Here is a 57671-nt window from a genome sequence, read left to right as displayed (position 1 = left end):
CTGTGTTATATTATGCACAGTAACAAATGCATTTATATAAACGATATTTGGAGGGATTTATCATGACTGTACAAACACAGCTGGACCAATCTTTTTATCAAGTATTAAGCGATCGCCGCTCGGTGCGCCACTATGACAACACAGCAAAAATGACGGAAGCGGAAATTACGGAAATTTTAGAAATTGCCGCAAAAGCGCCGTCATCGTCGAACATGCAGCCTTGGCGTTTTTTAGTTGTAACAGACGAGGCGCTTAAGCAGCAGCTGCTGCCAATCTCGAACAACCAGCAGCAGGTTGTGGACGCAGCAGCTGTTATCGTTGTTTTAGGCGACCTGGAAATGTATAAGAATGCCGAAAAAATTTACGGTTCAATGGCGGAAGCTGGCCTTATGACAAAAGAGATGAGCGAATCGTTCGCTGCCAACTCGCAAAAGCTGTACACATCCATTCCGAAAGAACGTCTGCATGAAGTGACTGTATTTGATGCAGGCCTCGTGTCGATGCAAATTATGCAAGTGGCAAAAGCAAAAGGCTACGACACCGTACCTATGGGCGGCTATGATCGCGATAAAGTAAGAGCGCTGCTGAACATTCCAGAGCGTTATGCTTTGAACATTTTGCTGCCAATCGGCAAAGCTTCCCAAACCGGACATCCGAGCACGCGTCTGCCGATCAACGACATTACATTTTTCAACAAAATGTAATTCAAAATAATAAACGAAGAAGCCTCTGGCATCCACTTCAATTAGTGGGAGCCGGAGGCTTCATTGCTGTACTAAGACGCTCAATGGCGAATCGTCAATTCGTTGTTGTTGTCCGTATCTTTGGTGCTTTGTTTGCTGCGATAAAAATACCAGCATTCATTAAGCAGCTTAATTTGCCTGCGATCTTTCTTATGGAAAGCACGCATCATTTGATTGCACAGCCACTGCGGCATTGCGGATCGCCCTCCTCCCGGTCATCCCTGATGTATTACTACCATATGGGGAAGGGCGAATGTCCGTGCAGGTCCTATTTAGCCGATTTCATCTTCGTACCATTGTTCCAGCTGGGCTTGCAGCGCACGAATTTCCGTGAGCAGCGCAATAAGCGGGTAAGCAGACTCTTTAACGGCGGCAAATTCGCGTTCCAGCTCGTTAATGTAGTCTAAGCCCGAAGCAATGCGAATCGAGCTGTCGTGCAGCTCTACGCTGTCACATTCCGCAATCGCATATGGAAGCGCAGGCACCTGCTCAGCAGTAAGCTTGTCCAGCTCTTTGTGCAGGCGCAGGTTAAGAGCGCTTAATTGATAGGCATGCGTATCAGGCATTTCTACAAAGAAGACCTTATCATTGTTTTTCATTAGTACAAAACGCATCGTTGGCATAAGATGATTGGATTCTCCCCTCAAAACATTCGCTGCATCATGCAGCCGTTTATTGCTGCCATGCCATAAAAGTGCATCACTACTTGACAGTGTAGCGTATGGGCTGCAAAAATGCCAGAAAAACGAGTCGGAATTTGCCATACATTTTTGAGCCTCTTTACGGTTGTTATTTTATTTGGCAAACTATATAAGTTGAATGAAAGAAAGCGATGAGGCAAGGGGGCGGCGGAGAGAAAGGTTGGAACTGGAGAGAGCCACAGCTTTCCGAAGGAAAGCCGCTTCGTAAGCACGGACTATTGTTTTCTTATTTCAACCTCAAAGAGGGATAATGAAAGAAATAAGAAAACAACAGCGGCTGGAAGTCCAACCTTTCTCGCAGTGGCGACCATCGTCCTCATGCTTATCAATCGTTCAACTTATATAGAAAGCAAGAGAACAAATGAACAAGGGAGAATCAGGATTTATGGTGCAGACGATGAAAGACGAGGAGCTCCAGCAATGGGTGGAGCGGGTGTCCTTGGAAAGCTTTGGACGGCCATTCAAGCATCTGGCAACATTTAACGGCCGGTTGAAGGCAACAGGCGGACGATATTTTATGAAGTCGCATAATATTGAAATTAGCCCTTATCAGCTATCGACGTTCGGTGCCGAGGAAACGGAAAAAATAATTAAGCACGAGCTGTGTCATTATCATCTACATATATTGAAAAGAGGCTATCGTCACCGCGATGAGGATTTTAAGCGGCTGCTTGCTCAGGTGGGCGGATCGAGGTACTGCCAATCGCTGCCGGAGCGCCGTGTTGAGCCATTTCGGTACAAGCTGGTATGCAAGGAATGCGGGATGGAATACATGCGAAAAAGGCGGATAAATCCCGCTAAATATGCGTGCGGAAAATGTCGCGGAAAATTATTTTTAAAAACGCTTGACTTAAATTCAGATACATGATAAATTATTACTTGTCGCCGCGGTTCACAGGCAACACTGAGAAAAACAAAATATTCCCTGATAGCTCAGTTGGTAGAGCACTCGACTGTTAATCGAGTTGTCACAGGTTCGAGTCCTGTTCGGGGAGCCACACATGGAGAGGTACCCAAGAGGCCGAAGGGGGCGCTTTGCTAAAGCGTTAGGGTGTAACAGCCGCAAGGGTTCGAATCCCTTTCTCTCCGCCATATTTTTCTCAAAAGTGATTGTAACGGAAGGCCGTTCAACATGCCGGTCTTTTTTTTACGCCTAATATCACAGTGTGCGACATGTAAGGCCCGTTGGTCAAGTGGTTAAGACACCTCCCTTTCACGGAGGTAACAGGGGTTCGAGTCCCCTACGGGTCACCATTTATTTTTTTGTAAATGAGAGTCATTAGCTCAGCTGGTAGAGCACCTGACTTTTAATCAGGGTGTCGTAGGTTCGAATCCTACATGACTCACCATTTTTCTTGTAAGACTTCCCTAAATGTGCGGTAGTGGTGGAACGGCAGACACGCTATCTTGAGGGGGTAGTGTCCAATGGACGTGCAGGTTCAAATCCTGTCTACCGCACCATAACTTAAAACTTCCAGAAGCCTTGATGTTCAAGGCTTCTTTTTATTTTGTGAAAAATATGGATTTTTAAAATTTGCTTGATAAAATGGAATGGCGGGATGAGGGAGGGATTATTTTGAAAAGACGAACTTTTATTAGAATATGCGTTTGGTCTTTGCTCGCTATTGGATATTTTCAATTTTTAATTAAATTTTCAGTGGAAGAGAACCCGTATCCAGTAATGGTTATCTTGATTATCTTTACAGGTTTGACTTTTGAATTATTGATGTGGGGGATGAATCTCAGGAGAATAGAACAGGCAGTGAACAAATGGAGAGAGACCTCCAGGCTTGAGGTTCGTCATGTTTACGGCTTGTCTCTCCCTAAAGATGCGAAGGTTGAGCTAATTTTGTATGACCATCTTATATTTTGGAACCCCTATGGCTTTCAAATGGACATAGACATTAAGCAAATTACTAATGCTTCGGCTATTACGGAACAGGAATTTAAACTGGAGTATAAGGATGCAAGCTCTCTGAAGCATTCGGAAAAAGGATATTTATGTATCAATTACTTGGATGAACAGGGAGATTTCAAGTCGATTATCCTGATTGTCAAGCTCAAGGAGATTGCTGATTTGATTGTATCACGAATCAAGATGCATACGGTTGGCAAGTTGAAAATTGGCAGCGGCTCAAGGGGGGGATAAAGAAGCTAGAAGCTTTTTTCCATAAGGGAAAAAGCTTCTTTTTATTTGATGAATATTTCGAAGTAAAATTTAAAGATGATCTTGATTAAGCTAAATTTGTGCCGTCGGCCTTACGATCATTTCATTCACATCTACATCAGAAGGCTGCTCTATAGCAAACAGGATCGCTTTAGCAATGGAAATGGCGGGTATCGAATTTTTACGGTACTCCTTCATAAGATCCCGTGCTTCGTCATCAGAAATGCTTTCGGCAAGCTCCGACTCGGTAACGCCCGGCGATACGAGCGTGACGCGAATATCGCTTCCTGCCTCTTGACGCAGCCCTTCCGATATGGCGCGGACTGCATATTTTGTAGCACAGTAAACGGCCGCAGTTGGAGAAACGGCATAGGCGCCAATGGAGGAAATATTAACGAATTGGCCAAAACCTTGCCGTTTCATGACAGGCAAACCGGCAGCGATGCCATGGAGAACGCCGCGGATATTTACATCAATCATGCGGTTCCACTCGTCCACCTTCAGCGCTTCTAATGGAGATAAAGGCATGACTCCCGCATTGTTGACGATGACATCAACTCGGCCATATCGCTCAAGCGCGAGCGCTACTATATCCTTCATTTGTTCGAGCTCAACAACATTGAGCTGCTGGTAAATAGCACTTTCGCCTTTGGCAGTCAAGGAGGATGCAAGAGCCTCTAAGCGATCTATACGTCTCGCTCCTAGTACGACATGTGCGCCATGTTTAGCTAATAAACGTGCGGCTGCTTCACCTATTCCGCTGCTTGCTCCTGTAATAATGATCACTTTTCCAGTTACATTGGATGAAATATTCGACATGTTTTTGTTGTCCTCCCTATAGTTAGAAAACCATAATTTATGTTCATTTCTTACGTGAGCTACTGCTCCCGGTGCAAAATCATTCCGCCATGATAAAGGATGTCGTCCCGAAAATCGCCATCAGCCGTGAAACCAGTATCATCTACATATTCGATATGATGATCACCTTCGATGAAATAGCGGCCTTGATAGGCGCTTTTTCGGTCGCCTCGCGCCTCGTCATAACGCCCGTTCGGCAGTAAGTGATGACGGATATATCCGTCCTTTGTCACCCACATTCCTGCATAGGGATGTATAGTCTGATTGTTGGTTTGCTCCATATCCTTGTTTCCTCCTGTTCCTATCTTCAATTGTGCAGCATGCCTCTTAGAAGCTTAAAGAAAAATCACGCTGAGGGATGCTGTCATAACAAGCATCTGGAGCGAAAAATGTGAATTTTTCTCAAAGTTGCAGGTGCTTGTGGGTTTTATTATGATGGATAGAGAAGTTTTTACGGTAGCACGATTGCGGAGAGTTATTGCCTATTTCTCCGAAATTTCTCAGTATTAAATGAAAATAGGCGAGGAGCGACTAAAACGGATGGATACAGAAGCTCAAATAAATAAGCTTCAAATGGAATTAGCTACACGGATTCAAAAGCATGCAGCCCAAGATGGGTCTTTCGCGACAGCCATTCCCCTTCTTCATTTTATCCGGCAATCTGACCCGTCCGAGCTCGTTCATGTCATTCACGAGCCAGCGTTATGTTTCATTGCCCAAGGCACCAAGCTGATTATGCTGGGCGAGGAAAGCTATCTTTACGACCCCAATAGCTATCTTGTCGTCTCCATGCAGCTGCCTATATCCGGCCAGGTATTGCAAGCCTCAGCGGATTGTCCTTACTTGTGCCTCCGTTTGGAGTTGGATAGAAAGCAAATTTTTGATTTGCTCAAGCCGGCAGTTCAGGAGCCAAGCGAGCTTGCAAAATCCCATCAAGCGCTGTTTGTGAGCAATATGAATGAGCTGCTTCTTGATGCATTGGTTAGAATGGTTCGCCTGCTTGATACGCCGGAGCATATTTCGGCGCTTGCTCCTTTGATTACTAAGGAGATCTTTTACCGAATGCTCCAGGATGAGCATGGACAGTCCATCAAACAGTTCGTGGTGAGCGGGAGCCATGCCGAGCGAATTGCCAAGGCTGTGCAATTAATAGAACAGGATTATAATAAGCAGCTGCGAATAGAGGAGCTTGCAGAGGCTGTAAATATGAGCTCTTCTTTGTTCCATCATCATTTTAAGGAAATAACGGCGATGAGCCCGCTGCAATTCCAAAAGCAAATAAGGCTGCAAAAGGCGCGCACTCTTCTGCTTTCGGGAACAGCCGCAGCTGCAGATGCGGGTTTTCAAGTTGGATATGAAAGTCCGAACCAGTTCAACCGGGAGTATACGCGAATGTTCGGAATGCCCCCAATTCGGGATATGAAGCGTCTTCGCGGTGCTCTGATAGATAGCGAAAAGTGGTAGTTTTTCTGAGGCGATTGATAGCTGTGCTGTACAATTAAAATATTTTTCTGGTTGTTATTCTATCGAGATGGTTACCTACATAAGTGAAGGTACAAGACATTTCCATGAGATGTGCCTACCCTTACTTGATGGAGTGATTGAAATGAAAAAAGTATTATACGTACCGTTGGACGACCGTCCAGCGAATCTGGACGATATTATTTTGCAAGGAAAAGCCGCTGGAATTCAAGTGATCGTACCGCCTGCCAGAGACATCAGAAACCGTTTGGATTCGAAAAAAACGACAGACGGAGCGCTGATTACCAGCACTTCTGAGCCGATGTTCGGCAAGCCAGAGCATATTCGCCGCTTTATTTTGCATCATGCTCCAAAGGTGGACGGGTTTATCCTTTCCTTGGATATGCTCGTGTATGGCGGTCTTATTGGTAGCAGGCGCTTGCGCGCTACTGCTGATGGAACTTATCCGGCATATGATGCGCAGACGACTGACCTGCTTGATGTCATTCGCGATGTAAAGCAGGCTTATCCGTATAAGCCGATCTATGTGCTCGACACGATTATGAGGCTAGCATCTACCGTCTTCGTAGAAGGGCTGGCGATGCCGGCATATACCGAGACCCGTTCGCTTATGCAGAAGCCGCGCAAGCCGGAGACCGAGCTACTGGATATTTTGAATGGCTATGATATTCAGCCGGATGGCACAAACTTCCCTGATACCGTCTATGTGGATAAGGAGCAATATTATAATGCGAAACGCCACAAATTGACTACGACGTATTACATGCTGGATCAGCTTGCGCGGCAAGGGTATATCGACTTTCTTGCCATTGGTGTTGACGATGCCTATATTGACGGGATTCAGGCGAATGAGATTGCTTTTGTCGAAAATCGGATTAATGCGTGGCTGGGCGGCACGGATGGACAAAATCCAGAGCGGGCTATTATTTTACCGGATGCTGATGGATTAGGACATTCCTTGCTGGCGCGCATGGCGAAAAAACTATATTGCGTGAACGGCAAGCCGCGCTTTGTGATTCGTTATTTTGGCCCGGATGGCTCGACGATTGTGAATCCATATGAATATATGGATGTTCACCAAAACCTGCTGCGCCATATTGATATCGTTGGCGGAGAGGCGGTGGACGGCGGCGAAGGCGATGTGGAAATTATCGCAATTACGGCGGTTGATCAGGCAGAGAATGCGGTGAGCCGTGTAGCAGAAAATGCGTCGAGTATGCTGCCGACGATTGTGATTGATTTTACAGGCGGCGGCGCGGCAAATGCGACCGTCACAACGGCACTTCTGGGCTGCAAGTACACGGGCAGCCTGCTTGGCTACAGCGGCTGGAATACAGCCGGCAATAAAATCGGCATGGCGCTTGGCATGGCGCTGTCGCGATATGTATGCCTGACGATGGAGACGCGCTCAGCTGCTCTCGACGAGGCAATGAATGCACAGGGCTCGCTGCTGTTCAAACGATTTCTGAAAGACTATTATTACAAGGTCATCACGATTGCCGAGGTGCGGACTGAGTCGCGAGGCCGCTCGTTATATACGAATGTCACGGTTGACCAAAACATGCGGCTATTTAATTCCGCCAGCGATTACGAACTGTTGACCACGCTTTTACGCGACCGGATGCAGACGAATACGGCGACGCTCGCCCAGCAGAAGGCTTTCGGTATTGGCTCAGCAGCCCCGGCCTGCGCCATCCGTCAAATCCGTGATGGAAGATGGTCGCTTGCGCCATACAGCTGTGTTGTTCTGAAGGCGGAAAATCCGGCATTTATTTGGGATCGTGCTTTTGAAATTACGGTGGTGCCAGACGTGTCCTTGCGAAGAGTACACGATTATTGCTAATTCACTTTACCTAGCGAAAAAACGCAAAAGCAGCCCGCTCTCTTCGGAGAGCGGGCTGTTTATTTATGCAAAACGGTTATGAATATTGGTTTGCGCTTATTCAGCAGCGCCCGTTTCCGGCTCTACAGGAGCTGGAGCTTGATGCGCAGCGATATACTCCAGCACATTATAGGTCAAAACCGCAGCATCGGCGCGGGAAATTTCCTCTTTCGGGTTGAGCTTGCCGTCCGCATCGAGATCCGCGATTTTCAGCACAAGCGCCCGTTGAACCGCTCCTTGATACTGTACGTCCAGATCGGCTTCATCGGCGAATTTGAGCGGCTTAATGTTGATGAGCGGCAGGTTGTTCGTAACTTCGGCAGCTTTCATCAAATATTGGATAAATTCCTCTTTGGTCCATTGCTTGGCGGGGTCAAGATCGGCCGGCAGCTCAAGACCATTATTCGCCGCAATGATTAAAGCGTCTGCATACCAGGCGTCATTGCTTGCTTTAGCGAAGTAGTCAGTCGCTAGTGGCGCTTTGAAAAATTTGATGTTATCGATGTTCAAATTTAGTGCATTCACAATCAATTGAATGCCTTGGGCTGCTGTGATGGTAGCATCCGGTTTAAACTCGTCGGTACTCACGCCTTTAACGATGCCCCTTTCCTGTAGTGAAGCGATTTTATCTTTAACAGAAGACAGATTAACATCGTTGAATGGAGTGGAAGCCGCGAAGCTTTGGCCAGCAAAAGACATGGCTAACAGGGCAATAGCGGATAACATCACAAATTTACGTTTGATTTTCATTGTACATCACCTCGATGTGAAATTTTTCTTGCTGCTTACATCGTATCAGACGAGCCAAATAAAAAAAGGTTGCAAAAAAACTTTTTTACAGTTTGAATATATCCCGTTAGTATGTTTGAATGTAAGCAAAGTATGAGGAGGGCTCTGCGCATGTGTGAGCTGACGGAGCTGATTTCAGGGCAGGAGCTTGTTAGCGAGGTGGTTATTAGGCCTTATGACGTTTGGATTTTGCAGGCGTAGCCGATCAGCAGCAGATTTGTTGTTGACAAGACAGGATTATTTGCTATAAGATGGGAAACAATTAATAAGCTTTCAAATGAACAACATATGTTAAGTTTTAAATGTGTATCATTTTAATTAATCGAAGGAAAGGAAGTGCACGGCGCATGTTAACCATTTTATTATTTAACCATGATAACAAGCTTGAACAACCGTGGTGCTCTGAGCAGAGCAGCCATCTTTTTGTGCAGGCCGAAAATGCGTACAGCCCGTGCAGCAGCCTTTCACTTATATGCTATCGACGCCAATCGGAAGGGAAACAGGTATTTGCCTGATGCCTTGAATGGGTTGGCTGTTGATGGGATGATGAAGGACTACTGCCGCTGAGCAGTAGTCCTTTTTTTATTTGATAAAGGAATACTTCAGGTGGAGAAATTCAATGATTAACGAAAAATGATTCTTTTTTCTGTATGATGTTTATGAATATAAGGTAATAAAATCAATAAAATTAACTATTTTCATTTTTTAAAATAAAAAGGGTTGACTTGTTAAAAGTCAATATGCTAGTATGAGAAGCATCAGATCGAACATGAATTAAAGTGTTAAAGCGATAAAGTAAGATGGGGATCGGGAAGCTGAACCAGCATTGAGAACAACTAACGAAGATGAAAGGAAGGTGCAGGAAATGAAAAACGCAGCAGAACAGCGTATGGATTGGCAAGCGGAGCTTGATTTACATCAGTATGAACAAGTGCAGAGCGATATAACTAAGCAGCAGGCGGATGAACATCAGCATCCGGCGTTAGAAGAGATGAATGAAAACTTACATGTTGCCTGCATCGAACCGAATATTCGTCGTTTTTGCGTATCGCAGCCGGACTGCTCCATCCTGAATAAAGGGGGAGAAGCGGCAGCCTGATCTTGAAGCGCGGGGTAGAATACATTCCGATGAGTCATTATCTGTATACGTGAAGACTACTTGCACCCTAGGTGAGTGGTCCGTTTGTGCATTCTCGAAACTTGGCTGAAATCAGCTGAAGACGGAATAGCAAGGCGGAACCAGGAGGGGGAAAGTAGTTTTTTTGTTGTAAAAATTAGAACATACGTTTGTGATTGAGTAGGTTTAAATAGTCTTTTAATTACGGCGCATTCGGCAAGCGGCTAAGCCACACGACTTTCACTCGTGGATACGGCGGGTTCGAATCCCCCATGCGTCACTATGGAGATTATGGTGAAAAGGCAAACACGTCAGGTTGTGGTCCTGATAAGTACCGGTTCGAGTCCGGTTAATCTCCCCAATAATGCCCCTTCGCCTAACGGTAGGGCAACGGTCTTTGACACCGTGCGTCTTGGTTCGATTCCAAGAGGGGCAGCCAACCAAATATAGGGGGACATGTCCAAGGCAGGCGAGTCGGAGTCCAAATCCGAATGAGGCGGGTTCGATTCCCGCGCCCCTTGTTTTAAAGCAGTACTTCAATTAAGGCGCATTCGGCAAGCGGCTAAGCCACACGACTTTCACTCGTGGATACGGCGGGTTCGAATCCCCCATGCGTCACTATAACTTTGTGCTTCTGGCGGAAGTGGCAGACGCGGCGGACTTAAAATCCGCTGTCCTAGGGACAACTAAGGGTTCAAGTCCCTTGAAGCACACTACTCCAACTAAAGAAGGGAAGAAGCCTAATTGCTTTACAGGTGACGATGATGAAAATAAGAAAACATCTTCAATTGATTCATGACATGGAGTTTCACAATGTATCGGAAAGACGCCTCAATCTGGAGCAGGTGCATGACCGCATTGTCCGTTTTATGTCGCTTGATCCACATGCAAATTACAATTTCATGATCGGTACCGACTGCCAGGTGCATGCGGGACATACGACAATGATTACCGGCGTCGTTATCCAGCGTGAGGGCAAAGGGGCATGGGCCTGCTATCGGCAGGTCGTCATACCGCGGGAACTGAAATCCATTAAGGAGAAGCTGTCGCTGGAGACGTCATATAGTGAGGAGGTCGCGCTATTTTTCGGTGGAGAACGCAGGGCGCAAATGGAGGATATCGTGCTTCCTTTTGTATACAAGGGCGCGTCCTTCGAAGCGTATATTGACGTCGATGCCGGAACAGATCCGGCTGTCAGCAAGACGGCAGCCTATGTGGCGGAAATGGTACTGCGTGTGGAGGCTATGGGGATGAAAGCTCGTCTGAAACCGGAAGCAATTGTCGCTTCTTCCTATGCGAATCGACATTCCAAGAAGCCGTACCGTTTCGCGGCAAATGATGTCGTAGAACAATAAATAATAGTTGAACATTTAATGGTGATGAAAAACAAGCAGGCGTATTCGTGCGTCTGCTTTACAATTGCTGTACGTTTGCTATACAGCTGGCGCTGGTGAATCGCTAAAGAGCAGTAGCTTTTCTAACGGTGCCTTGCTGTCTATTACATAAACGAAATAAACATCAAAGCATTGCTCCGATTAAAAAAACGGCAAAAGGGGTAATCTATGGCAAGCGCGATGCCGGAATGCCAAGCAAAAAGATGAACCTTTAAGGAGAGATACTTATGCCGAATACAACAAAACAATTGGAGCAGGAAATTATTGATGTGCTGCAAGCGAACCATGTATGCTCGTTTGCTACCGTAAATGGCGATAAGCCGATGGTGCGTTATATGGCGCTCTTCCATGACGGGCTTAACTTATATTTGGCGACAAATCGCGATACGAGCAAGGTTGATGAGCTGCGGGCTAACCCGAATGTTCATATTCTCGTCGGTTACGATGGCAAGCCCTCTTCCGATATTGTCCAAATTCAGGCACGTGCGGAATTGTGCGCGGACGACAAGCTACGTGAGAAGCTGTGGAATGAAAATTTCAAGCAGTGGTTCGAAGGACCTCATGATCCGGAATACATTATTATAGAAGCGGTACCGGAGTATATTGAATATTCCAGCGACGGTGGCGAGACTAAGGTGTGGCTGCAATAAAATCAATTAACACTAGCAATTAGCTAGAGTTATCCATTAAAAAAATTAAACTAAAAGAGCCCGCTGCTTTCACGTTTATGTGAAGGCGGCAGGCTCTTTTGCTGTAATAGACGACCATAGATGGAAGTAAAAAAGCTCACTGCTTCAGCAAGAATCCCGCCTTGCTTACGCCTTCACAAGCTCCTCTTGCTGGAGCTGCTCCGCATTCACATCGTCGCCAGCGGCTGCAGCCTCAGGCTGCTCCGCTTGAAGCTCTGCATATTGCTCCATGAAGAAGCTGGTCAGCTCGGTACATTTTTTCGATAGAGTAGATACGGATACGCTATACTTCTCGGCAAGCTCGGCTTTCGAGCTTGGAATGCTTTGAATTTCGCAAATCAAATATTCCAAAGCCGCGCAGTAGACGCCGGATTTACGGAAGGAAGGTTTATTCGCATCCGTATATTCCTTCCACATAAACAGGGCAAGGCTAATTTGGGCAGGCGTGTAGCCTTCCTTCATTTGTGCTGCCAGCTCACGGGCAAGCTCGCCATAGGATGGCGCTTCCCACACGAGCTCTTGATCCAGCAGGCGCTCGATATCCGCGTAGGATTGCAGCCCGCCGGAAGCTTGCGCCGCAGCCAAGCGGCGCTCTTCCTCGCGGTCAAGCTCGATACAGCATTTTTTATATTTACGGCCGCTGCCGCAGTGGCATACATCATTTCTTCCTGGCTTTAACATGTTAGTCTCCTTAGGCAAAAAGTTAATCGCACATAAGGAGCCACAAGTGGCTGCTTTCGCTTATGCACCTTTACCATGGTAGCGGTTTTGACGCATTCAGGCAAGGGGCGGCCGTAAATTCCTGACTTTATATCAGTCTAGCGAGCGCCAACATTTGTCCCAGATGGCGTGCCAGAGCCGATTAAATCACTGCCAGTCGCCAGCTTGAGGAAGTTGCCAAGATTCGGCGATCCGTCTGCGTTGCGGGTAATGGAAGGGGTCAAGCTCACGAAGTCAGCTGAGCTTGCAAGCAGACCTTTGCCGTTCACGCTTGCATTGCTTTTCCACCAAACATTGGTATTGGAAACATCGGTGCCGCTTGTTTTGTCACTGGAACCGCCGCTAAAGCTCAGGTTGTTGGTGAACGTGTGTGTACCTAAATCAAAAGCGAAGTTGCTTTGTCCATTGCTCCACGAAGTATTGTTTTTCATGGAAATGGTGCCTGGGTTGCTGTTATAAGTGAAGCCGTGCTTTTTGTTTTGGAACGCGATGCTGTTCTCAACGATGTGATTTACGGCAATTTTTTCACCGCCCAGCTTGAAACCATTGCCATCGCTATCGGTTGTCGAGGTACCGTCGGACGTTTGGCCATTTTGATAGGCGATGCTGTTGCGAATCGTTACAACACCAATTGCTCCAGTATCGGTTTTTGTATAAAGATCCCAGCCGTCATCCACGTTATACGCCGCAATACAGCCGTCGAAAACATTGCCTGGGCCAACAGTCAGCTTCGCGGCAAATCCGTCGGCATCTTCGCCGTTATCCGGATCGTAGTTGTCGTGGGAGTAAGAATTAATAATTTCATTGTAAGCAGGCCATTCGCTGTAGCCGGCAGTGGATACATAACGTCCGAGCTGCAGGCCAGTATCGCGGTTATGATGCGTTTCTACATTTTCGATACGGTTGTAATTGCCGCCGATGTAGATGCCGTTATCTCCAGCACCTTTTACTTCAAGTCCTTTCACAAACCAATAGTGGCCGTTAATTTGCAGGCCGCGGTTCGTAGAGGCAAAAGCTTGTGCGGAGAAATCCAGCACAGGCTTCTCGCTGCCATAAGCGACAAGTCCTTTTCGTGCGCTAACCGAGCTTCCGCTGTTCGTCCGATCAATCGTTACGGTTTCAGAAAAGGCATATGTGCCGCCGCGCATATAGATTGTTTTGCCCGGCTGAATTTGCGTCAGTGCTGCCGCAAGCGTAAGCGGGCTGCTAATGGTACCGCTGTTGCTGGCAGAGCCATTCGCCGCTACGAATAGATCGCCGGTTGCTGGTGTTGGTGTAGCAGATGGTGTTGGCGTAGCTGTAGGAGTAGGAGTAGGAGTAGGAGTAGCTGTCGGTGTTGGAGTAGCTGTTGCCGAAGGCGTTGGCGTTGGTGTTGGAGTCGATGCCGAATCCGACACGATGACATTGTCGTATTTAGCAGCCGTCTTAAAGCTGACGAGACCAACAGAGCCAGAAGTCAGACTGGAGTCAGTTGCCGTCAGCACCTGCGTGCCGTTGAGATGCATAGTGATTGCCGAACCAGACATCGTGAGCTTAACCGTGTACCAAGTACCGGCGGCAACGGGGTAGTCAACGGTTGCAAGAGTAGTTGTGGAACCGCTTACTTTTTTGCGTATTTCAAGCTTGCCGCCGCCGCTGTTATAAAGCGACGCTGCATAAAAATTATTGCCATCCTGATAGCGTCCGGCTACATAAGTACGGTTCGTTCCATTGAAATTATCAATTTTCACCTTGGCTTCAACGCTGTAATCGGTCCATGCCTGATTGCCTGCGGAAGTACGGCCTTCTGAGGAGCTAGTCTGTGCATATACATTTGAGCCGCTATCCTGTACGACTGACCAGGTGCCGCTTGTTGCGGTCCAGCCCGAGGCACCGCCATTTTCAAAATCAGCGCTGTAAAGCGTAGCTGCCTGAACTTTTCCGAGCATGGATGTAAAAGGAAGGGCTAGACAGAAGCAGAGCAGGAAGGCGAGTGGTTTGATCCCCTTTTTCTTAAATAGCATGGTGGACATTACGTTTTTTCCTCCTTTGTAATCGCTTTAATAGTATTTTATTCCATTTTACCTCCTTGGACACATCGTAAGGAATGAAAGCGATTCCAGCAATAATCATTACCTCACATGTTGTTTTATCCGCGAAAAATGGGACTTTTTCGATAGGCCGTTGCCGTCAGGCCATAATGTTTTTTGAAAAGGGTACAGAAATGCTCCAGCGTAGCAAGCCCTGTCTGTTCGGCAATGGCCGCGGTAGGCAGCGTTGTAGATATGGCCTAACGCCAGTCTTATATTTAAATGATTAAAATGCACCGTTGGAAAAAACAACGTTCTCCCTGTAAGGATTTGGTTTCAGGAGCAGGGCAATGGGTAAGCATAGATGATAGGCATAACTAAGCGATAGAGGGGAAGCTTCACTATGCGTCTAACCCGATTGAACCAATTTTTCGTCAGTATCATATTGGTGCTGCTTATTTTGTATTTGTTTGCGCGCAACTCCGCCTTTTTTGACCCGATTATGCTCGCGCTGAAAATCATCTTTGTACCGATTGTGCTGTCGGTATTTTTGTATTATTTGCTCCGCCCATTGGTCGCACGCCTGCATCGCTGGAAGCTGCCGAAGCCGCTATGCATTCTGCTCATTTATATGCTCGCGGCTGCGCTCATTACGCTGCTCGGCATCGTCGTATGGCCGATATTGCAGCGCCAGCTGACGGGTTTGCTGGAGCAGCTGCCGAAGCTTGCGGATGACTTTCGAAGGCAACTGGAGCAGCTTCAGAAAAATCAAATTTTGTTTGGTGTCGATCTGTCGAAATTTGATTTTGCAGGCTTTAATTTAATGGATAAAGCGGAGCCCTATTTGACGTAAAGCATTGCATCGGCAACCGACTATGTGAAAAATGCCTTTTCCGTACTCTCCAATTTTATAATCGTCGTATCTACGGCGCCGCTGCTCCTTTATTACATGCTGATGGATGACCGAGCTGCGGTCCATAAGCTGCTGGAGCGGGTTCCCGGGCGGTACAAGAACGGTTTAAAAGAAACGCTTCAGGAAATGGACAAAGCACTAAGCGGCTTTATTGTCGGCCGGGTAACGCTTTGCTTGCTGCTTGGCGGGATGGTGCTGGCCGGCTTTCTTCTCATCGGCTTGCCGTATCCGCTGGTGCTGGCTCTCGTCATTGCTTTCATGAATATGATCCCGTACATTGGGCAAATTTTGGGGCTCATTCCTTGTGTGATCGTGGCGTTTATCGACGAGCCTTCGTCCGTCATCTGGGTTGTGGTCGTCATTATGCTGGCCCAGCAAATTGAAGGCAACATTTTGTCCCCGTATATTTATGGACGAAAGCTGGACGTTCATCCCATTACAACGCTGCTGCTTATTCTCGTTTCCGGGACGCTTGGCGGCATTATTGGCATCATGGTTGCGATCCCGGTTTATCTGCTTTTGAAGATCATCGTCATACGGATTTATAATCGCTGGGAAAAAACTGTCACCTAATAGGCTCCCTTCACGTATGAACAGATTAGGTTTGTTCTCATTTTGTTCATATAAATAGAAGGGAGAGGTTTAATTGAACACTGAAATAAACAGACCGCAAGGAAGCCAGAAGCCGCTTAATCCAAAAACGGTAAAGAAGGCGATCATCGGAGCTGCCATCGGCGTCGTAGCCGTTACACTCGGATTTTCATCTTTTTATACGGTACAGGAGCAGGAGCGCGCGGCGATTTTGACATTTGGACAATATACGGGGGAAGCGACGGCGGGGCTGCATTTTAAGTTTCCATATCCGATTCAGCAGGTTGTAACGGTGCCGGCTGAGCTGGTGCAGCGCATTCATATCGGGTACCGCCAAAATGGCGATAGCGTGACACCCGTTGATGACGAAGCGCTTATGATTACCGGGGATGAAAACATCGTATCGGCAGACGCCGTCGTCCAGTGGAAAATAAGCAATTTGCATGATTATTTGTACAACATTGATGATCCGGAGCGTTTCCTGCGCAATGCGGCGAGCTCCTCCATCCGTTCGGTTATTGGCTCAGAGAAGCTCGATTATGCGATTACGGATGGGAAAACCGTTATTCAGGATAAGGTGCGGGAGCGGTTGTTAGAGCTGCAAACGAAATACAAAACCGGCATTCAGATTATGGACATTAAGTTCCAGGATATTGAGCCGCCAAGCGGCCAGGTAGAGGAAGCGTTCCGCGAAGTAACGAACGCCCGCGAGGAGAAAAACACCAAGATCAACAACGCGGCAAAATATGAAAATGATCGCATTCCGAAGGCTCGCGGTGAAGCGCAGGCGCTGCTCGAAAATGCCGAGGCAGAGAAAAAGTCGCGGATCTTGAACGCCGAGGGCGACGTAGCGAAGTTCAATGCGATTTTTGCCGAATATAAAAATAATCCAGACGTTACGCAAAGCCGTCTTATCCTTGAGACGCTGGAAAAAATATTGCCGAATGCGCAAATTTTCATTACAAACAGCAATGGAGATACGGTGAACTACTTGCCGCTGAATGAACTGCTGCGCAGCAAAAGCGCTTCGAGCAGCTCAGGCAATTCGCAAACCCCTGCTCCGCAGGCGGAAGGGGGCGTAACACCATGAAGAAAAACCAATTGATTTTGCTAGTCAGTCTTGTGCTCGTCGTCATTCTTGGAGCAGGCTCGATGTACATCGTAAAGGAAGGCGAATACAAGGTTGTGCTGAAGTTTGGTGAAGCGGTACGGGTTGCCGAAACGCCGGGCCTCAAGCTGAAAATTCCATTTATCGAAAATGTATCGCCATTGCCGAAATACCAGATGACGTACGAGAGCAATCCAACGTCGATTTTGACGAAGGATAAGAAGCCGATCATCGTGGACAATTACACGGTGTGGCGCATTACGAATCCGGAGCAATTTTTGAAAACGGCACAGACGGTGAGCGCCGGTGTCCAGCGTATTGATGAAGCGGTATACAATTCGGTGCGCCGCAAGCTGTCTGAGGTCAATTACGATAATATTATTAGCGAGCAGACAGAGCGCGGTAATATAAATGATGAAATTACGCGCGACGTAGCCGAGGCGCTGAAGCGTGACGATTATGGCGTTGAGGTAATCGATGTTCGCATTAAGCGGACGGATTTGCCTGAAGGCAATAAGCAAAGCGTATACAATCGGATGATTTCCGACCGTCAATCCATCGCGGCGCGTTATTTGTCCGAGGGCGATGAGGAGTCGCGCAAAATTACGGCGAAGGCCGACCGTACCGCAAGCGAGCTAATGTCGCAAGCACAGGCTGACGCGAAAAAAATCGTTGCCGAGGGCGAGCAGCAGGCGGCAAAAATCTACAATAAAGCATACGGGCAGGACCCGGCGTTCTATAATTTCTACCGGACGCTGGACAGCTATGTGACGACGCTCAAAAATGAGCCGGTCATTATGCTGCCAATCGACTCGCCTTATGCGAAAATATTGCTTGGCAAATAAAGGGCCAGCTTGAGCTGAATAACGAGGCGGGGAAAAGAGTAGAACAGTTTCCCCGCCTTTTTTTGTCGTCCTCAGGCAGGTGTACAAACCAATTGTACGGCTGCCGCACTTCCTAATAGAAGCGAGCGAATCATGCTCGCGCTGGAAGGGAGGTTGAATGATGGCTGATAGGATACAGGATTTTATTCCGGCAGGCAGGAACAATCGTCCCGGAACCGCCATTCAAGGGCCGAATTATGTGACGGTACATGATACAGCGAACAGCTCGAAGGGGGCCAATGCGCTTTCGCATGCCAAGTATTTAAAAGGAAGTGCCGCCGCAGCACTGCCCGTCTCCTGGCATTTTACCGTGGATGATACGAGGGTGGTGCAGCATTTGCCTGTGAGCGAGCATGGCTGGCATGCAGGCGATGGCAATGGGCCGGGTAACCGGGGCTCAATCGGAATCGAAATTTGTGAAAATGCAGATGGCATCCGCAGCAAGGCGGAGGCGAATGCAGCGGCGCTTATTGCTGGGCTGCTGCGCCAGCTCGGACTGCCGATCACGGCCGTCGTCCAGCATAACCGCTGGAGCGGCAAAAACTGTCCGCATACGTTTCGGAGCCGGCCGGACGGCTGGGAAAGCTTTTTGCAGCAAATCAAAGCGCTGCTCGGTGATCCGGTGGAGCCAGAACCGAAGCCAGAGCCGGAGCCGGAAAAGCCGGAAGAGGAGGGGGAGCCAATGACAGAAGCGGAGCGCCAGCAGTTTGATGCGCTGGTGAAGCGGGTTACGGAGCTAGAAGCAAAGCACAGTATGGCGGTGCCAGCATGGGCCAAAACAGCGGTTGTGGCTGCGGTTGCTGCTGGTGTCATCGACACGCCGGAAGGCGGATCGCTGGACTTTTATCGCTTGCTGACGGTGCTGTATCGCAAAGGGCTGCTGTAGGGGGCAGGTAAAGGCCGAACGCAGGGCGGAGGCGGTTCAAGCGAGCCGTCTTTTCGTCATTTTCGACCCAAACGGCGAATAAACTGTTACAATGGATACTATAGCGGTAAATGGTTAGTCGGCAAAGGAGTGATGTGCAGAATGAAAAAAGGGCGGATTTTAGTCGATTTTCTAAGGCAAAGCTGGCCTTTATATGCAGTTGCCGTTCTGCTGCATGTCGCATCCAGTATCATTCAGGTGTTCTTCCCGCAGGTGCTGGGAAGGTTTACGGATGCGCTGCAAAATAACGGTTTATCGAGCGGGCTTATTCAAGAATACAGCCTGCTGCTGCTCGCCATTGGCGCGAGCTATGTTGTGCTGGCTTGTGTGGCGCAATTTCTCATTATGTACATTGGCAGACGTTTTGAGCGATTGACGCGCAGCAAGCTGTTTATGCATTTTACAGGACTCAGCGAACGTTTTTATTCGAAAAATGGCGTCGGCAAGCTGCTGAGCTATGTCGTCAATGATGTCACCGGAGTGAGAGAGTCGATCTCGATGGGCGTCAATCAGACGGCCAGTGCGGTGACGCTGTTTTTCGCCGTTGTGACGATGATGCTTTATAGCGGCATTCCGCTGTTTTTGCTAGCCTCGTCCATTGTGCCGCTGCTGCTGATTCCGTTCATCGTCACAAGATTCGGACCAGTCATTATGCAGCGCTCCAAAAAAGTGCAGGCCTCGCTCGCCACGATGACCGAGTCAGCGGAAGAGCAGTTCGGGGGCATACGCGTCACCAAGAAGTTTGCTGTTGAATCGGTAATGAATGAGCGGTTTTTCACCACCGTGGAACAAATCAAGGATAACCAGCTTCGTCTGGTACGGGTATCTTCGATTTTTCAGGCGATTATCCCATTTCTCGGCGCTTTGTCTTTAATTATAGCGATTTCGTTAGGCGGCTACTTAACGGTGAACGGCGAGCTGTCGCTGGGGCATTTTGTTGCATTGACGCTTTACATACGGATGCTCATGAACCCGCTTCAGCAAATCGGCACCGTTATTAATACGATGCAGCGCTCGCGTGCTTCGCTGGAGCGGCTGAATGAGCTGCTGTCAGAGACGCCGGACATTCAGGAAAGCAAGGCTGCCGCTTCGCTTGATTTTCAAGGCAAGAGCATTCATATTGCCGGATTGTCTTTTACTTATCCGGGGGCCCGCGGCGCGGCGCTGCGGGATATTCGGCTGGACATTCGTCCGGGTATGACGATTGGCATCGTAGGAGCGACAGGCAGCGGCAAGACGACGCTGATGAAGCTGCTGCTGCGCACATATGAGGCGCCGAAGGGCACCATTCTTTTTGATGAGACGGATATTCGCGACATTACGCTTGAGAGCCTGCGCAGCCAGATTGGCTACGTGCCGCAGGATGGCTTTCTATTCAGCACCTCCATTCGCGATAATATTGCTTTTTCGGATCGGGGGCGTGAATTGAACGCTGTTGAGGAATCGGCAAGGCAGGCGCAAATTTTTGAAAGTATTATGGCATTTCCCGAGCAGTTCGAGACGAAGCTTGGAGAGCGGGGTGTGACGCTGTCCGGCGGCCAGCGCCAGCGAACGAGTCTTGCGAGAGGCTTCATCAAGCAGGCGCCGCTTATGATTTTGGATGACAGTGTCAGCGCAGTCGATGCCGTAACCGAGACGGCCATTATGAATACGGTACGTTCGATGCGCAAAGGGAAAACGACGATTATCGTGGCCCACCGCATTAGCGCGATCAAGCATGCCGATCAAATTATCGTCATGAAGGAGGGGACGATTGCGCAGCAGGGAACCCATGCCGAGCTGTCGGCGAAGCCGGGCTTATACGCATCGCTGTGTGCGATTCAGGAGGAGGGAGAAGCAGATGGCTAATTCCATTCGCAATTGGGAGGCTGACCAGAAGGCTGATCGGCAAACCGGCAAAAACCAGCCGAAGCCGGATATAAAATATGTGTCGGCATTCCGGGCACTATCTGCCTTTGCTAAACCCCATAAATGGAGCTTTATGCTAATCTTTTTCTGTACGCTGCTTGCTATAGCTGCGGAATTGCTCCAGCCCTATCTTGTGAAAGTAATTATTGATGATCATTTGATGGCGGGCAAGGGAGAATATAGCGCCATTATCGGCATAGGAGCCTTGTATCTGGGCTTAGCAGCAATGAGCCTGCTGTTCACCTACCTGCAGAACAATATGCTGCAATACACAGGGCAAAGCATTGTGGCGAAAGTCCGCAAGCAGCTATTCGAGCATATTTCAAAGCTGTCGATGTCTTATTTTGACCGCACCTCAAGCGGCAGCTTGATTACCCACGTTTCCAGCGATACGGAATCGCTGAATCAACTGTTCAGCCAAGTGCTGATGAGCGTGCTGCGCGATGGCATGACGCTGGTGATCATTATATTTTTGATGTTCCAGCTGGACGTACAGCTTGCGCTTTATTGTTTGCTTTTGCTGCCGATTATCGCGGGCATCGCCATCGGCTTCCGTTCTTATATGCGCCGGACCTATCAGCGGGCACGCACGCAGCTCTCACGGCTCATAGCTTTTACTGCTGAAAATTTAGCAGGCATGAATCTGATCCAGGCTTTTCATCAGGAGAAGGAGCAGCAGCGGGAATTTACGGAGCGCAATGAAGGCTATTTCCGGGCTAATATGAAGGAAGTAAAGACGCAGGTATGGTTTCGCTGCTCCTTTGATATATTAAGCAATTTGTCGATTGCTTTCGTTACGTGGCTTGGCGGCATGGCGGTGCTGAACAAGCAAATCGAGTTCGGCGTGCTTTACGCGTTCATTACGTATATCCGCCTGTTTTTCCAGCCGCTTAATACGATTACGCAGCAGTGGAATACGCTGCAATCGGCGACGGTTGCGGTTACCCGCATCTGGGGCATATTTGCGCTTAAGCCGGAGGTGGAGAACAAGGCGAAGCCGCGTGCGCTTGCGAAAGCGCAAGTACGTGGCGATATCGAATTTGACCATGTTGTATTTGGTTATGGCGAACATGCACCGGTCATTCGCGACTTGTCGCTGCGTATCCGGGCAGGAGAGCGAATTGGCATAGTCGGCACGACAGGAGCAGGCAAAAGCTCGCTGATCAGCCTGCTCTGCCGTTTTTACGATGTTCGCTCTGGCGGCGTGCGAATCGACGGCATGGACGTACGCGATATGGAGCAATCGCAGTTGCACCGAATCGTCGGCCTTGTTCAGCAGGAGCCGTATCTTTATTCGGGCAGCGTGCTGGATAATGTGAGGCTGTTCGATACGGACATTGATGAGGATACGGTTATCGAAGCATGCCGCCTGGTTGGAGCGGATGCCATTATCCAGCGCATGAGCGATGGCTATAATACGCGGCTGTCCGAGCGGGGAAGCGGCTTGTCTGCCGGCGAGCGGCAGTTGATTTCTTTTGCCCGAATTATCGTATTTCAGCCCAAAATTCTCATTCTCGACGAAGCGACGGCGAATCTCGATTCCTATAGCGAGCAGCTGCTGGAGCAGGCGCTTGCGATCGTATCGAAAGGACGGACGACGATTATTATCGCCCACCGTCTGTCTACTGTAATGAAGGCCGATCGCATTATTGTAATGCGCAAGGGCGCAATTGCTGAGCAGGGCACGCACTCAGAGCTGGTGAGACGGCATGGCTATTATGAAGAGCTGTATCGCCATTCGCGGGGAAAAGTATTCGCTTGAGCTGATTAAATCGTTCAAAAAATGGGTATTAATAGTAGGTATGTGTTTTGCCCGAAAAAAGTAAAAAACTAGCAATGGACTTTGGGATTTTTGTCATTTTATATTAGATTTGATATAGTTAACAGTATCAAGCTAAGGAGGGATCTCTTTGAGTATTGATCTTCGGAAACAAGCGGAAGACAATCTAATTGATTTGAAGAAGAAAGCAACGATTTCCTTAACCAAACGGGGGCTTAATGGGCAGGTTGCTCGGGTAGCAGCCGTGTTCGATATTTCCGGCTCGATGACGAATTTGTACAGAAGCGGCATTATCCAAAAAACGGCGGAGCGCGCACTTGCGCTTGCGATGAATTTTGATGATAACGGTGCGGCGGATGTATTCGCTTTCGGACTGAGCAACCATGAAATTGGGGAAATATATCAAGCAAACTTTTACCAATTCGTAGAGCGGGAAATTACGAGCAAGCATAAGCTTGAGATGGGCACGCAATATGCGGGCGTTATGAAGCAGATCGCGGACTTTTATTATCCAGGGGCGCTGAAGCTTAGCCGCAAAGGTGGTTTTCTCGGATTGGGCAGCCGAACGGAATATGAAATAGATGCATCCAAGTTTAAAAATGACCCGCCCGTGTATGTCCTATTTTTCACAGATGGGGACAACTCCGACAAAGAGGAGACGCGCGAGCTAATTCGCGGCTTGTCCCGCCTAGGGATCTTCTTCCAGTTTGTCGGCATTGGCAATGAGCGCTTCTATTTCCTGGACGAGCTGGACAATCTGGATGGCCGTTATATCGACAATGCGAATTTTCTCAAGGTGAAAAACCTCGAAAAAATTTCCGATGACGATTTGTACGACAGCCTGCTTATTGAATTCCCGACATGGCTTAAGGAAGCTAAAGCAAAACAATTATTCTAAATAAATGACATGAAAATCCAGCACATTCTTCCCTTTATAAAATCTTTATACGATTCGCCAAAATTCTGTGAAACTTGTTGGGTGTTATATCCGTAGAAAAGGTAGAATGAAAATGAAAACCACGGATGACGAAGCTGCTTCGCCTGATGTGGGAAGGAGGTGACCTCGAACATGAGTATTAATCTGGTTAAGGGACAGAAAATCGATTTGACCAAAGGAACCTCCGGTCTTACCAAGCTGATGGTTGGTCTTGGCTGGGACCCAGCGGTGGAAGAGAAGAAAAGCTTTTTCGGAATGGGACGGAAGCAGGCGGCTAACGTTGACTGTGACGCTTCGGCGCTGATGCTGAATGCAAACGGAAAGCTGGCAAGCCGTGAAAGCCTCATCTGCTTCTATAATAAGCAAAGTGCCTGCAACTCGGTCATTCACTCCGGTGATAATATTACGGGTGAAGGCGATGGCGATGACGAGCAAATTGGCATCGATCTGGCGAAAGTGCCAGCTGATGTGGAGAGAATTCTAGTCGTTGTCAACATTTATGAAGCGGAAGCAAGAAAGCAGGATTTCGGCATGATCCGCTCGGCTTATATCCGGGTCTTAAATGCGAATAATATGCAGGAGCTGGTAAAGTTTAATTTGACGGATAATTACTCCGGCATGACCGCTCTGATTACAGGCGAGCTTTACCGTCACAATGGCGAATGGAAGTTCAACGCCATTGGTGAAGGAGCCCAAGCTCCTCATATTGATATTTTGGCGGCGCGATACAAGTAATACCCCAATCCCATAAAATGAAAAGAGGTCTTTGACAATGGCAATTAACTTATCCAAAGGTCAAAAAGTAGACTTGACGAAAACAAACCCAGGACTTTCCAAAATTTTGGTAGGCTTAGGCTGGGACACTAATAAATATGACGGCGGGGGCCAATTTGACCTCGACGTATCGGTATTTCTCTTGGCAGCTTCGGGTAAAGTAGAAGGCGAGAAAAACTTCGTATTCTACAACAATACATCCAATGAGAACGGTTCCGTCGTACATACAGGCGACAATCGTACCGGCGAAGGCGACGGAGACGATGAGCAAATCAAAGTCGAACTGGCTGCTGTACCAGCAGATGTAGAAAAAATAGCATTCGCTATTACGATCTACGATGCAGAGACGCGCAACCAGAACTTCGGACAAGTTTCCAATGCGTACATCCGCATTCTGAACGAAGCAAGCAGTGAAGAACTGATCAAATTCGATCTGGGCGAAGATTTCTCGATCGAAACCGGCGTTGTTGTCGGCGAATTGTATCGTCACAGCGGCGAATGGAAATTCAGCGCAGTCGGCAGCGGCTATAAAGATGGCCTTGGCGGTCTGGCACGCGACTTTGGCTTGAACTAACATTTAAAAGCATAGAAGCAGGGGCAAGTCCTCTTTTCCCGGTGCGATATGGCGGGAGGGGAGGGCAGGCCCCTTTACAGCTTTTTTCTAACTATTCAACCTCTATCACTTAACTCTTCTAGAAAGCGGGGAAATCATATGTCTATTAACTTGTCTAAAGGCCAACGCATTGATCTCACAAAAACGAATCCGGGTTTGACCAAAGTAGTTGTCGGTCTGGGCTGGGATACGAATAAATATGCAGGCGGCAGCGAATTTGACCTTGACGCTTCAGCATTTTTGCTCCATGCTGATGGAAAGGCTAAGGGAGCCGAAGATTTTATTTTCTACAATAATAGAGAAACATACGGTGGGGCTGTGCTGCATACTGGCGACAACCGTACCGGTGAAGGTGAAGGGGACGATGAACAAGTCGTTATCGACTTCAGCAAAGTTCCAGCACATATCGTGCGTATCGGCATTACGGTTACGATTCATGATGCTCCTGTTCGCCAACAAAACTTCGGTCAAGTGAGCAGCGCTTTCGTAAGAGTAGTCAATGAGGCGAATAACAATGAAGTGCTTCGTTTTGACCTTGGTGAAGAATTTTCGACGGAAACGGCAGTTGTATTCTGCGAATTTTACCGCCATGAGAACGATTGGAAGTTTCAGGCCATTGGAAGTGGCTTCGCTGGCGGTCTAGCCGATCTTTGCCGCAATTACGGCCTAGAGGTATGACGGTAGCGCTCGTAAAGGGGCAGAAAGCTGATGTAACCAAGTCTAATCCGGGTTTGACCCGGATTACGGCAGCTCTGGGATGGTCAGCCCCTTCCTCCTTCGAAATCGATACTTCTGCGTTTTTGCTAGCTGCAAGCGGCAAGGTGCGAAGCGACAATGATTTGCTGTTTTACGGCAATCCATCGAATGCTTTTTTATCTTATGTCGAATCGCCGGGCGGCAATGACCGCAAGCAGTTCAAGATCGATCTTTCCCGTACCGACGCTGCGATAGAGAAAATCGCAATTACGTTGACGATTTACGATGGCGACAAACGGAATCAGCAGTTTAGCGGGGTAGCCGGCCTATACATACGTTTCCTGAATGAAAGTACGGGCCAGGAGCTCATTCGTTATGATCTGCGTGAGCCATTTTCGGTGGAAAATGCAATTGTCATTGGCGAGCTATACAGGTACAATCAGGAGTGGAAATTTAATGCGATTGGAGCCGGATATTCCGGCGGGCTGAAAGACTTATGCGGAAGCTATGGCATTGAGGTAAAGGACGAGCCCAAAGCTCCTGCTGCGCCAACTCCTCCTCCTGCGCCGCCAGTACCACCTGCACCGCAGACGTCTTCTGCACCACGGAATCCGCTTATTCCGCCAGCGCCTCCTAAACCACAGGAGTCGCAAGGCTCGCGCATCGTGATTCCACCAAGGCCTGGCTCTACGCCTGCCCCTGCTCCTGCTGCTTCGCAGCAGCCAACTTCTGAAGCGCCGAAAATCAATTTTTCCAAAATTGAGCTGAAAAAGAAGGGCGACGTCATTAATTTGACGAAGCAAAACGGCGGTTTGGGCGAAATTTTGATTAACCTCAATTGGAACCAGAAAGCCGGCGGCGGATTGTTCAAACGTACGGGCATTGATCTTGACCTCGCTTGCATGTATGAGCTGAAAGATGGCAGCAAAGGCGTTATTCAGGCGCTTGGCAACAGCTTCGGTTCCTTGAACAGAGCGCCATACGTGATGCTTGACGGCGATGATCGGACAGGCTCAGTGACGACGGGTGAGAATATCCGGATTAACGGAGAGAAAATTAAGGAAATTAAGCGACTGCTCATTTTCACCTTTATTTACAAAGGGGTGACGCGCTGGTCTGAGGCTGATGGAGTCGTCACTCTTAGCCAACAAGGCGGCCCGGACATTATCGTTAAGCTGGATGAATACGACAATGGACAGGCGATGTGTGCAATTGCGATGATTACGAATGTGAACAATGAAACGTTCAGTATTGAGCGGATTGTTCGGTATTTTGAAGGGCATCGGAAGCTTGATAGTGCTTTCGATTGGGGTCTCAGCTGGGTTGCAGGCAGCAAATAAAATGGAGGTTAGAATGAAGTGGACTGGCTAACGAATTTTTTCACAAGCATTGTGGAGAACTACGGACATTTCTTTGATTGGAATGCAGTAGTAACTACCCTCTCCGACCCTGTCAGCTGGGGAATTATTGGAACACTGATTATATTGGAAGGACTTTTGTCCGCCGATAATGCGCTCGTGCTCGCTGTTATGGTTAAGCATTTGCCGAAGGAACAGCAGAAAAGAGCGTTGTTTTACGGTATTTTGGGCGCTTATATTTTCAGGTTTCTGGCGATTGGCTTTGGTACGTATTTGGTTACGTTCACAGCCGTCAAATTCCTAGGTGCGGCTTATCTCTTGTACATCGCTTATAAAGGATTGTTTAAGGGCGGCGGCGAAGATAGTGTTGAAAACAAAGGGCAATCGTTCTGGAGAACGGTTATCGCTGTAGAATTAATGGATATTGCATTCAGTATCGATAGCGTTATCGCGGCATTTGGCGTCAGCAAGGAAGTATGGGTATTGTTCCTTGGCGGTATTCTCGGCGTTCTGATGATGCGCGGCGTGGCCCAAGTATTCCTCAAGCTGATTGAGAAAATTCCTGAGCTGGAAAAAACGGCATTTTTCCTCATTGCGTTAATCGCAGTTAAAATGGTTTTGGGGGCCTTCCATATCGAAATCCCTCACCTCTACTTTTTTGCCCTAATTGGTCTTCTGTTTGGCGGTACGATCGTACTAAGCCTGATGAGACAAAAGAAGGGTACTTCAAACAGCAACTAAAGCTTGTTTAAATAGCGGTTTATGCGGGTAATGATCCCTTAATCCCTCCTGGTTAAAGGGGGGATTATTTTTTTTATGAATAGATCGCGTATTTGGCGATCGGGGCCGAGTAATTGGAACAGTGTCGATTACTGGAATGAATCAGGAGGAAACCGGAATGCGATACTTTGATTATTTTACCTGGGAGGAAGAAGAAGCGGTTTTCTTCTCGGCACCTACCCCATTCGATCATACGACGGAGCGGGAGCTTCTCGCTTATGCCGTCGGAGCTGCTTTGTATTGTCCGGCTACCCGCCAAACGATTTCCGAAGATATTTTGAACCGCAAGCATGAAGGTTTGACGACGATGGTCATTGACCTGGAGGATGCGGTTGGCGACCATTTAGTGGAAATGGCAGAGGACTCCCTGCTGCAGCAAATTTTTCGTTTATCCTCTTTTTTGAAAATTGGCTCGTTATCGCGCGATCATCTTCCTCTACTATTCATTCGCATTCGCAGCGCGCAGCAGCTTGCCCGTATTATAGAGCGGCTGGAAGAAAAGATCAGCCTGATTACCGGCTTTATTTTTCCTAAATTTACAGCAGCAAACGGTGAAGCCTATTTTAGTCAAATTGCTGCATTTAACCGTCAGCAGAGCGAGGGTTCACCAGTGCTTTACGGGCTTCCTATACTGGAGACGCCTGCTATTATTTATCGCGAGTCCCGCATGGAGGAATTGCTGGCGATTAAGCAGCTGCTGGATCGTTATCAACGTTATGTGCTTAATGTCCGTATTGGAGCGACAGACTTCTCCAGCTTGTTTGGCCTGCGCCGCAGCAAAACGATGACGATATACGATATTTTGCCTGTTCGCGATTGTATGGCGGATATTATGAATATATTTGGACGAATGGACGCCTCGTATGTCATCTCAGGACCAGTATGGGAATATTTTTCGGGCAGCAAGCAGGCCCCTGTCTCTTCGTTGTTTCCTTTGCAGCCGGAGCAGCTGTCTGGAAGAGGCGAGCGCTGGCCATTGCGGCATTCAGCTGCACCGGAAACGGATGGTTTGCTGCGTGAAGTCATTATGGACAAGGAAAACGGCATTATTGGCAAAACGATTATCCACCCGTCGCATATTCGGCCGGTGCAATCGCTTTATGCGGTTACGTATGAGGAATATATCGATGCACAAAGCATTATTGCTAGCCAGGGCGGCTATGTCGGCGTGCTCAAGAGCGATTATGCCAATAAAATGAATGAAGTAAAACCCCATATGAATTGGGCTAATCGAGTCATTGCAAGATCAAAAATATACGGGGTGCTGCATGAAGAACAACATTTTATCGCCTTACTCGCAAGCCAGGAGCAAGCATACGTATAACATTGTAGATGATCTTAAAGTAACGGTAACGGTTACAGCAAATCCATTCGGATTATCCCCGGATACGCTGTTTGCTATGGCAGCGCGGATGAACAAGAAGCGGGCCTTTCTGTTTGTTAGCAAAGTGCTGGGCAAGCATTTGCCTGTTAATCCTTACACTTCACTGCTTAGCGGAGCGGCTTTGTCGCTGTTGCTATATAAAAGGTACGCAGCGGATGAGCAGCAGCATTTTTTGGCTAATGAACTGCTTGATGCTGCCATCGAAGGTTTGACTAGACCAAAGCGGTCTGAACAGGTTTATCATCAAGTGATTGATGCTAAGCTTAAGCTGCCTGAGCAAGCGCTGTTCATCGGTTTTGCAGAAACAGCAACTGCGCTCGGACACAGCATGTTTCGCGTGTTCGGTGCGGACTGTACTTACCTTCATACGACCAGGGAGCAGATTCCAGCGATGGAATCGCTCATTAGCTTTGAAGAGGAGCATTCCCACGCGGTTGCACATCGTTGCTACGCCTTGGATGCTGCCTTTTTTAACGGTAACGAGCCGATCGTTCTCGTCGATGATGAGCTCACGACTGGTAAAACAGCCTTGAATATAATACGGGATATCCAAAGGCAATTTCCCCGTCAACAATATATAGTAGCATCGCTGCTCGATTGGAGAACTGAAGCGGACGAGCAGCGTTTTGCGGAAGCTGCACAGGAGCTTGGCGTATCGATTGAAGTATTGTCGCTGATGAAAGGCGCAATCGAGACGGAAGGCAGCTCGCCGGAGCAGGTGGCAGCAGGTGCTCAGACTCAGGCTGAAACGACAGCAAGCAGTCGCTTGAATAAAGTATATTTGGACGAGCTGTTCGAGCTAGCGTCCTATAGCTCGGTTGATTCTGCGGGAGCAGTGAATGCTTCGCCTTATGTGGCAGGAACGGGACGCTTCGGCGTTCACTCCAGCGATAATGGGACGCTTGATGCAAGTGTGGCAGAGGCTGGGGCTAAGCTGCGAAGCTTTAGAGCGGGCGAGCGTACGTTATGTCTTGGCACAGGCGAGTTTATGTATATACCGATGCGAATAGCGGCGGAGCTGGGGCAAGGTGTATTTTACCATTCAACGACGAGAAGCCCAGTTCATCCGATTGACAAGCCGGACTATGCAATTAAGTCGGGACAAGCGTTTCCGTCACCGGAAGATGAGCAGGTGAGGAACTTTTTTTATAATGTCGGTGCCTTGCAATACGACGATTGCTTTATTTTTACAGAGCGCGACTGGCCGGAGGATCGTCTTGCGCCCTTGCTGTCGGCGCTGCAAGCGTGCGGATTTGGGCAAATCAATGTCATTATCTGCGGTCCACAAACGGACGGTCAGAAGGAGGAGAAAGCATGAGCAGAAGCTTGCTTGAACAACGGTTGCAGAAGCCAATCGGCGCTCCAAAGCCACTAGGTAGTTATAGGCCGTCCGACGTCGTATTTCTGTTGAAGGATTTGAGCGATGTGCAGCTGGAGCGCGGGACGGAGGATCGTGAGGAAGCGATTCAATCCGGCGTTCATTATTCGGAAATGCTGCCTGTGGAATACCAGCCGACGCCGGAATACATTCGGTTGTTCCACCAGACATTGACGGAATCGGCGCAGCGGGTAGCATTGGGTGCAGGCATCGTAGCCGAACAGGTAGTGGCGCGCAGCGGCAAGCACACGGTACTTGTTTCTTTAGCGAGAGCGGGCACGCCAATTGGCATTCTGATGAAGCGTTACATAGCGGAGCGGTGCGGGCTCGATGTACCGCATTACAGCATCTCGATCATTCGCGGCAAGGGCATTGATGAAAATGCGCTGCTCTACATTTTGCAGCAGCATGGGCCCGAAGCGAAGCTTCAATTCGTCGACGGCTGGACGGGCAAAGGTGCGATTACAAAGGTGCTCATTGAAGCATGCCAAACCTTCAAGCAGAAGTATGGCATCGAGCTGAATGCGGAGCTAGCGGTACTGGCTGATCCCGCCTGCAGCTCAAGTATTTTCGGCACACGCGAGGATTTCCTCATTCCCAGTGCTTGCCTTAACTCTACCGTGTCTGGGCTGATGAGCCGCACGGTACTGCGCGACGATATCATTGGACCGGATGATTTTCACGGAGCGAAGTTTTATAAGGAATGGATGAAGGATGATCTGTCGAATCATTTTATCGATACGGTATCTGCGTATTTCAGCCAAATATCCCAGCAGGCAAAGCAGGAAGCTGTGAAGCTGATGGACAAGAAGGCTGCGGTAACTTGGCAGGGACTGAAAGATATTAAAGCCATTCAAAAGCTCTACGGCATCGAGGATATTAATTTGGTGAAGCCGGGCGTAGGGGAGACGACACGGGTGCTGCTGCGACGCGTGCCTTGGAAAATTCTTGTTGACCGCCTGGACAACCCGGGGCTCCAGCATATTTTGCTGCTGGCGAAGGATCGCGGCGTTCCGGTGGAAGTGTTTCCCGAACTGACTTATTCCTGCTGTGGCATTATTAAACCAAAAAATAAGAAGGCGGATATTGCTGCTTCCGCTGAGGAGGAAGCTGTATGATTTTCGCCAGTGATCTTGATCAGACGCTCATTTATTCCACGAGATCGATGGGGCTGGATGGTGCGGAGGGCTTGGGGCTTGTGATGCCCGCAGAAACGAAAGATGGTCAAGTGCTGTCGTATTTTTTGACGGAAATGCTGCCGCTGCTGCAAGCCATTGCGCAGGAGGTTCATTTTATTCCCGTGACGACCCGGACGATGGAGCAGTACAACCGAATTGAGCTGTTCCGCGACCATATAGCGCCAACCTATGCGGTTACGAGCAATGGCGGCAATATTTTGGTGAATGGCGTAAGGGATGAAGCATGGAGCACGCATATCCAGAAGCTTATCGCGGCTAGTGCGGCTCCCGCGGCGGAAATTAAAGCGATTTTTGATGAGGTGGCGAGTACGGACTGGATTCATGGCGAGCGTTATTGCGATGAGCTTTTTTTCGCCTACGTCATTGACCGCGAGCGGATGCCGGCAGAGCAGGTAAACCGTGCGATTGAGCGAATTACGGCGCTGGGCTGGAAAGTATCAATTCAAGGGCGCAAAATTTATCTCGTGCCGAATGAGGTGAGCAAAAGCGCGGCTCTTCTGCATTTGAAGCAGCAGCTTGGGGCTTCAGTCGTCGCGGCATCGGGCGATTCCTTGCTTGACCAGTGTTTGCTGGATGCAGCGAGTCATGCGATTGCGCCAAGACATGGCGAGCTGTATCGCCAGGAGCAGCGCCAGCCGAGTAATTTGGCCTATACGTTCACGACGAATTCGGGCATTATGGCTTCACAGCAAATTTTGGATTTTGTATCCACCGTCATGGCTGAATTTAAGACAGCAGCGGCAGTCGAAAGGAAGGCAAACGTATGAGCAACGTAACAAAAGTATGGTTTAACCGCTGGTTTTCAGTCGCTTATCATTATATGAATGCGATTCGTAATAATAGCGACGGTGCAGCCTTTGAGCTGTACGGCACGCATTCCGATCCGAAGCATATGTCGCTGCAAGCTTGCGATGTGGCGGAGGTTGAGCCGTCTGTCAAAGGCGAGGCTTACGTTGATTTTTGCATTGATTTCTGTTTAAGGCATAAAATAGATGTGTTCGTCCCAAGGCTGAATATGCTTGATATTGTGAAGAGCATAAAGCGTTTTGACGAGATTGGCGTTAAGGTTGTCGCCATCCAGGATGAGGAGCTGCTTGGCAAGCTGATGGTCAAGGATCAGTTTTATGAATCCGTAAGCGAAAGCGGCATTATGGTCATTCCGGATTATCATGTCGTCACAACGGCAGAGCAATTTAAGGCTGCATACAATGATTTGGCTGCAAAAGGGCATCGCGTTTGCTTTAAGCCAACGGATGGCGAAGGCGGACAAGGCTTCCGCGTCATTGACAATAAGCGCGACAAGCTGGCGGATTTGTTCGGCGCAGTTTCACGTGCGCTGCCGTTTGAAGAGGTATACCGCACCTTATCGACTGTCCCGCAGTTTGGCGATTTAATGGTGATGGAACTGCTTGACGGGTTTGAATACAGTATTGATTGTCTAGCCGCGCCAAATGGGGAGCTGCTTGCCGCAGTCCCGCGCCGTAAAGCCGGCGGCCGTCTGCGTCTGCTGGACGATGTGCCGGAATTATTGGAAATTGCCCAGAGGGTTTCAGAAACGTACAAAATCCCTTACAATTATAATATACAAATGAAATACAAAAATGGAGTGCCCAAGCTTCTGGAGATTAATCCGCGGATGTCTGGCGGTCTCCATGTTTCCTGTCTGAGCGGCATCAACTTTCCTTATCTGGCGATCAAGCTGGCGCTGGGAGGAACGGTCCACAAGCTGACGCCTGAGTTTGGCGTACTTGCCAGCCACGTGGAGCAGCCGATGCGAATGACAGTATTCGAATAGAAGCGAGTGGCACAGCAGGTTGGAGGGTGAGAGAGTGATTCAAAAACGCTCGATTATCGGAGCGGCAATCGGACTTGTCATTGCCGCTGCAACAAGCTGGCTGCTGCCAGAATTTATAACCGTGCTTATTCCTGTCGCAGCTACGCTCATGGGTGTGGTGCTCGATGAGAAGCGGCTGCTGCGCAAAACCAATATTATCGATGCGATTCCGTCTCCGTCCCGTGCTCCTTCTGGGCCGGAGCAGCTGCCAGAAGCAGTGCAGCCCTCTTCCTCTAGCGGAGGCGGGGCATCTGCACCAGCGATTAGTCCCATATTTGAGCCCGTGCTGGAGTATTTGGAAGTGCTGGAGGATATGGTTATCTCCGAAGGGCAGAAAAATACGTTGGACAATGAAATTGTGGAGAAATCCTGCTCGCTTTTTCTCCGTCTGCACCGGGTAATGCCGCTCCTGACTGAACTGAATAATGATGAAATTAATCATACGGTTAGACGGCTTGTGCTCAAGGAGCTGAACAGTGTCATTAATCCTTTCTTAAGGCTTAGCGGCGACGCCAAAACGAAAAACCGCAGAATTTTGCTAAATGGATTGCGGGATATTAATACAAAAATTTCGGAAATTGTTGCAACGATTGAACATAAGGATTTGATGGAGCTGCAAACCAAGGCGGAGGTTATTCACAAACGCTATAACTACTCGGAGTTTTAATCGCATGTCAGGTTGAAAATCCGTGGGGAGGGAACAGAATGTCCATACAAACGATTCAATTGAAAAAAGAAGACGAGCAGAAGGCCGTCCAGGAAGCGGCCGTCATTATTCAGAAGGTAGCACAGGCCGATACGCTTTCGCTCGATGGCTTGATGGACGAGATGGGCAAGCTGGGCGCCAAGACGCAGGAGCGGGCAGGCGCGACGCTAAAGCAGCTGGAACGTCCAGTTGCCAGTCTAATGTCCGGCGGGTCCAGCCAAGTATCGAACTTGATTTTGTCGCTGCGTAATGAATGCGAATCTTTGCAGCAAAGTAAAAATGTCGGCTTCATTGGCAAGCTGATCCGCAAGTCGCCTGTGAAAAATTACGTTTATAAATATCAGTCCGTGCGGACGAATATTGATGCCATTGTGCAAGGGCTTCGTGACGGCAAGGATGGCCTTGAAGAGAGCATCGTCAATATGCGTACACTCAAGCGCAGCTCGCTTGAGGAGATTTATTCGCTGCAAGAGAAGATTGCCATGGGCAACAAGCTCAAGGAGCTGTTCGAAACGGAAATTGCCAAGCCGGAAAATGAGCAGCGCAAAACGTATCTGGAGCGTGGATTGCGTAAAGTCGTCACCCGCATTCAGTCGATGACCGAGGATATATTGCTGTTTAATCAGGCGGTTGCCGCGACGGACATTGTCAATGACAACAGTGACAAGCTCATAGATGCGGTCAACAACAGCATTTATAAAGCGTCTAATCTGATTACGGTGTCGGCGATGATTACGCTCGCTATCGAAGATCAGTTGAAAATCGCGAATGCAGTTGAGAGTGTAAACAGCACGATTGAAGACCAGTTCAAGCGCAATGCAGAGCTGCTCAAAACGTCAACGGAAAAGTCGGCGGAGCTGCTCAAAAAGCCAGCGATGTCGCTGGAGGCTGTCAATACGGCGATTGCCGATTTGATTACAGCGCTCGATACATCCGAGAAATCCAACCGTGATATTATTACGACCTGCAAAACGCATACAGAGAAGCTGGCGCAAATTAACCAGAACATGTCGAAGCGTCTAGGTCTGGAATCAGGCGGACAATCGCAATCGGCCATTAGCAGTGGAGCTGCTGGCGGAAACGATATAGACAGGCTGCTCAGCTAAAAAAAGCAGGAGGCTCGTTCTATTTTAAAATATAGGAAAGCATATGATTTTTCATCCTTTCTCTATATTTCTCGGAATGAAACGCGCCGCACCGTCAGAGGACGGCGACAGCCGTTTCACCTTGGCAATAATACACATAGATGGCGCCACTCATTCATAGGCTTAACAAAAGCGATGAAATGAGAGGATGGTTGTCTTTGATTGCAGTAGGCACGCTCGGCTTATTGATTGTAACGTTGATTATCGTTGCCAGCAGCGAACGGGTGGAGGCTATTTTAGAGCAGCATAACCAATTATAATCGTGGGCAGGGCCGTATTTTCTGTAATTCAGGAAGATGCGGCCATTGTTATATTTTTCGAAATATAAGAAAGTATTTGTTTTGACGTACTGTTTTTCTATTTCTCGGACTGAAACGCTCCGCACCGTCAAAGGACGGCGACAGCCGTTTCACCTTGCAATACGAGAATAGAGTCGAATTTTATATAATATTAGCGTAATGGCGGATCATTTGGTAAAATTGACTTATCGGAAGATTTCGGGCCTGCTGCTCGTATGGAGGGAACGATAATGTTGGATTTTTCATTTGAGATGCTGGATGAACATACAATAAACGTAGAATACGTTTTTGGCAGCGAGAAATTTATTTTTAATTTATTTTATTCGAATGATAATTGGACCATTCATCCCTTCGATGGCATTTTACTAAAAAATCGCGATTTATGTCGCAGCGTCATGAGTGATTTGTTTCAAAACAAGTCGTTCCAAATTATGCTGGCGAAAGAAAATATTATTTTATCATCGATTCGTTCGTCGGTTAATCTTAATCCTTACGAGGAAGAGGAACCAATGCCGGAGCCGGAGAGGCTGCGGGGTGAACGTTATGGTGGTGATGGGGGCGGCGGTCGCGCCGAGCGGAGCGAGCTGGATGATTTCATCAACAGCCATACACTCGGCGAGATTTTGGAGCTGGAGCGCAGCTTCATTGAGGAGCGGACAACCCTTTTCAAGTCGGTGCTGCAGAAAATGTTTATGGATGGCCTTGGGCCAGGCGACAGTGAATTTAATCAAATTCAGGAGCTTGTGAAGGCGTATAAGAGGGCGGACGAGGACATCGCCAAAATTCGGTAATGCCAATATTAAAATCTATTATCCTATTTAAGTTTGGAGAGAAACTATGGATGCTTCCCAGTTAGCGGTTCGGATCAAAGAGAAGGACCCGTTGGTTTTCGCGGAAATTACAAAGGTCTATTATGATAGGCTGTTTTCAACTGCTTATAGGATGCTTGGCAGCCGTCAGGAAAGCGAAGATGTCCTGCAAGAGACGTTTATTCGCCTGTTGACGAATATCGATAAGTTCGATCCTTCGAAAAACTTCACGACCTGGATTTTTCAAATTACGATTAACTTATGTATTGATACGCTTAGAAAACGCAAGACGCGCCGAAGCGTCTCTCTGGATGCAGAGCCGGATTATTTTATGTCGCAATGGCCGCTCAAGGAAACGCTGCCGAGTCCGGATAAAGGGCCGGAGCATGTGTATTTGGAGCAGGAGCTATCCGAGGAGCTATCCGAAGTGATGAAGGGATTGTCCGATAAGGATCGCGAGCTTGTCGTGAAGCGATATTTCTACGATATGTCACTGGATGAAATTAGCCAGGAAACACAGGTTCCTGTCGGCACCATTAAATCACGTTTATTTCGTGTGCGTCAGCTATTGAAGAAAAAATGGAGCATACTAAATTTACGCGGTGCTTCCTGGAATTTTCTTAGCAGCATGATGATGGGTGGGCCGCTTTTCTAAAAGCGTGATGAAAACGGCGAAGCTTTCCATTTCCATGCAGCAAAGCCTCTTTTTCACTGCGACACGAACAAGGCCTTCAAAGGAGGGCAATACGTGTACGCTTGAGGCAGTAAGAATGATCGGAGGAATAAATCGAGATGAGACATGAAATTTTATATCGCGGCGCTTTTCCATTATTGAAGGTGCAGCTGGAGCGCGGCGAGACGATTAAAGCGGAGTCGGGAGCAATGGTATCGATGTCGCCAACCCTTGAGCTGAAAGGTACGCTGGATGGCGGCATTATGCGTGGTCTTGGACGGATGCTGAGCGGCGAGAAATTTTTCTTCCAAGAGCTGTCTGCAACACGTGGCCCTGGCGAAGCGCTGCTTGCTTCCGCAGCGATTGGCGATATTGAATCCATTGAGCTTGATGGATCGTACAAGCTGTTTGTGCAGAAGGATGGTTTCTTAGCTGGAACGCCGGGTATTGAGGTTAACACGAAGATGCAAAACCTGGCGAAAGGCTTTTTGTCGGGCGAAGGCTTCTTTATTGTCGAAATTAGCGGCAAAGGAACCGTATTTCTTTCCTCCTACGGAACGATTCATGCGGTGCAGCTGGCCGCTGGCGAGGAAGTTATCATCGATAACGGTCATCTTGTAGCATGGCCAGATTATATGGATTACCACATCGAAAAGGCATCAAGCGGCTGGTTGTCCAGCATTACGAGCGGAGAAGGCGTTGTGTGCCGATTCCGTGGCGAAGGCGTCGTCTTGATTCAAACGAGAAATCCGAAAAGCTTCGGCGGCTGGATTAATCAGTTTATTCCAAAGGGATAAAACGAGGGTACATAGACGGATAGACCTGAAAGGGTTGATGAAAAGCAAGGCATTTAGCTCGGAGGGACGGGCTAGGCGCCTTGCTTTTTATATTTTTAAAGCAGTGCTCGTATAGCTGCTTCAAGCTCCAGCGGTTGCACAGTCGGCTCAAAACGGTCAACCACTTGACCGCTGCGATCAATGAGAAACTTAGAAAAATTCCACTTGATTCCATCACCAGCGTGGAGATCGGGGTATTTTTCACGTAAAAACTGATCCAGCCACTTGCCGTTCGGGGTTAGCATATCGAAACCGTGAAACGGAGCTTCGCTCACTAAATAGTGAAACAAAGGATGAGCTGTTTCACCTCGAACGTCCACCTTGCCGAGCAGAGGGAAAGTAACGCCAAAGTTTTGTTCGCAATATGCTTTTACTTCAGCGTCGCTGCCTGGTTCTTTGTCGTTAAATTGATTGCAGGGAAAGGCCAATATCTCAAATCCCTGTTGGTGATGATTTTCGTAAAGCTGCTGAAGCGCAGCAAATTGGCTGGAATAACCGCATTTACTCGCAGTATTAACAATCAGGACAACCTTCCCGTGATAGGCTGACCAATCCAGCCATTCGCCGGTTATCGTTTTAACTTTAAAGTCATAGATGGACAAGTTGATCGCTCCCTTTGGCGTTATACAACCCATCATAGGACAAATTCGTTTATTGGTCTAATATATAATGAAGATAAAGGTTATAGTTAACAACTATATCGCTCAGCCATGCTGGGCGAGTCTGGATTTGCGATAGTCGGCGGGAGTGACGCCAAAGCTCTTCTTGAACATGCGATGGAAATAGGAGCTGCTCGTATAGCCGCTTTTGTCTGCGATATCGACGACGGACCAATCCGTATTTTCCAAATAATCTTTGGCATGCTCCAGCCGCACCTGATTAATGACGTCGACGACAGCGGTCAGCGTCTGCTGCTTGTAAACCCGGCTAATGTAGATGGAGGACATATCCAGCTCCTCGGCAATCCAATTCAAGCATAGATTGGAGCTCGCGAAGTCGCGCTCGATCAGCTCATTGATTTTACGAATGAGATCGCTCTGCTTGACGGTACGCTTCTCCATCAGTCTAGCTTGAATATCGTCAAATAAAGTGAAAAATAAGGCGTTCATTTCCTCTACCGTCTCGAATTTATCGAGTGAAGGAATATTCGTATTCAGCCCGGTTTCAACTTCGAGGCTGTTATTTTTATGAATGGTGTACAAAATCGTATTGACCGTCATCGTTAAATGCGAGATGGCGAGCTGCACGACGTGAATCGGATATTCAGCCGTTTCCTCAACAATAGAGGCAAAAATCTGCTTCGCATCGACGTTTTTGGAAGCCATCAGCGCATCGGTCAGCTTTTTCTCCTTATCGACGGGGAATTTATATTCCTTTGCTTTCAGCTCCATAATATTTTGCGAATAGATCAAGCAGCCCTGCCCATAAAATAAACGGTGAAGCGAAGCCTCCTTCACTTGTTTATAGAGCGAAGCAAGCTGCTGAGGCTGGTTCGCCTCCGGGCTGTACGTCATAGAAATGCCAATCCGCAAATATTCCAGGCTGGATTGCTGAATTTGCAGCAGCATCGTCCGCAGCAGCTCATCATCCGGCTGTTCAGTCGATTCGAGGCGCCCAAGCATCAGCACAACGCTGTCTTCATTCATATCAACCGTTTCGACGCGGTAATGCTTCAGCCCAATTTCCCAGCTAATGTTCATAATCGCGAATTTATAAGCGAGCAGATCATTGCCCCGCGTTTCCCTGAGCGATTCCAAATCATCAATTTTAATTAAAACAACTCGGTAATGGTTCGTGAAATCAAACGTAATGCCGCTTTGCTCAAGCTTGTCGAGTTGGGTCTTCGTATGCAATTGCTGCGCGCCTTCCAGCAAGTTGCGTAAAATATTTTGTCTAACCGTATAGGAGCTGTTGCGCCGTTCGGTTTCGAGCATATGCATTTTATCCATAATATGATGAATCGGGCGGTAGAGCATACGTGACAGCAGCCAGGAAATAAGCAGGCCGATCACCAGAATGGCAGCGGCAATGGCAAGCGTCGTATTGCGAATGGCGCTTACTTTTCCTGTAATTTCGCCATAAGGCGTGACACGAACATATTGCCATTCGAGCGCATCCGAGGACGTATAGGAAATGAGCGATTTTTGGCCGTCAAATCGTGCCACAATATAGCCCGGCTGCTGCTGACCGTAAATTTGCGATATAAGCATGTCATTATCCTGCTTGTTCAGCGATTTGGGGGCAAGCGTATCGCGCGAAAGCATGCGCTGGCGATCATCAATAATAAAGGATTTACCGAGTGACTCGCTTGCAACGGTTCCAATATCTTTATTAATCCACGACGATGAAATATTGACGATGACCGCCGAGTTTATCGTTTGGCTTTTTCCAATCGCATCATAGCCTAAATAAGTATATACATGATGCACGGGAGAAGGCTGGCCAGGCAATAAAGGGCTGTCCGTCTCCTCCGGAACATAGGAACGTGGAATTGGAGTAAACGGCTTATACGTCTGGTAATCGTCCAGCGTTTGCAAAATGCCTTTATCGGAAATTTCCTCCTTGGTAAAAATCCCGCTTTGCCCAGAACGATTGGCAATGTAAAATTGATTGTTGGCTGAATTGTATACATAAATTGACTCAATAAACGGCATGGAGCTCAAATAGTTGGTCAAGTCATTCATGGCCGCCGTCACATCATAAATATTAGGCTTCGTATAAAAAAGCAGCTTGGAAATCGTAAACGTCCGATACAGTTGGAAGGTGAGCGACTGTGCGCTCTCCGTCATGCTGTTCACTTCCTGGCTAGTCCGGGTCAAGCTGCTGACATCAGATAAATAGGCTTGCTTCAGATCCAGCCGTGTATAAGCAAGATAATAGAAGAAGGACGAAATGAGCAGCGTCAATACGATACATAATGTAATGCTGAGCAGAAACCTGCTGTAGAGCTTCCCGTTATTTTTCCATGCGGTGGCTTTCATAGCTGTCCCCCCTCTTTTAGTAAGCGCTTACTTTTTTTAAGCTTCCAAGTGATTTGGATATCGTTTGCCTGAATATGCGTATATGTCAGTTTGTTCACCTGATCTCTGGCGCATCTCTGTACATATTATAAACTTCACTCCGCCAACCGTACAATGTATTCTATGCATAAAATTGAACGCTCTTGCTTTGAACGCTGTGAACAAACCGAACCGGAGTGAACTTTTTGGCAAAACCAATACGTTCAGATGACAAAGCTATTGCTTTCCTTTAGACTTTTCCTCGAATTCGCAGTGCAATATGGATAAGTCGAAGGGAAAGTGACAAAATGATTCATTCCAAGCTTCCAAAAATATGGTATGGCGGTGACTATAATCCTGATCAATGGCCAGAGGCAATCTGGCAGGAGGATATGCGTTTGTTTAAGGAGGCGGGCATCAATGTCGTAACGCTTCCGGTATTTAGCTGGGCGAAGCTGCAGCCTTCCGAGGACGTTTATAACTTTGAATGGCTGGATAAGCTGCTGGATCTGATTGCTGAAAATGGGATTTACGCCTGCCTTGCCACCTCGACGGCTGCACAGCCCGCATGGATGTCGCGCAAGTATGACGATATTTTGCCGGTTGATGTGGATGGACGGAAGCGGACGCATGGCTCCCGTACTAATTTTTGCCCGAATAGCAAGACGTACCGCCGTTTCTCCCGTGCTCTTGCGGCAAAGCTAGCCGAGCGCTATAAAGATCATCCCGCGCTGCTCATTTGGCATATAAACAATGAGTATGGCACACATTGCTATTGCAATCATTGTGCGGAAGCTTTCCGCGTCTGGCTGCAGGCGAAGTTCGGCACAATTGAGCGCTTGAATGCGGAGTGGAACATGAGCTTCTGGGGTCATACGGTGTATGACTGGGAAGATATTGTGCCGCCAACCAATCTGAACGGCGACAACCGCAATTTTCAGCCGATGGCGCTGGATTATAAACGTTTTATGTCCGATTCCATTCTTGACTGCTATAAAGGGGAGTACGAGGAGCTGAAACGTATTACCCCGGCTCTGCCGATAACGACGAATATTTGGGGGCTGTTCAACGGCCTTGATTTGCAAAAATGGGGCGATGCGATGGATGTCGTGTCTTGGGACAGCTACCCGCAAATGAGTGAGCCGATGGGCAATGTGGCGATGCGACATGATTATATGCGGGGCCTGAAGCAGGGCAAGCCGTTCATGCTGATGGAGCAGACGCCAAGCCAGCAAAACTGGCAGCCCTACAACAGCCTCAAGCGTCCGGGCGTCATGCGGCTGTGGAGCTATCAGGCGGTCGCGCATGGCGCTGACACGGTGATGTTCTTCCAGCTGCGCCGCTCGATCGGCGCTTGCGAGAAATATCATGGCGCGCTAATCGAGCATGTCGGGCATGAGCATACGCGCGTATTCCGCGAATGCGCACAGCTTGGGCACGAGCTGGAGGAGCTGGGCGACAAGCTGCTGGATGCCACGGTACATGTGGAAGCTGCGCTGCTGTTTGATATCGACAACTGGAATGCCGTTGAGATTACGAGCGGGCCAAGCGTGGATTTGAACTACTTGGATCAGGCGCAGCGTTATTATAAAGCTTTTTATGATCAAAACATTCAAATGGACGTCATCAGCCCGCTCAGCGAGTTCTCCAAGTACAAAATCGTCGTCGCTCCTGTGCTGTATATGCTGAAGCCAGGCGTAGCCGAGCGCATCGAAGCGTTCGTGCAGGCTGGCGGCACGTTTATAACGACCTTTTTCAGCGGTATCGTCAATGAAAATGATTTGGTCACGCTGGGCGGTTATCCGGGCGCATTAAGGAAGCTGCTTGGCGTATGGGTCGAGGAAATCGACAGCTTGACGCCGGATATGCGCAACACAATCGAAGTGGGCGAGCAATTTGGGCATATAGCCGGGGGCTCCTATGCGTGTGAGCTGCTATGCGATTTGCTTCATTTAGAAGGTGCCGAGGCCATTGGCAGCTATGGGTCTGATTTTTATGCGGGGATGCCAGCGTTAACCGTCAATCGCTACGGAGAAGGTGAAGCCTACTATGTGGCGACGGTTCCAGAGCAGAAGCTGCTCAGCGGGCTGGTACAGACGATTTGCGAGAAGCATGGCATCGGGGCGCCGCTCCTCGCAGATGCCGGAGTCGAGCTGGCGCAGCGTCATAAAGGGGAGGAAGCCTACACCTTCGTGCTGAATCATAATCCTTTTGAATCCAAGCTTGAGCTGGGAGAAGTGAAATACACCGATTTGCTGACCAGTGAACGCTTATCCGGAGCAGTGACGATCGAACCATATGGCGTCATGATTCTGCAGATCTCGACATAGGCGAGGCTGCTATAGAAGAGCCGTTTTTCCTGTTCACACTGGGAAAAACGGCTTTTTCTCTATGTTTTTTTCACTTTGTAGCGTTAGTGGACAGCCTGTGAAAAGCTAAAAAATGCATAGAGGTGCAATTCGTTCACCTCCGTTTTCACAGCATTTTTCACTAATTGCCTGATGTTGCTCTAGCTGACCGTTCCGAGCCTGCTATACACTGAGGGCACAACGAACGACGCAACATCAGCAATTGCATAGGAGTGAGCAAGTGAGCATGAGGGCAATTGCAGCTAGCATCGTACAAATGAAAAAAAGAAAAAGCAAAGCTGAAAGGGGAGACATAGCCTGCATGAATACCAGAAGAGGTCTTTTTCACGAGCTGATCACCAACCGTATTTTATTTCTCATGCTGCTGCCGACGATTTTATTTTTCATCATCAATTCTTATTTACCGATGGTCGGCATCTATTACGCTTTCACGAGGTTCGATTATAATACGAGCTTATTCAATAGTGAATTCGTTGGGCTGGAGAACTTCAAGTTTTTATGGCAATCCGGCATTTTGACTAAACTGACCTTAAATACGATTGGCTATAATGTAGCCTTCATTGGTCTTGGCAATGTGCTCGCCATCGCGCTAGCTATTCTGCTGAGCGAGCTTAAATCAAAGTGGTTCAAAAAGCTGACGCAGTCGATTATGTTTTTGCCTTATTTCGTATCGTTCGTTATTTTGAGCGTTATCGTGTACAATCTGTTCAACTATGAAAGCGGATTCTTGAACACGCTGCTCAAGCAGCTCAGCATCGAGCCGGTTGATGTGTACAATACACCTTGGGTGTGGGTACCGCTAATTATTTTGTTCTATCTATGGAAAAACCTCGGTTACAGCATGGTTATCTATCTAGCCGCTATTACAGGCATCAGCGATGAATATTATGAAGCAGCCAAAATTGACGGCGCCAACATTTTTCAACGGATCTGGTACATTACGGTTCCAATGCTAAAAACGACATTCGTCGTACTGCTGCTGTTCGCTCTTGGCAGCATTATGAAAGGACAGTTTGACTTGTTCTATCAATTAATCGGCAACAACGGGGTGCTGTATGATACGACGGACATTCTGGATACGTATGTGTACCGCTCGCTGAAAGTAACGTTTGATATTGGGATGTCGACTGCCGCGGGTCTTTACCAATCGTTGTTCGGCTTCATCCTGATTATGACGGTCAACTATATTATTCGCAAAATCAACGACGAATACGCACTGTTCTAGGAGTGCGATGAAAAAGAGTCTGCGTTGCATGAAAAGCTTGGTTTCCGATCGCCATTACCCTTGAATTTCTTCGAATAACCCCCATAAGGGGGAAATTCAAGGGTAAAAGCGAACGCTTACGCTTCTCCAACTCAACCTTTTCATTCCACTTCGCCTTTTTCATCTCCCTCCTAGGGGGAGGAAAAAGCAGCTTAGCCGCTTTTGCGCTTGCGCTCTACCTTTTAGTTCAAAAGACAAGAACAAGAACAAGAACAAGAACCAACACCAAGAGCAAAAACAAATCCCTAGCCGCATTCGGCTTGCGTTACACCTTCTAGAGCAAGTGCCAGTGCCTTAGAGCTCAAGCAAGTGCTTAAGCTTACGAGCGTAGAGATTTGAAGTACAAAGATGTAGACATTAATAAGCATCATAATATTCCCTTATTGCTATTGAATTCGATCTTTGTGGTTCGTGTTTTAGAAGAAGGGTGTTGGTGAGAGGAGGACGAGCGGAGTAAAAGGTTTGAGCTGGAGAAGCGTTAGCTAAAGCTTTCCGCAGGAAAGCAGCTTCGTAAGCATATGCTTTCGCCACTGGAAATTTACCGCTGGCGGTATAGTTAAAAATTTCCACGGGCAATGGCGATCGGAAGCCAAACCTTTTACGCAGCGCCGATTCTACCCTCACCAAGTGCACTTATTCTAATCACCGACACAAAGAGAACATGGAGGTTACTTTATGAAAATCAAAGACGACAGCTATATGCTGCTGTTTCGCATTATTGCTTTCGTAGTTATTTTGCTCACGTCAGTCGCTTGCCTGTTTCCGTTTCTGCTCATTGTCTCAGCTTCGTTCACCCAGAACGAATCGATTCTCCGCGATGGGTATCATTTGATCCCGCAGGTGTTTTCTCTCGAAGGCTACAAGACGGTGCTGCGATTCCCGCAGCAGGTCATCAATGCCTACACCGTAACGATAGTGACGACAGTCGTCGGCACATTTCTGGGCCTGTTCTTCATTACGATGGCGGGTTACGTCCTGCAGCGCAGAGATTTTAAATACCGGAATTTTTTCTCCTTCTTTATTTATTTCACGACGCTGTTCGGAGGCGGCCTTGTGCCGTGGTACATTATGCTGACGAAATATTTGCAGCTCACCGATACGTATGCGGTGCTCATTCTCCCAGGACTTATGACGCCGTTCCTCATTATATTGATGAAAAACTTCATCCGCTCCGCCGTGCCTGACGAAGTAACGGAATCGGCTAAAATCGATGGCGCGAATGACTTTACGATCTACGCTCGCATCGTGCTGCAATTGTCGATGCCGGGCATCGCAACCGTCGGCCTGTTCCTGGCGCTGGCTTACTGGAATGACTGGTTTACATCCTCGCTGTTTATCAATGACACGACGATGTACCAGCTTCAATATTATTTGTACAACATCATCAATGCGATGAGCTTCCTGTCTCAAATGGGAGCAGGCACAGGCGTTTCGCTTGGTGGCGACATGCCGATGGAATCAACCAAGATGGCAATGGCGATTATTGTAACTGGCCCGATTTTGTTCCTCTACCCTTTCGTTCAGCGTTATTTTGTAAAAGGCTTGACGATTGGGGCTGTCAAAGGTTAGAACTGTACCAGAGTGCATAGCGGCAAGCTTGCTACTAGGGTCCAGCTAACATATATAGGTTCAACTTATAAAAGGGAGGATTCACATGATGAAGAAAAAGAGCAAAGGTTTAGTCATGCTTCTCACCGTAATGCTGCTTATGAGCATGATCGCAGCTTGCAGCGGCAATGGTGGCGGAAATACGGCAGCATCCAGCAGTCCAGCAGATAGCGCAGCGGCTACCGCATCGCCGGACAATGCGCAAGCAGGCGAGAAAACGGGTATCGATACTTCCAAAAAAGTAGAATTGCAATTTTATATGCTAGGCGATGCGCCGAAGGATCTCGCTACCATTCAAGACAAAATCAACGAAATGGCACTTCAGGATTTGAATGCAACAGTCAAATTCAACTACACGTCATGGACGGATTGGGAGCAAAAATATAAATTGCTGCTTGGCTCCGGCCAACAGGTCGACCTGATCTTTACAGCGGAATGGACGCAATACCAGTCCTACGCGAAAAAAGGCGCATTCCAGCCGCTCGACAAGCTGCTTCCTGTAGCTGCTCCGAAGCTGAATGAGTTCGTGCCGCAAGATATGTGGGAAGCGGTTAAAATCGACAACCAAATCTTTACCGTTCCTGCAACGTACAAAGAGTATGTAACAAACGGCTTCGTATGGCGCGAAGACCTTCGTAAAAAATACAACCTTCCCGAGCCAAAAGACTTGAAAACGTATGAAGAGTATTTGGCTGGCATTAAAGCCAATGAGCCGAGCATGCGTCCAATCGCACTTGGTGCAGACGTTCGCGGCAGCCTCGTGAACCAAATTCGCGATATCGAGCACAAAGCAATCGGCGCGCTGCCTTACGGTCTTGGCGTGAACTACTTCGAGCCAGGCAACATTTACACATACTGGGGCTCGGATGAGCAAAAAGCGGATTTGGAGCTGATTAAGCGCTGGCAGCAAAACGGCTACATCCCGAAAAACGTGCTTAACATCAACGACGTTATTCAGGAGCAGCTGACAAGCGGCAAAGCAGCAACGATTTTCGGCGACAACCCAACTCGTTTCAATGATTCGGTTATTAAAGTGCAAGCCGCTCACCCGGATTGGGAGCTGAAATACTACCCATTCCCGCTTACAACAGGTATTGCAACACCAGTACATGCGATTCACAATGGCTTTGCGATTCCAACAAGCAGCAAAAACGCAGAGCGCGCACTGGCATTCTATGAAAAAATGGTAACGGACCAACGCTACAACCTGTTGACTCAATACGGTGTTGAAGGCAAAAACTATGAAGTGAAAGATGGCTACTACCAAATGATCGGCGATGCAAGCTCCAACGGCTTTGCTCGTGAAGGAATGAACGGCTGGGCATGGAGAAATCCAGAGTTCATGCTGTTTGACAAAAACTATGACGGCGTAAAAACGATCTTCGACGAGTTGGACAAAATCCAAGTTCCAGACAAATTTAACGGCTTTGCCGAAGATTACAGCACGTACCAAGCCGAGAGAGCAGCACTTGAGCAAGTGGAGAAGCAATACCTGTTCCCGCTGCAAGCTGGTCTCGTGGACAATATCGAGGAAGGCTTGAAAACGTTCATGGACAAAGCGAAGCAAGCTGGACTTGAGAAAATTCAAGCCGAGTACATGAAACAATGGCAAGCTTATGTAACAGAGAAAAATATTAAATAAGCGACAAAGCCGTACCAGAGGCAGCTCTCGGTATGGATGGCAAAGCGGCGGTGCGTTCCTTAGGGACGAATCCGCCGCTTTTTTTTATGCAATAATAGAGGGCAACGAGGGGCTAGCGATTGTCCATGCCGCGAGGCATACCGATCAAGCTGTACAATCACAGTTAAATGATGAGTGGATATTCGGCTTTTTGAATCAAACGCTTACATAACGATCTATGCTACAATATATTTATAGTAATCCTTCTTATAACAGGTTTAGAGAGGATGTTAATCATTGGATAAAGTCAGAATAGGCATATTGGGCCTTGGGAATATGGGAACGGGACATGCCCGTTATTTGATTGAAGGAAGAGTAGAGGGCGCTGTGCTTGCTGCGGTGTCGGATGTGCGTTCCGAACGTTTGGAGCTGGCAGCGCAGGAGTGGGGGACAGAACTAAAGCTGTATTCGACGGCTGAGGAACTATTCTACTCAGGCGAGGTGGACGGCGTGCTTATCTGCACACCGCATTATGATCATCCGCAGCAGGCAGCGGCAGCGCTGAAGGCTGGGCTGCATGTATTGATTGAGAAGCCAGCTGGCGTCTATACGAAGCAGGTACGCGAGATGAATGAAGCGGCAGCGCGCAGCAATAAAGTATTCGGCATTATGTACAATCAACGCACGAATCCGCTGTATGCGAAGCTTCGCGATTTGATTACATCCGGGGAGCTTGGGGAAGTTCGCCGCACGAACTGGATTATTACGAACTGGTACCGTTCGCAGAGCTATTACGATTCCGGCGGCTGGCGTGCAACATGGGCTGGCGAAGGCGGCGGCGTACTGCTGAACCAGGACCCGCATCAGCTTGATCTGTGGCAGTGGACGACAGGAATGATGCCAAAGCGCGTACGTGCTTTTTGCTCCTTTGGAAAACATCGGAACATTGAAGTGGAAAACGATGTGACGGCTTACGTGGAATATGAAAATGGAGCAACGGGTGTGTTTGTCACCTCGACCTTTGAGTCGCCGGGAACGAACCGTTTTGAAATTTCCGGTGAACGCGGCAAAATCGTCATTGAAAATGACAAAATGACGTTCTGGCGTCTTCGCGTGTCTGAAACTGAATTTAATGCCACCTTTAAAGGCGGCTTCGGCCAGCCGGAATGCTGGAAATTCGAAATTCCGGTCAGCGATGGCGGCAATCATATGGGCATTACTCAGGATTGGGTAAATGCGATCCTGCATGGCACGCCACTGCTCGCTCCAGGCGAAGAAGGCATTAGGGGACTGGAGCTGTCCAATGCGATGCTGCTCTCCACTTGGACGGATGGATGGGTCGATCTTCCGATTAACGAGGATTTATTTTATGAGAAGCTGCAGGAGAAAATACTGAGCTCGGATAAGCATAAAGATGCGAACAGTTATGAGACGCTGGATGTTAAAGGTACCCACTAACCACTAACGAGCAAGCGAGAGGGAGGCAACATTTATGTCAACAGCAAATGGAATGAATTATGCCCCGAAAGGCAAGCCGAAGCCGGTAGTTAAAGAGGGAGAATTTGTATTCGCGGCTTTGTCGCTTGATCATGGACATATTTATGGCATGTGCAATGGTCTTCGGGAAGCGGGCGGCACGCTCAAGTGGGTGTATGATCCAGATCCGAAAAAGGTGGAAGCATTTGTACGCACCTATCCTGAAGTTCGCCCGGCGGAATCGAAGCAGCAAATTTTGCAGGATGCGGAAGTGGTACTGGTTGCAGCAGCGGCGATTACAAATTTGCGCGGCCCGCTGGGCGTCGAGGTTATGAAGCATGGCAAGCATTATTTTACTGACAAAGCGCCGTTTACGACGCTGGAGCAGCTGGCTGAGGCGCGTAAAGTAACGGCTGCTACGGGCAAGATTTATGCGGTTTATTACAGCGAGCGCCTTCATGTGGAATGCGCGGAATACGCTGGGCAGCTCGTAAAGGACGGGGCTATCGGCCGCGTGCTAAATGTAATGGGATTGGGGCCGCATCGCTTGAACGCAGCTGCTAGGCCAGACTGGTTTTTTAATAAGGAGCAGTACGGCGGCATTATTTGCGATATTGGTAGCCATCAAATTGAACAGTTTCTGTATTTCGCCGGCTGTAAGGATGCGACGGTGCAATCCAGCAAAATAGCGAATTACAATAACAAGCAATACCCAGAGCTTGAGGACTTTGGCGACGCTACGCTTATCGGCGACAACGGGGCTACGCATTATTTTCGCGTGGACTGGTTTACACCGGATGGCTTGTCTACTTGGGGCGATGGCCGGACGATTATTCTCGGGACAAAAGGCTATATCGAGCTGCGCAAATATGTCGATTTGACGAGAGGCGGCAGCGACCATCTGTTCCTCGTGAATGGAGACGGCGAGCAAAAAATAGATGTGAAAGACAAGGTTGGTTTCCCTTATTTTGGAGCACTCATTCTTGATTGCTTGAATGGCACGGAGCTTGCGATGCCGCAGGCGCATACGTTTAAAGCGGCAGAGCTGTGCTTGCAGGCGCAATTGCAGGCTGTCCGGGTCGAGTAGGGAAAGAGCAGAGGAAGCGAAACATACAATACGGTTCGAGGAAGGGAGCGCGTGAATCGATGATGAAGTTGTCTGTATTTACGGTAGCAACACCGGAGCTGGGGCCTGAGGAGCTGGCAGCGGCGGCGCAAGAGGCAGGAATTCATGCTGTAGAATGGCGTTACAAGGAAGCACCGGATGCGGCTGTTGCGAGCCAGGAGCCTTCTTTCTGGGGCAACAATCGCTGTACGATTTTTCCCTCAGGCGGCGAGGCGATGCTGGATCGCTTCGGAAAGGCTGCGGCTGATCATGGACTGACGACACTTAGCCTGACGCCATATCTGACCGCTGGCGATTTGGAGGCGACCGAACAGGTGCTGAAAGCGGCGAAGCGGGTAGGGGCTTCCTTTATCCGGGTTGGTGTTCCGATTTATGACCGCAGCCGGCCGTTCGGCGAGCTGTTCACGCTGGCACGGACGTATTTGCAGCAAGTGCAGGAGCTGTGCCGGACGTATGGCGTTAAAGGCTTAATCGAGACCCATCATCAGACGATTGCGGCAAGCGCTTCCGCAGCTTATCGGCTCTGCGAAGGGCTGGACCCGGATTGTATTGGCGTGTTGTACGATCCCGGCAATATGGTTTACGAAGGCTTCGAAAACTACCGGATGGGACTTGAGCTGCTAGGGCCTTATTTGGCACATGTCCATGTGAAAAATGCAGGCTGGCAAGCTGGCCCAGAAGAAGCAGATGGCAGCATAAGCTGGAAGGCGGACTGGGCGGGACTAGCTAAAGGGGTAGTGCCGTGGAAGCAAATCATCGAGGATTTGCAAGCTGTCGGCTACGACGGCTATCTCGGCATTGAGGATTTCAGCAAGGAATTTGCAGATTCTCCGGCTATGCTGCAACATTTTGTCCACTATATTAATGGATTGCAGTCGCAAGGTTAAAATGCTCGATTTCGGCTATCGAATTCAAACGCCGCTTGAAGCGATTTTTCATTCACATACGAATTACGAGGTTTATTATTTTCATGAAGGAAAATGTAACTATTTGATTGGCGATCAAATTTATCATATGCAGTCGGGTGATATGATGATTTTGTTCGGCATGACGCTGCATTGTGCCAAGATCGATCCTTCGGTCCCTTATGTCCGGACGATTGTCCATTTTGAGCCTTCGCTGCTGCGTCCACTGCTGGAGCTGCCGCAGGCGCTCAATGTTATGGAACCGTTTGAGGAGCTGCGCAATCACCGCCTGCGGCTCAGAGGCGAGCATAAGGAAGAGGCGGAGCAGCTGCTGGCTCAAATGCATGTGCATCAGCAGCGGGGCGATGCCATAGGCAGCAATCGTCTGCTGCTTGCCTTTGTTGATTTATTGTATTTTATTTTTGGCTTGTGCGAGCAGCCGCTAAGGGACCGGCAAGAATTTTCCTCCGATAAGGAGCAGACGGTGCAGCGCATCATTTCCTTGCTGGAGCACAGCTATACGGATGATTTGCATATGGAGCAGTTGGAAGAACGGCTGCATTTAAGCAAGTCGTACATTGCCAGACTGTTTAAGGATGTGACGGGTGTAACGGTGTTTCACTATGTGTATCGAAGGCGGATTAATGAGGCGAAAATTATGTTTTTGATGGAGCCGTCCGTTACGGTTACAGAGGCTTGCTATCGCCTGGGCTTCAAGCATTTGGCCCATTTCAGCAGAATGTTCAAGCAGTTCGTCGGTGTATCGCCAGAGCAGTTCAAGCGGCGCGAGACGCAAGGCTAATCGTGTAAATAAGGGGAATGATTAGGGTGAAGCTGGAACGTGGGCAGAAGCTGTTGTTCATTGGGGACTCGATTACGGATTGCGATCGGAACAAGCAGGATGGCGAGGGGCTGTTCGGCGCGCTTGGCAGAGGTTACGTAGCGCAGGTGGATGCGCTGCTGCAAGCGGTCTATCCGGAGCTCGGCATTCGCGTAGTAAACATGGGAACGAGCGGGAATACGGTCCGTGATTTAAAGGCGAGATGGCAGGAGGATGTGACGGATAAGAAACCGGACGTTCTTTCGATCATGATCGGCACAAATGACGTATGGCGCCAATATGATACGCCGTTCATTACAGATTGGCATGTATATATCGAGGAGTACGAGCAAACGCTGCGCGAGCTGGTCGCACAGGCGAAGCCGGTCGCCAGAAGCGGTATCGTGCTGATGACGCCTTTCTTTCTGGAAAGCAATGAGCAGGACGCGATGCGCCGCACGATGGACGAATATGGAGCTGTTGTACGCCGGATTGCAGATGAGACGGGCTGTCTGTTCGTGGATACACAGGCGGCATTTAATAAAGTGCTGGCACATCTGTATTCCGCTACCTTGGCGTGGGACCGCGTCCACCCGACGGCAGCAGGCCATATGGTGCTGGCGAGAGCTTTTTTGCAGGCGATGGATTTCGATTGGACGAAGTAAGAGTGGTTGATAAGCTTATCCTTAGAGGATAGGCTTTTTTTGATTTTAATGCCGCATAAGCCGTCCGTAGGGGTGCTAAATGAAAGTAGACGAATAAACGTATTGCCAAAACTAATATCATTAGTTATTATAAAACTAATGATATTAGTTTTTGCGCAGCCAGCGCAAAATACCGAGGAGTGATGCGTTGTGAGAATGACTGGACATCAGCATATTTATCAGTTGACCTACTTGCCCCGTGTGTTTCCTGTTAATTGCTATTTGATCGAAGAAGAGGACGGCTTGACGCTGATTGATGCAGCGCTGCCGAATAATGCTGAAGCGATTATGCGGGCAGCAAGCAAGCTCGGCAAGCCGATTGTGCGAATCGTGCTGACGCATGCACATGATGATCATATCGGAGCGTTGGATGCGCTCAAAGCACAGCTTCCGGAGGCCGTCGTAGCGATATCCGCGAGGGATGCACGACTGCTGCGTGGAGATCGGTCTTTGGAGCCGGGAGAGCCGACGACTCCAATCAAAGGCAGTGTACCAAAAAAAGTAGCAACGCAGCCGGATCTGCTGCTTCAGGATGGCGACCGGATCGGCTCGCTGCTCGCGGTTGCAGCACCAGGACATACGCCCGGCTCCATGGCATTTCTCGATACGAGAGGCGGCGGGCTGATTGCCGGTGATGCTTTTCAACTGCGTGGTGGCCTTGCCGTAAGCGGACAAGTTCGGCCGTTGTTTCCATTTCCGGCGTGGGCAACCTGGAATAAGCAGCAGTCGCTGCTTAGCGCCAAGCGCTTGCTTGCGCTGAAACCGTCCTTGCTGGCAGTTGGACATGGCAACCTGCTTGTTGATCCAGTATCGGCAATGGAGCAGGCCGTCATGGTGGCTGAACGCAAACTAGCTGCTGCTGCGGTACATTAAAGGAAAAAGCACGCTGATATAATCTACACTAATTTCATAACAGTAAGGAGAAAAACGCATGTCGCCAAGAATAGGCTTGGATGTACCAACGATTGTTCGAACAGCCGCAGATATTGCCAATACACAAGGGCTAGAAGCAGTGACGATGGCAACGCTTTCGCAGAAGCTGGGCATTCGCTCCCCTTCCTTATACAACCATATAGACGGTTTAAGTGGAGTGAAGCTGGCGCTCGCGATTTATGGCTTGCGCGAAATGAACGAGCAGATGAGTTACGCGGTAGAAGGGCTGACAGGGGAAGACGCCGTTTATGCGGCGGGCAAAGCCTATATTGCTTTTGCCCGCTCGAATCCGGGTGTTTACGAGGCGACAATTCCGTCTCAATCACAGGATAATGATGAATTTAAAGCGGTTAGCGAGCAACTGCTCGGGCTCATTATTAATTTGCTGGATAGTTACAAATTAAAGCATGAGATGGCGATTCATATCGTCCGCGGCTTACGCAGCCTGCTGCATGGATTTAGCTCAATCGAGCAGAAAGGCGGCTTCGGCTTGCCCTATCAGTTGGATGAATCGCTGCAGCTTGTGCTGCAAACGTATTTGTCGGGTATTCGACAAATGTGTATAGAAAAGTAACATCTTTATTCTAATCGCAGCATGTCTATTTAATCTCGCTTCCGAATAAATATTTTCCTCCTTATACAATATAAGGATAAGCATGCGAAAAATACAGTCAAGTGTACATGCCATTTTGAAGCAGGGACATTGTCCATAACTATTTTTAAGGGAATAGAAAGGATGAAAAATTGAAAGTAATAAAATAATTTATTTATGTTAGATAATTTTTTTTGCGGGATGGATATACTTCTGCTGATAAAGTAAAAACTGAAAAAAGATAAGAAAATAACACCTGTCATTTGAATGGCATTATTTCCTGTAGCAAATTCGATAAGCATTAAAAATATTAAAAATAAAACTAAAATATAAGCATCGATTAAATCAATAATAAGATTTATTTTCCTGGTTGTGATGGGGAACTCATCTAAATAAGAATTTTTAAATATAGGATATTCTAATTGTAGGGTTAGAAAAGTAACAAGGCATATCATGTAAGGAATATCTACAAATGCAGCCTTGGGCATATTAAAAAAAGGAGCTAGAACTACATCATTAAAGCATGATAAAAGAGTTACAACAGTAAAAATACGAATAATTCTACCCATATAGTCAGAATTTCTAAGCAAGCGGGTTATGTGAGTAGTTAACATTGCTTTTGTATGTTTATTTAAATAGAGAATACGGGTAGAGAGTTTCATAAGTTTACTGGTGAAATAGAAATAAAGCATTGCATTTCTGCTGAATTGATTCATTTGTTGAGCAGCGAGTAGCGGACCTGTGAGTAAGCCTAAAATGGTTAAAATTATAATAATATAAGCAGCAACTGAAGGTGAATATTGAAAAATAGATAGACTAAGCATTTGCTTTTTGTTTAGTACATACAGTAGTGCTGAACATGAAAAAAACAATATTGAAAACCAAATGCTCAAACCAGGTAAACTTTTTAAAAATCCAAATAAAAACTCGAAATAAAGTCGTAAAAATCGTATTGCTTCCAACAATATTACGAATATAATTACAGTTTTTAAACTGGTATCATTCCAAAGTAAAATTAAAGCTGCAATAAGATATTCTAATAGAATAAAAAACTTTAAGGAACTAACTAAATAAACCTTATAAAAATAAGCAGCAGGCTTGATTGGCATAGAACCAACAAATTTGCTTAGCGTTGGGATACTTTTTAAAACAGCAGCAGTGAAAAATAAAAGAATTAAATTTAGAGCCAAATGGATACCGATGTAATATTCCATAGTTGTTGCTATGCCAAAATTTTTGATGCCTAAAAGGATAAGACTCATTAAAAAGCCGAGGCTGCAAAAATCAATGATGGCTTGTTTAGTCACATTTGAACTACGGTCGTCATAAGCAATCGACAAAAGTTTTCTGAAAGCAGACAGATTCATGTAATATTCTCTTTCACAACATGAATACCATTATTGAAAAGTTCGAAAATAAGATCGGCAACCTCTTCACCATAATCACGAATATGTGTAGTGAGAAGTGTTCCCATACCTTGTAATTTTCTATGCTGATAAGCTTGTTGAATAAAAAGCACTGCATCAGTATCTAAGCCCTCATAAATCTCATCACAGATGAGAAGCTTTGGACAAATAAGCATTGCTGCTATGAACTGGATTTTCTTTTTAGTTCCAAAGGAAAGCTTTGAGAAAAGGGTATTCAGTTCGGTTAAGACATTTAAATCTTCTGCAAGATGGCTCACTTGTTCTATTCGTTCAAAAGGGATCATATAAATTTCCTTAAGAAACTGAAAAAATTCGTTTGGAGTCAACAGCTCGATAAATTGCTGATGGTCTGAAGAGATGAAAAAAGTATTTGATCTTAGACTTATACGGTCAGATAAAGGATTGCCGGCAATTTCTATAATTCCAGCGTCAATTCGCTCATATTGAAGCAAGCATTTTAGGAACACACTTTTTCCAACACCATTTGCTCCTTTTAGTACATAAATGGAGGGTGCTGGCATAGCAAAATTGATTTTGTTTAATACAAGTTTTTTCCCAAAGCTTTTAGATACATTTCTTACATCAATAAGAGGAGGAGGGGATGTTGTATTCATTGACATATTTTATACCAATCCTTATAATAATTTATTAAAGGTAAGCCAGAGGGAGTTTTCTGGGTCTTATCTCATCACTTTTTTGCTCAGCGTTCGTGGCGCTGGGCTTTTTTAGTTATCTCCGAAAACAGCTTTTAATGCTTCATATATGATTTCAACGTATACAGATCTTTCCACCAGCCATTGGGTGGCTTTCCACACGCCAGCATCCCATGCTGCTTTAAAGCTGCTCCATGCTGACCCAATAGCCACTTTGATTATATCCCAAGCTTTTGAACCATATTTAATAATATAAGCAATAATCTTTGCGATCAATTAAATCATCTCCTCTAATTTTCCCCTCTGACTTCACCTGGATACAATATTATACTTATTTTACAATTTAGTAAATTTCGCATATGCGCAATTATTTGGTTAAAAATTTAAAAAATATACATTTATTAGACTGTAATTTCCATTTTAGATATGGGTAATATAGTAAGTTTTTGACTTGTAGGATTTATCGCCAGACCCAAAAAAGTTAAGTTGCCGTAGAAATTAACGCCGGATTTTTTATAGAAAGTGAAAGTTTTGTGAAATGTAATAAATACTCAAAGATTGAAATTGAAATAAAAATATGGTATTAATTAGTTATGTATTGATTGTCTAAATTATGAAAGGAGTGGAAAAATGAGAAGAATTTTTGAAGTGCTAAGTTTTGTTGGGATACTAGGCTATCTTTTATGCCGAATCTTTTTTTATGAAGAGACGGAGACGATGAGATACCTATTTGGAGGCGCGGCATTATTAGGTTTCATAGGCAGAGTATTTTTGAGAGAAAGGAAAACTAGCTAAACATGGAATTGAACGCAACGGAAAAGAAGATATTGTTGCTCATTTGCAAGGAAAAGCCTAATAAAGAGATCGCCTCAATTTTGTATATCTCAAAGCGAATGGTCGATTATCATGTTACGTCCATACTTGGAAAGTTTAACGTAGCAACACGGGTAGGAGCTGCTGTATTTGCTTTGCAAAATCAAATTATCACTTCCGAGGAAATGAATGAAAACGTTTAAAATAGATTTGATCACTAGCGTTGCATAAACTATGACATTGATTTTGTCTGAAGATTAAGAAAACGATAGTTGGTCGT

General features: G+C 47.6%; 54 protein-coding genes, 11 tRNA genes and 2 pseudogenes. 53 read left to right on the top strand and 14 right to left on the bottom strand.

Annotated features, from left to right (window positions below):
• Positions 1-62: 62 nt before the first annotated feature.
• Positions 63-704 carry a nitroreductase family protein gene (locus WH37_RS01750; RefSeq protein ID WP_046228846.1) on the top strand — a complete coding sequence of 214 codons (642 nt, stop codon included), beginning with the start codon at positions 63-65 and terminating at the stop codon, positions 702-704.
• Between the two features lie 80 nt (positions 705-784).
• Here WH37_RS01750 and cmpA read toward each other — a convergent pair whose 3' ends face one another.
• Together cmpA and WH37_RS01745 are read right to left on the bottom strand one after the other, a co-directional pair.
• A complete protein-coding gene (gene cmpA, locus WH37_RS35255; protein WP_099516750.1) occupies positions 785-937 on the bottom strand; it encodes a cortex morphogenetic protein CmpA in 153 nt (50 codons plus the stop codon).
• Positions 938-1015: 78 nt separating this feature from the next.
• Positions 1016-1366 (bottom strand): hypothetical protein, encoded by a 351-nt coding sequence (locus WH37_RS01745; protein ID WP_046228987.1) that lies wholly within the window; start codon positions 1364-1366, stop codon positions 1016-1018.
• Between the two features lie 475 nt (positions 1367-1841).
• Here WH37_RS01745 and WH37_RS01740 point away from each other — a divergent pair, with 475 nt between their 5' ends.
• From WH37_RS01740 to WH37_RS01710, 7 genes are all read left to right on the top strand, one after another.
• On the top strand, positions 1842-2312 hold the full coding sequence (locus WH37_RS01740; protein WP_046228986.1) for a SprT family protein: 471 nt from the start codon (positions 1842-1844) through the stop codon (positions 2310-2312).
• A gap of 54 nt (positions 2313-2366) precedes the next feature.
• Positions 2367-2442 (top strand) — tRNA-Asn (locus WH37_RS01735).
• Between the two features lie 5 nt (positions 2443-2447).
• A tRNA-Ser gene (locus WH37_RS01730) sits at positions 2448-2536 on the top strand.
• A gap of 87 nt (positions 2537-2623) precedes the next feature.
• Positions 2624-2698 (top strand) — tRNA-Glu (locus WH37_RS01725).
• 19 nt (positions 2699-2717) lie between these two features.
• A tRNA-Lys gene (locus tag WH37_RS01720) sits at positions 2718-2793 on the top strand.
• A 27-nt stretch (positions 2794-2820) separates the two neighbouring features.
• Positions 2821-2905: transfer RNA gene (locus WH37_RS01715), tRNA-Leu, on the top strand.
• A gap of 115 nt (positions 2906-3020) precedes the next feature.
• Entirely contained in the window at positions 3021-3593 is a 573-nt protein-coding gene (locus WH37_RS01710) for a hypothetical protein (RefSeq protein WP_046228845.1), read from the top strand.
• A gap of 90 nt (positions 3594-3683) precedes the next feature.
• On the opposite strand, the gene WH37_RS01705 is transcribed toward WH37_RS01710, so the two are convergent.
• Together WH37_RS01705 and WH37_RS01700 are read right to left on the bottom strand one after the other, a co-directional pair.
• Positions 3684-4430 (bottom strand): SDR family oxidoreductase, encoded by a 747-nt coding sequence (locus tag WH37_RS01705; RefSeq protein ID WP_046228844.1) that lies wholly within the window; start codon positions 4428-4430, stop codon positions 3684-3686.
• Positions 4431-4489: 59 nt separating this feature from the next.
• Positions 4490-4750 carry an Atu4866 domain-containing protein gene (locus WH37_RS01700; protein ID WP_046228843.1) on the bottom strand — a complete coding sequence of 87 codons (261 nt, stop codon included), beginning with the start codon at positions 4748-4750 and terminating at the stop codon, positions 4490-4492.
• Between the two features lie 259 nt (positions 4751-5009).
• Between WH37_RS01700 and WH37_RS01695 the strand changes: the two genes are divergently transcribed.
• Both WH37_RS01695 and WH37_RS01690 read left to right on the top strand, forming a co-directional pair.
• The gene (locus tag WH37_RS01695) at positions 5010-5933 is read left to right on the top strand and encodes an AraC family transcriptional regulator (RefSeq protein WP_046228842.1); all 924 of its coding nucleotides are present in this window, start codon (positions 5010-5012) and stop codon (positions 5931-5933) included.
• A gap of 142 nt (positions 5934-6075) precedes the next feature.
• The gene (locus WH37_RS01690) at positions 6076-7794 is read left to right on the top strand and encodes a DUF4127 family protein (RefSeq protein ID WP_046228841.1); all 1719 of its coding nucleotides are present in this window, start codon (positions 6076-6078) and stop codon (positions 7792-7794) included.
• A 96-nt stretch (positions 7795-7890) separates the two neighbouring features.
• On the opposite strand, the gene WH37_RS01685 is transcribed toward WH37_RS01690, so the two are convergent.
• A complete protein-coding gene (locus tag WH37_RS01685) occupies positions 7891-8583 on the bottom strand; it encodes an S-layer homology domain-containing protein (protein ID WP_046228840.1) in 693 nt (230 codons plus the stop codon).
• 904 nt (positions 8584-9487) lie between these two features.
• Between WH37_RS01685 and WH37_RS01680 the strand changes: the two genes are divergently transcribed.
• From WH37_RS01680 to WH37_RS01645, 9 genes are all read left to right on the top strand, one after another.
• The gene (locus WH37_RS01680) at positions 9488-9721 is read left to right on the top strand and encodes a hypothetical protein (RefSeq protein ID WP_046228839.1); all 234 of its coding nucleotides are present in this window, start codon (positions 9488-9490) and stop codon (positions 9719-9721) included.
• A gap of 224 nt (positions 9722-9945) precedes the next feature.
• Positions 9946-10019, top strand: a tRNA-Glu gene (locus WH37_RS01675).
• Between the two features lie 5 nt (positions 10020-10024).
• Positions 10025-10100 (top strand) — tRNA-His (locus WH37_RS01670).
• Positions 10101-10104: 4 nt separating this feature from the next.
• Positions 10105-10178, top strand: a tRNA-Gln gene (locus WH37_RS01665).
• A gap of 9 nt (positions 10179-10187) precedes the next feature.
• A tRNA-Trp gene (locus tag WH37_RS35250) sits at positions 10188-10260 on the top strand.
• Positions 10261-10283: 23 nt separating this feature from the next.
• A tRNA-Glu gene (locus WH37_RS01660) sits at positions 10284-10357 on the top strand.
• A 10-nt stretch (positions 10358-10367) separates the two neighbouring features.
• Positions 10368-10452 (top strand) — tRNA-Leu (locus tag WH37_RS01655).
• Between the two features lie 48 nt (positions 10453-10500).
• Positions 10501-11094 carry a ribonuclease H-like YkuK family protein gene (locus WH37_RS01650; protein WP_143088527.1) on the top strand — a complete coding sequence of 198 codons (594 nt, stop codon included), beginning with the start codon at positions 10501-10503 and terminating at the stop codon, positions 11092-11094.
• A gap of 266 nt (positions 11095-11360) precedes the next feature.
• Positions 11361-11783: a pyridoxamine 5'-phosphate oxidase family protein gene (locus WH37_RS01645; protein WP_046228838.1), complete on the top strand. Its 423-nt coding sequence runs from the start codon at positions 11361-11363 to the stop codon at positions 11781-11783.
• A gap of 165 nt (positions 11784-11948) precedes the next feature.
• Here the strand turns inward: WH37_RS01645 and WH37_RS01640 are convergent, their stop codons facing one another.
• The 4 genes and pseudogenes from WH37_RS01640 to WH37_RS37300 form a co-directional block, all read right to left on the bottom strand.
• Positions 11949-12503 (bottom strand): SEC-C metal-binding domain-containing protein, encoded by a 555-nt coding sequence (locus WH37_RS01640; RefSeq protein ID WP_046228837.1) that lies wholly within the window; start codon positions 12501-12503, stop codon positions 11949-11951.
• 137 nt (positions 12504-12640) lie between these two features.
• Positions 12641-13942, bottom strand: a complete 1302-nt coding sequence (locus WH37_RS36205; RefSeq protein WP_414811801.1) for a right-handed parallel beta-helix repeat-containing protein — start codon at positions 13940-13942, stop codon at positions 12641-12643.
• A 3-nt stretch (positions 13943-13945) separates the two neighbouring features.
• A pseudogene (locus tag WH37_RS36200) lies at positions 13946-14470 on the bottom strand (LamG-like jellyroll fold domain-containing protein); the annotation flags it as partial.
• 200 nt (positions 14471-14670) lie between these two features.
• Positions 14671-14781, bottom strand: a complete 111-nt coding sequence (locus WH37_RS37300; RefSeq protein WP_414811800.1) for a hypothetical protein — start codon at positions 14779-14781, stop codon at positions 14671-14673.
• Positions 14782-14954: 173 nt separating this feature from the next.
• Here WH37_RS37300 and WH37_RS36195 point away from each other — a divergent pair.
• From WH37_RS36195 to WH37_RS01525, 22 genes and pseudogenes are all read left to right on the top strand, one after another.
• Positions 14955-16037 (top strand): annotated as a pseudogene (locus WH37_RS36195) (AI-2E family transporter).
• 73 nt (positions 16038-16110) lie between these two features.
• Positions 16111-17145 (top strand): FtsH protease activity modulator HflK, encoded by a 1035-nt coding sequence (hflK, locus tag WH37_RS01625; protein ID WP_063837992.1) that lies wholly within the window; start codon positions 16111-16113, stop codon positions 17143-17145.
• Positions 17142-18008 carry a protease modulator HflC gene (gene hflC / locus WH37_RS01620; RefSeq protein ID WP_046228836.1) on the top strand — a complete coding sequence of 289 codons (867 nt, stop codon included), beginning with the start codon at positions 17142-17144 and terminating at the stop codon, positions 18006-18008. Before hflK ends, hflC begins: the two co-directional genes overlap by 4 nt.
• A gap of 160 nt (positions 18009-18168) precedes the next feature.
• Positions 18169-18933 (top strand): peptidoglycan recognition protein family protein, encoded by a 765-nt coding sequence (locus WH37_RS34130; protein WP_063837991.1) that lies wholly within the window; start codon positions 18169-18171, stop codon positions 18931-18933.
• A gap of 141 nt (positions 18934-19074) precedes the next feature.
• Positions 19075-20820: an ABC transporter ATP-binding protein gene (locus WH37_RS01610; RefSeq protein WP_046228835.1), complete on the top strand. Its 1746-nt coding sequence runs from the start codon at positions 19075-19077 to the stop codon at positions 20818-20820.
• Positions 20813-22642, top strand: coding sequence for an ABC transporter ATP-binding protein (locus WH37_RS01605; RefSeq protein WP_046228834.1), 1830 nt, complete (start codon positions 20813-20815; stop codon positions 22640-22642). Before WH37_RS01610 ends, WH37_RS01605 begins: the two co-directional genes overlap by 8 nt.
• Positions 22643-22790: 148 nt before the next feature.
• Positions 22791-23558 (top strand): VWA domain-containing protein, encoded by a 768-nt coding sequence (locus WH37_RS01600; protein ID WP_046228833.1) that lies wholly within the window; start codon positions 22791-22793, stop codon positions 23556-23558.
• Positions 23559-23729: 171 nt separating this feature from the next.
• On the top strand, positions 23730-24332 hold the full coding sequence (locus WH37_RS01595; RefSeq protein ID WP_046228832.1) for a TerD family protein: 603 nt from the start codon (positions 23730-23732) through the stop codon (positions 24330-24332).
• A 37-nt stretch (positions 24333-24369) separates the two neighbouring features.
• Positions 24370-24945: a TerD family protein gene (locus WH37_RS01590; protein ID WP_046228831.1), complete on the top strand. Its 576-nt coding sequence runs from the start codon at positions 24370-24372 to the stop codon at positions 24943-24945.
• Between the two features lie 138 nt (positions 24946-25083).
• Positions 25084-25662: a TerD family protein gene (locus tag WH37_RS01585; RefSeq protein WP_046228830.1), complete on the top strand. Its 579-nt coding sequence runs from the start codon at positions 25084-25086 to the stop codon at positions 25660-25662.
• Positions 25659-27020, top strand: a complete 1362-nt coding sequence (locus WH37_RS01580) for a TerD family protein (RefSeq protein ID WP_046228829.1) — start codon at positions 25659-25661, stop codon at positions 27018-27020. Before WH37_RS01585 ends, WH37_RS01580 begins: the two co-directional genes overlap by 4 nt.
• 18 nt (positions 27021-27038) lie before the next feature.
• Positions 27039-27779 carry a TerC family protein gene (locus WH37_RS01575; RefSeq protein WP_046228828.1) on the top strand — a complete coding sequence of 247 codons (741 nt, stop codon included), beginning with the start codon at positions 27039-27041 and terminating at the stop codon, positions 27777-27779.
• A 157-nt stretch (positions 27780-27936) separates the two neighbouring features.
• Positions 27937-29142, top strand: a complete 1206-nt coding sequence (locus WH37_RS01570; RefSeq protein ID WP_074904822.1) for an HpcH/HpaI aldolase/citrate lyase family protein — start codon at positions 27937-27939, stop codon at positions 29140-29142.
• Positions 29087-30520: a phosphoribosyltransferase family protein gene (locus tag WH37_RS01565; RefSeq protein ID WP_082110614.1), complete on the top strand. Its 1434-nt coding sequence runs from the start codon at positions 29087-29089 to the stop codon at positions 30518-30520. Before WH37_RS01570 ends, WH37_RS01565 begins: the two co-directional genes overlap by 56 nt.
• Positions 30517-31698 carry a cysteine protease StiP family protein gene (locus tag WH37_RS01560; RefSeq protein WP_046228827.1) on the top strand — a complete coding sequence of 394 codons (1182 nt, stop codon included), beginning with the start codon at positions 30517-30519 and terminating at the stop codon, positions 31696-31698. Before WH37_RS01565 ends, WH37_RS01560 begins: the two co-directional genes overlap by 4 nt.
• Positions 31695-32546: an HAD family hydrolase gene (locus tag WH37_RS01555; protein WP_046228826.1), complete on the top strand. Its 852-nt coding sequence runs from the start codon at positions 31695-31697 to the stop codon at positions 32544-32546. Before WH37_RS01560 ends, WH37_RS01555 begins: the two co-directional genes overlap by 4 nt.
• Positions 32543-33574 (top strand): ATP-grasp domain-containing protein, encoded by a 1032-nt coding sequence (locus tag WH37_RS01550; RefSeq protein ID WP_046228825.1) that lies wholly within the window; start codon positions 32543-32545, stop codon positions 33572-33574. Before WH37_RS01555 ends, WH37_RS01550 begins: the two co-directional genes overlap by 4 nt.
• A gap of 37 nt (positions 33575-33611) precedes the next feature.
• Positions 33612-34280 (top strand): hypothetical protein, encoded by a 669-nt coding sequence (locus WH37_RS01545; protein WP_063837995.1) that lies wholly within the window; start codon positions 33612-33614, stop codon positions 34278-34280.
• A gap of 38 nt (positions 34281-34318) precedes the next feature.
• Entirely contained in the window at positions 34319-35425 is a 1107-nt protein-coding gene (locus WH37_RS01540; RefSeq protein WP_046228823.1) for a toxic anion resistance protein, read from the top strand.
• Positions 35426-35993: 568 nt separating this feature from the next.
• Positions 35994-36554: a hypothetical protein gene (locus tag WH37_RS01535; protein WP_046228822.1), complete on the top strand. Its 561-nt coding sequence runs from the start codon at positions 35994-35996 to the stop codon at positions 36552-36554.
• A 46-nt stretch (positions 36555-36600) separates the two neighbouring features.
• Positions 36601-37227, top strand: coding sequence for an RNA polymerase sigma factor (locus WH37_RS01530; protein ID WP_052736741.1), 627 nt, complete (start codon positions 36601-36603; stop codon positions 37225-37227).
• A 137-nt stretch (positions 37228-37364) separates the two neighbouring features.
• Positions 37365-38042, top strand: a complete 678-nt coding sequence (locus WH37_RS01525) for a TIGR00266 family protein (protein WP_046228821.1) — start codon at positions 37365-37367, stop codon at positions 38040-38042.
• A 95-nt stretch (positions 38043-38137) separates the two neighbouring features.
• Here the strand turns inward: WH37_RS01525 and WH37_RS01520 are convergent, their stop codons facing one another.
• Complete coding sequence (locus WH37_RS01520) at positions 38138-38683, bottom strand: glutathione peroxidase (RefSeq protein ID WP_046228820.1); 546 nt, start codon at positions 38681-38683, stop codon at positions 38138-38140.
• 102 nt (positions 38684-38785) lie between these two features.
• Entirely contained in the window at positions 38786-41062 is a 2277-nt protein-coding gene (locus WH37_RS01515; RefSeq protein ID WP_046228819.1) for a helix-turn-helix domain-containing protein, read from the bottom strand.
• Between the two features lie 326 nt (positions 41063-41388).
• Here WH37_RS01515 and WH37_RS01510 point away from each other — a divergent pair, with 326 nt between their 5' ends.
• The 11 genes from WH37_RS01510 (at position 41389) to WH37_RS01460 (ending at position 54480) form a co-directional block, all read left to right on the top strand.
• Positions 41389-43410, top strand: a complete 2022-nt coding sequence (locus WH37_RS01510) for a beta-galactosidase (protein ID WP_046228818.1) — start codon at positions 41389-41391, stop codon at positions 43408-43410.
• Positions 43411-43750: 340 nt separating this feature from the next.
• A complete protein-coding gene (locus WH37_RS01505) occupies positions 43751-44674 on the top strand; it encodes an ABC transporter permease (RefSeq protein WP_177217989.1) in 924 nt (307 codons plus the stop codon).
• Positions 44675-45388: 714 nt separating this feature from the next.
• On the top strand, positions 45389-46282 hold the full coding sequence (locus WH37_RS01500; protein ID WP_046228817.1) for a carbohydrate ABC transporter permease: 894 nt from the start codon (positions 45389-45391) through the stop codon (positions 46280-46282).
• A gap of 85 nt (positions 46283-46367) precedes the next feature.
• Positions 46368-47963 (top strand): extracellular solute-binding protein, encoded by a 1596-nt coding sequence (locus WH37_RS01495; RefSeq protein WP_046228816.1) that lies wholly within the window; start codon positions 46368-46370, stop codon positions 47961-47963.
• Positions 47964-48239: 276 nt separating this feature from the next.
• Positions 48240-49400: a Gfo/Idh/MocA family protein gene (locus WH37_RS01490; protein ID WP_046228815.1), complete on the top strand. Its 1161-nt coding sequence runs from the start codon at positions 48240-48242 to the stop codon at positions 49398-49400.
• A 34-nt stretch (positions 49401-49434) separates the two neighbouring features.
• Positions 49435-50505 (top strand): Gfo/Idh/MocA family protein, encoded by a 1071-nt coding sequence (locus tag WH37_RS01485; protein WP_046228814.1) that lies wholly within the window; start codon positions 49435-49437, stop codon positions 50503-50505.
• Positions 50506-50567: 62 nt separating this feature from the next.
• Complete coding sequence (locus WH37_RS01480) at positions 50568-51431, top strand: sugar phosphate isomerase/epimerase family protein (protein WP_046228977.1); 864 nt, start codon at positions 50568-50570, stop codon at positions 51429-51431.
• Entirely contained in the window at positions 51394-52251 is an 858-nt protein-coding gene (locus WH37_RS01475; RefSeq protein WP_231594081.1) for an AraC family transcriptional regulator, read from the top strand. The genes WH37_RS01480 and WH37_RS01475 overlap by 38 nt, the downstream gene beginning before the upstream one ends.
• 26 nt (positions 52252-52277) lie before the next feature.
• Positions 52278-52934, top strand: coding sequence for an SGNH/GDSL hydrolase family protein (locus WH37_RS01470; RefSeq protein WP_046228813.1), 657 nt, complete (start codon positions 52278-52280; stop codon positions 52932-52934).
• A 189-nt stretch (positions 52935-53123) separates the two neighbouring features.
• Positions 53124-53846 (top strand): MBL fold metallo-hydrolase, encoded by a 723-nt coding sequence (locus WH37_RS01465; RefSeq protein ID WP_046228812.1) that lies wholly within the window; start codon positions 53124-53126, stop codon positions 53844-53846.
• 58 nt (positions 53847-53904) lie between these two features.
• Positions 53905-54480 carry a TetR/AcrR family transcriptional regulator gene (locus WH37_RS01460; RefSeq protein WP_046228811.1) on the top strand — a complete coding sequence of 192 codons (576 nt, stop codon included), beginning with the start codon at positions 53905-53907 and terminating at the stop codon, positions 54478-54480.
• A gap of 29 nt (positions 54481-54509) precedes the next feature.
• On the opposite strand, the gene WH37_RS01455 is transcribed toward WH37_RS01460, so the two are convergent.
• From WH37_RS01455 to WH37_RS01445, 3 genes are all read right to left on the bottom strand, one after another.
• Positions 54510-55865: a hypothetical protein gene (locus WH37_RS01455; RefSeq protein ID WP_046228810.1), complete on the bottom strand. Its 1356-nt coding sequence runs from the start codon at positions 55863-55865 to the stop codon at positions 54510-54512.
• A complete protein-coding gene (locus tag WH37_RS01450; RefSeq protein ID WP_046228809.1) occupies positions 55862-56545 on the bottom strand; it encodes an ATP-binding cassette domain-containing protein in 684 nt (227 codons plus the stop codon). The genes WH37_RS01455 and WH37_RS01450 overlap by 4 nt, the downstream gene beginning before the upstream one ends.
• A gap of 105 nt (positions 56546-56650) precedes the next feature.
• Entirely contained in the window at positions 56651-56854 is a 204-nt protein-coding gene (locus tag WH37_RS01445; RefSeq protein WP_046228808.1) for a hypothetical protein, read from the bottom strand.
• A 521-nt stretch (positions 56855-57375) separates the two neighbouring features.
• Between WH37_RS01445 and WH37_RS01440 the strand changes: the two genes are divergently transcribed.
• Positions 57376-57594 carry a response regulator transcription factor gene (locus WH37_RS01440; RefSeq protein ID WP_046228807.1) on the top strand — a complete coding sequence of 73 codons (219 nt, stop codon included), beginning with the start codon at positions 57376-57378 and terminating at the stop codon, positions 57592-57594.
• The last annotated feature ends 77 nt before the right edge of the window (positions 57595-57671 follow it).

Source organism: Paenibacillus algorifonticola, from assembly GCF_000971975.1.
In the GTDB taxonomy this organism is placed as follows: Bacteria; Bacillota; Bacilli; order Paenibacillales; family Paenibacillaceae; genus Pristimantibacillus; species Pristimantibacillus algorifonticola.
This window is presented reverse-complemented; position numbering and strand designations above follow the sequence as displayed.

Coding starts and splice junctions, on each gene's coding strand:
- WH37_RS01750 (WP_046228846.1), top strand. CDS start 63: ATGACTGTACAAACACAGCTGGACCAATCTTTTTATCAAGTATTAAGC.
- cmpA (WP_099516750.1), bottom strand. CDS start 937: ATGCCGCAGTGGCTGTGCAATCAAATGATGCGTGCTTTCCATAAGAAA.
- WH37_RS01745 (WP_046228987.1), bottom strand. CDS start 1,366: ATGCCAACGATGCGTTTTGTACTAATGAAAAACAATGATAAGGTCTTC.
- WH37_RS01740 (WP_046228986.1), top strand. CDS start 1,842: ATGAAAGACGAGGAGCTCCAGCAATGGGTGGAGCGGGTGTCCTTGGAA.
- WH37_RS01705 (WP_046228844.1), bottom strand. CDS start 4,430: ATGTCGAATATTTCATCCAATGTAACTGGAAAAGTGATCATTATTACA.
- WH37_RS01700 (WP_046228843.1), bottom strand. CDS start 4,750: ATGGAGCAAACCAACAATCAGACTATACATCCCTATGCAGGAATGTGG.
- WH37_RS01695 (WP_046228842.1), top strand. CDS start 5,010: ATGGATACAGAAGCTCAAATAAATAAGCTTCAAATGGAATTAGCTACA.
- WH37_RS01690 (WP_046228841.1), top strand. CDS start 6,076: ATGAAAAAAGTATTATACGTACCGTTGGACGACCGTCCAGCGAATCTG.
- WH37_RS01685 (WP_046228840.1), bottom strand. CDS start 8,583: ATGAAAATCAAACGTAAATTTGTGATGTTATCCGCTATTGCCCTGTTA.
- WH37_RS01680 (WP_046228839.1), top strand. CDS start 9,488: ATGAAAAACGCAGCAGAACAGCGTATGGATTGGCAAGCGGAGCTTGAT.
- WH37_RS01650 (WP_143088527.1), top strand. CDS start 10,501: ATGATGAAAATAAGAAAACATCTTCAATTGATTCATGACATGGAGTTT.
- WH37_RS01645 (WP_046228838.1), top strand. CDS start 11,361: ATGCCGAATACAACAAAACAATTGGAGCAGGAAATTATTGATGTGCTG.
- WH37_RS01640 (WP_046228837.1), bottom strand. CDS start 12,503: ATGTTAAAGCCAGGAAGAAATGATGTATGCCACTGCGGCAGCGGCCGT.
- hflC (WP_046228836.1), top strand. CDS start 17,142: ATGAAGAAAAACCAATTGATTTTGCTAGTCAGTCTTGTGCTCGTCGTC.
- WH37_RS34130 (WP_063837991.1), top strand. CDS start 18,169: ATGGCTGATAGGATACAGGATTTTATTCCGGCAGGCAGGAACAATCGT.
- WH37_RS01610 (WP_046228835.1), top strand. CDS start 19,075: ATGAAAAAAGGGCGGATTTTAGTCGATTTTCTAAGGCAAAGCTGGCCT.
- WH37_RS01605 (WP_046228834.1), top strand. CDS start 20,813: ATGGCTAATTCCATTCGCAATTGGGAGGCTGACCAGAAGGCTGATCGG.
- WH37_RS01595 (WP_046228832.1), top strand. CDS start 23,730: ATGAGTATTAATCTGGTTAAGGGACAGAAAATCGATTTGACCAAAGGA.
- WH37_RS01590 (WP_046228831.1), top strand. CDS start 24,370: ATGGCAATTAACTTATCCAAAGGTCAAAAAGTAGACTTGACGAAAACA.
- WH37_RS01585 (WP_046228830.1), top strand. CDS start 25,084: ATGTCTATTAACTTGTCTAAAGGCCAACGCATTGATCTCACAAAAACG.
- WH37_RS01580 (WP_046228829.1), top strand. CDS start 25,659: ATGACGGTAGCGCTCGTAAAGGGGCAGAAAGCTGATGTAACCAAGTCT.
- WH37_RS01570 (WP_074904822.1), top strand. CDS start 27,937: ATGCGATACTTTGATTATTTTACCTGGGAGGAAGAAGAAGCGGTTTTC.
- WH37_RS01565 (WP_082110614.1), top strand. CDS start 29,087: ATGAAGAACAACATTTTATCGCCTTACTCGCAAGCCAGGAGCAAGCAT.
- WH37_RS01560 (WP_046228827.1), top strand. CDS start 30,517: ATGAGCAGAAGCTTGCTTGAACAACGGTTGCAGAAGCCAATCGGCGCT.
- WH37_RS01555 (WP_046228826.1), top strand. CDS start 31,695: ATGATTTTCGCCAGTGATCTTGATCAGACGCTCATTTATTCCACGAGA.
- WH37_RS01550 (WP_046228825.1), top strand. CDS start 32,543: ATGAGCAACGTAACAAAAGTATGGTTTAACCGCTGGTTTTCAGTCGCT.
- WH37_RS01540 (WP_046228823.1), top strand. CDS start 34,319: ATGTCCATACAAACGATTCAATTGAAAAAAGAAGACGAGCAGAAGGCC.
- WH37_RS01535 (WP_046228822.1), top strand. CDS start 35,994: ATGTTGGATTTTTCATTTGAGATGCTGGATGAACATACAATAAACGTA.
- WH37_RS01530 (WP_052736741.1), top strand. CDS start 36,601: ATGGATGCTTCCCAGTTAGCGGTTCGGATCAAAGAGAAGGACCCGTTG.
- WH37_RS01525 (WP_046228821.1), top strand. CDS start 37,365: ATGAGACATGAAATTTTATATCGCGGCGCTTTTCCATTATTGAAGGTG.
- WH37_RS01515 (WP_046228819.1), bottom strand. CDS start 41,062: ATGAAAGCCACCGCATGGAAAAATAACGGGAAGCTCTACAGCAGGTTT.
- WH37_RS01510 (WP_046228818.1), top strand. CDS start 41,389: ATGATTCATTCCAAGCTTCCAAAAATATGGTATGGCGGTGACTATAAT.
- WH37_RS01505 (WP_177217989.1), top strand. CDS start 43,751: ATGAATACCAGAAGAGGTCTTTTTCACGAGCTGATCACCAACCGTATT.
- WH37_RS01500 (WP_046228817.1), top strand. CDS start 45,389: ATGAAAATCAAAGACGACAGCTATATGCTGCTGTTTCGCATTATTGCT.
- WH37_RS01495 (WP_046228816.1), top strand. CDS start 46,368: ATGATGAAGAAAAAGAGCAAAGGTTTAGTCATGCTTCTCACCGTAATG.
- WH37_RS01485 (WP_046228814.1), top strand. CDS start 49,435: ATGTCAACAGCAAATGGAATGAATTATGCCCCGAAAGGCAAGCCGAAG.
- WH37_RS01480 (WP_046228977.1), top strand. CDS start 50,568: ATGAAGTTGTCTGTATTTACGGTAGCAACACCGGAGCTGGGGCCTGAG.
- WH37_RS01460 (WP_046228811.1), top strand. CDS start 53,905: ATGTCGCCAAGAATAGGCTTGGATGTACCAACGATTGTTCGAACAGCC.
- WH37_RS01455 (WP_046228810.1), bottom strand. CDS start 55,865: ATGAATCTGTCTGCTTTCAGAAAACTTTTGTCGATTGCTTATGACGAC.
- WH37_RS01450 (WP_046228809.1), bottom strand. CDS start 56,545: ATGTCAATGAATACAACATCCCCTCCTCCTCTTATTGATGTAAGAAAT.
- WH37_RS01440 (WP_046228807.1), top strand. CDS start 57,376: ATGGAATTGAACGCAACGGAAAAGAAGATATTGTTGCTCATTTGCAAG.